This window comes from Kribbella swartbergensis, assembly GCF_054784135.1.
In genome coordinates, this window is the sequence record NZ_BAAGPM010000022.1 from 765,696 (window position 1) to 823,366 (window position 57,671).

The 57,671-nt window shown below is 68.7% G+C and carries 52 protein-coding genes and 2 tRNA genes (2 of these 54 cut by a window edge); 19 read left to right on the forward strand and 35 right to left on the reverse strand.

Annotated elements, in window-relative coordinates; genetic code table 11:
- From ACYVOK_RS22185 to ACYVOK_RS22200, 4 genes are all read right to left on the reverse strand, one after another.
- A protein-coding gene (locus ACYVOK_RS22185) for an Rne/Rng family ribonuclease (protein WP_460664402.1) crosses the window boundary here: on the reverse strand, positions 1–2,831 show its 5' portion. 484 nt of this gene lie to the left of the window's left edge; the window shows 2,831 of its 3,315 coding nt (coding positions 1–2,831); it begins with the start codon at positions 2,829–2,831; its stop codon lies off the left edge, out of view.
- 145 nt (positions 2,832–2,976) lie between these two features.
- Positions 2,977–3,804: a TIGR03936 family radical SAM-associated protein gene (locus ACYVOK_RS22190; protein WP_460664403.1), complete on the reverse strand. Its 828-nt coding sequence runs from the start codon at positions 3,802–3,804 to the stop codon at positions 2,977–2,979.
- A 47-nt stretch (positions 3,805–3,851) separates the two neighbouring features.
- Positions 3,852–4,352, reverse strand: coding sequence for an anthrone oxygenase family protein (locus ACYVOK_RS22195; protein ID WP_460664404.1), 501 nt, complete (start codon positions 4,350–4,352; stop codon positions 3,852–3,854).
- Positions 4,353–4,362: 10 nt separating this feature from the next.
- Entirely contained in the window at positions 4,363–6,624 is a 2,262-nt protein-coding gene (locus tag ACYVOK_RS22200; protein WP_460664405.1) for a M64 family metallopeptidase, read from the reverse strand.
- Between the two features lie 163 nt (positions 6,625–6,787).
- Here ACYVOK_RS22200 and ACYVOK_RS22205 point away from each other — a divergent pair, with 163 nt between their 5' ends.
- From ACYVOK_RS22205 to ACYVOK_RS22215, 3 genes are all read left to right on the forward strand, one after another.
- The gene (locus ACYVOK_RS22205) at positions 6,788–7,603 is read left to right on the forward strand and encodes a lysophospholipid acyltransferase family protein (protein WP_460664406.1); all 816 of its coding nucleotides are present in this window, start codon (positions 6,788–6,790) and stop codon (positions 7,601–7,603) included.
- Positions 7,604–7,642: 39 nt separating this feature from the next.
- The gene (locus ACYVOK_RS22210; RefSeq protein ID WP_460664407.1) at positions 7,643–8,521 is read left to right on the forward strand and encodes a prephenate dehydratase; all 879 of its coding nucleotides are present in this window, start codon (positions 7,643–7,645) and stop codon (positions 8,519–8,521) included.
- Positions 8,522–8,609: 88 nt separating this feature from the next.
- The gene (locus tag ACYVOK_RS22215) at positions 8,610–10,553 is read left to right on the forward strand and encodes a TIGR03960 family B12-binding radical SAM protein (RefSeq protein ID WP_460664408.1); all 1,944 of its coding nucleotides are present in this window, start codon (positions 8,610–8,612) and stop codon (positions 10,551–10,553) included.
- A gap of 17 nt (positions 10,554–10,570) precedes the next feature.
- Here the strand turns inward: ACYVOK_RS22215 and ACYVOK_RS22220 are convergent, their stop codons facing one another.
- From ACYVOK_RS22220 to ACYVOK_RS22245, 6 genes are all read right to left on the reverse strand, one after another.
- Entirely contained in the window at positions 10,571–10,948 is a 378-nt protein-coding gene (locus ACYVOK_RS22220) for a hypothetical protein (protein WP_460664409.1), read from the reverse strand.
- Between the two features lie 150 nt (positions 10,949–11,098).
- Complete coding sequence (locus ACYVOK_RS22225; RefSeq protein ID WP_460664410.1) at positions 11,099–12,421, reverse strand: M28 family metallopeptidase; 1,323 nt, start codon at positions 12,419–12,421, stop codon at positions 11,099–11,101.
- Positions 12,422–12,442: 21 nt separating this feature from the next.
- Positions 12,443–12,616, reverse strand: a complete 174-nt coding sequence (locus ACYVOK_RS22230; RefSeq protein ID WP_460664411.1) for a hypothetical protein — start codon at positions 12,614–12,616, stop codon at positions 12,443–12,445.
- Between the two features lie 110 nt (positions 12,617–12,726).
- Positions 12,727–15,141: a M43 family zinc metalloprotease gene (locus ACYVOK_RS22235; protein ID WP_460664412.1), complete on the reverse strand. Its 2,415-nt coding sequence runs from the start codon at positions 15,139–15,141 to the stop codon at positions 12,727–12,729.
- 269 nt (positions 15,142–15,410) lie between these two features.
- The gene (gene pcaD, locus ACYVOK_RS22240; RefSeq protein ID WP_460664413.1) at positions 15,411–16,154 is read right to left on the reverse strand and encodes a 3-oxoadipate enol-lactonase; all 744 of its coding nucleotides are present in this window, start codon (positions 16,152–16,154) and stop codon (positions 15,411–15,413) included.
- A gap of 41 nt (positions 16,155–16,195) precedes the next feature.
- On the reverse strand, positions 16,196–16,606 hold the full coding sequence (locus ACYVOK_RS22245; protein WP_460664414.1) for a DUF2000 domain-containing protein: 411 nt from the start codon (positions 16,604–16,606) through the stop codon (positions 16,196–16,198).
- Positions 16,607–16,684: 78 nt separating this feature from the next.
- Here ACYVOK_RS22245 and ACYVOK_RS22250 point away from each other — a divergent pair, with 78 nt between their 5' ends.
- On the forward strand, positions 16,685–17,140 hold the full coding sequence (locus ACYVOK_RS22250) for an Lrp/AsnC family transcriptional regulator (protein ID WP_460664415.1): 456 nt from the start codon (positions 16,685–16,687) through the stop codon (positions 17,138–17,140).
- Position 17,141: 1 nt separating this feature from the next.
- On the opposite strand, the gene ACYVOK_RS22255 is transcribed toward ACYVOK_RS22250, so the two are convergent.
- The 11 genes from ACYVOK_RS22255 to ACYVOK_RS22305 form a co-directional block, all read right to left on the reverse strand.
- A complete protein-coding gene (locus ACYVOK_RS22255) occupies positions 17,142–17,984 on the reverse strand; it encodes a sigma-70 family RNA polymerase sigma factor (RefSeq protein WP_460664416.1) in 843 nt (280 codons plus the stop codon).
- On the reverse strand, positions 17,981–18,424 hold the full coding sequence (locus tag ACYVOK_RS22260) for a carboxymuconolactone decarboxylase family protein (protein WP_460664417.1): 444 nt from the start codon (positions 18,422–18,424) through the stop codon (positions 17,981–17,983). Before ACYVOK_RS22260 ends, ACYVOK_RS22255 begins: the two co-directional genes overlap by 4 nt.
- A 94-nt stretch (positions 18,425–18,518) precedes the next feature.
- The gene (locus ACYVOK_RS22265) at positions 18,519–19,271 is read right to left on the reverse strand and encodes a hypothetical protein (RefSeq protein WP_460664418.1); all 753 of its coding nucleotides are present in this window, start codon (positions 19,269–19,271) and stop codon (positions 18,519–18,521) included.
- Positions 19,272–19,356: 85 nt separating this feature from the next.
- Positions 19,357–20,523: a rod shape-determining protein RodA gene (rodA, locus tag ACYVOK_RS22270; RefSeq protein WP_460664419.1), complete on the reverse strand. Its 1,167-nt coding sequence runs from the start codon at positions 20,521–20,523 to the stop codon at positions 19,357–19,359.
- A gap of 79 nt (positions 20,524–20,602) precedes the next feature.
- The gene (gene mrdA, locus ACYVOK_RS22275) at positions 20,603–22,660 is read right to left on the reverse strand and encodes a penicillin-binding protein 2 (RefSeq protein ID WP_460664420.1); all 2,058 of its coding nucleotides are present in this window, start codon (positions 22,658–22,660) and stop codon (positions 20,603–20,605) included.
- 61 nt (positions 22,661–22,721) lie between these two features.
- Positions 22,722–23,255, reverse strand: a complete 534-nt coding sequence (mreD, locus tag ACYVOK_RS22280; RefSeq protein ID WP_460664421.1) for a rod shape-determining protein MreD — start codon at positions 23,253–23,255, stop codon at positions 22,722–22,724.
- Between the two features lies 1 nt (position 23,256).
- Positions 23,257–24,195, reverse strand: a complete 939-nt coding sequence (mreC, locus tag ACYVOK_RS22285; protein WP_460664422.1) for a rod shape-determining protein MreC — start codon at positions 24,193–24,195, stop codon at positions 23,257–23,259.
- A gap of 2 nt (positions 24,196–24,197) precedes the next feature.
- On the reverse strand, positions 24,198–25,223 hold the full coding sequence (locus ACYVOK_RS22290; RefSeq protein ID WP_460664423.1) for a rod shape-determining protein: 1,026 nt from the start codon (positions 25,221–25,223) through the stop codon (positions 24,198–24,200).
- Positions 25,224–25,385: 162 nt separating this feature from the next.
- On the reverse strand, positions 25,386–25,796 hold the full coding sequence (ndk, locus tag ACYVOK_RS22295; RefSeq protein ID WP_460664424.1) for a nucleoside-diphosphate kinase: 411 nt from the start codon (positions 25,794–25,796) through the stop codon (positions 25,386–25,388).
- A 40-nt stretch (positions 25,797–25,836) separates the two neighbouring features.
- Positions 25,837–26,163 carry a DUF4233 domain-containing protein gene (locus ACYVOK_RS22300; RefSeq protein WP_460664425.1) on the reverse strand — a complete coding sequence of 109 codons (327 nt, stop codon included), beginning with the start codon at positions 26,161–26,163 and terminating at the stop codon, positions 25,837–25,839.
- Positions 26,160–27,521, reverse strand: coding sequence for a bifunctional folylpolyglutamate synthase/dihydrofolate synthase (locus tag ACYVOK_RS22305; RefSeq protein ID WP_460664426.1), 1,362 nt, complete (start codon positions 27,519–27,521; stop codon positions 26,160–26,162). The genes ACYVOK_RS22300 and ACYVOK_RS22305 overlap by 4 nt, the downstream gene beginning before the upstream one ends.
- Before the next feature lie 74 nt (positions 27,522–27,595).
- Between ACYVOK_RS22305 and valS the strand changes: the two genes are divergently transcribed.
- The gene (valS, locus tag ACYVOK_RS22310) at positions 27,596–30,136 is read left to right on the forward strand and encodes a valine--tRNA ligase (RefSeq protein WP_460664427.1); all 2,541 of its coding nucleotides are present in this window, start codon (positions 27,596–27,598) and stop codon (positions 30,134–30,136) included.
- A gap of 160 nt (positions 30,137–30,296) precedes the next feature.
- Positions 30,297–31,586, forward strand: a complete 1,290-nt coding sequence (locus ACYVOK_RS22315; RefSeq protein ID WP_460664428.1) for a hypothetical protein — start codon at positions 30,297–30,299, stop codon at positions 31,584–31,586.
- Between the two features lie 158 nt (positions 31,587–31,744).
- Here the strand turns inward: ACYVOK_RS22315 and ACYVOK_RS22320 are convergent, their stop codons facing one another.
- A complete protein-coding gene (locus ACYVOK_RS22320; protein WP_460664429.1) occupies positions 31,745–32,671 on the reverse strand; it encodes an AEC family transporter in 927 nt (308 codons plus the stop codon).
- Positions 32,672–32,866: 195 nt separating this feature from the next.
- On the opposite strand from ACYVOK_RS22320, the gene ACYVOK_RS22325 reads away from it, so the two are divergent.
- From ACYVOK_RS22325 to ACYVOK_RS22355, 7 genes are all read left to right on the forward strand, one after another.
- Entirely contained in the window at positions 32,867–34,171 is a 1,305-nt protein-coding gene (locus ACYVOK_RS22325; protein ID WP_460664430.1) for a phosphodiester glycosidase family protein, read from the forward strand.
- Positions 34,172–34,200: 29 nt separating this feature from the next.
- Positions 34,201–34,746, forward strand: coding sequence for a YbhB/YbcL family Raf kinase inhibitor-like protein (locus ACYVOK_RS22330; protein ID WP_460664431.1), 546 nt, complete (start codon positions 34,201–34,203; stop codon positions 34,744–34,746).
- 147 nt (positions 34,747–34,893) lie between these two features.
- The gene (locus ACYVOK_RS22335) at positions 34,894–35,958 is read left to right on the forward strand and encodes a LacI family DNA-binding transcriptional regulator (protein WP_460664432.1); all 1,065 of its coding nucleotides are present in this window, start codon (positions 34,894–34,896) and stop codon (positions 35,956–35,958) included.
- Positions 35,959–36,067: 109 nt separating this feature from the next.
- Positions 36,068–37,450 carry an extracellular solute-binding protein gene (locus ACYVOK_RS22340; RefSeq protein ID WP_460664433.1) on the forward strand — a complete coding sequence of 461 codons (1,383 nt, stop codon included), beginning with the start codon at positions 36,068–36,070 and terminating at the stop codon, positions 37,448–37,450.
- Positions 37,447–38,391, forward strand: coding sequence for a carbohydrate ABC transporter permease (locus ACYVOK_RS22345; protein WP_460664434.1), 945 nt, complete (start codon positions 37,447–37,449; stop codon positions 38,389–38,391). Before ACYVOK_RS22340 ends, ACYVOK_RS22345 begins: the two co-directional genes overlap by 4 nt.
- Entirely contained in the window at positions 38,388–39,239 is an 852-nt protein-coding gene (locus ACYVOK_RS22350) for a carbohydrate ABC transporter permease (protein WP_460664435.1), read from the forward strand. The genes ACYVOK_RS22345 and ACYVOK_RS22350 overlap by 4 nt, the downstream gene beginning before the upstream one ends.
- A gap of 42 nt (positions 39,240–39,281) precedes the next feature.
- Positions 39,282–41,339: a beta-galactosidase gene (locus ACYVOK_RS22355; RefSeq protein ID WP_460664436.1), complete on the forward strand. Its 2,058-nt coding sequence runs from the start codon at positions 39,282–39,284 to the stop codon at positions 41,337–41,339.
- A gap of 56 nt (positions 41,340–41,395) precedes the next feature.
- Here the strand turns inward: ACYVOK_RS22355 and ACYVOK_RS22360 are convergent, their stop codons facing one another.
- The 4 genes from ACYVOK_RS22360 to ACYVOK_RS22375 form a co-directional block, all read right to left on the reverse strand.
- On the reverse strand, positions 41,396–42,655 hold the full coding sequence (locus ACYVOK_RS22360) for a hypothetical protein (protein ID WP_460664437.1): 1,260 nt from the start codon (positions 42,653–42,655) through the stop codon (positions 41,396–41,398).
- Positions 42,656–42,662: 7 nt separating this feature from the next.
- Positions 42,663–44,204, reverse strand: a complete 1,542-nt coding sequence (locus ACYVOK_RS22365; protein ID WP_460664438.1) for an alkaline phosphatase D family protein — start codon at positions 44,202–44,204, stop codon at positions 42,663–42,665.
- A 143-nt stretch (positions 44,205–44,347) separates the two neighbouring features.
- Positions 44,348–44,722 carry a DUF1304 family protein gene (locus tag ACYVOK_RS22370; RefSeq protein ID WP_460664439.1) on the reverse strand — a complete coding sequence of 125 codons (375 nt, stop codon included), beginning with the start codon at positions 44,720–44,722 and terminating at the stop codon, positions 44,348–44,350.
- A complete protein-coding gene (locus tag ACYVOK_RS22375) occupies positions 44,719–45,159 on the reverse strand; it encodes a cupin domain-containing protein (RefSeq protein WP_460664440.1) in 441 nt (146 codons plus the stop codon). The genes ACYVOK_RS22370 and ACYVOK_RS22375 overlap by 4 nt, the downstream gene beginning before the upstream one ends.
- Positions 45,160–45,303: 144 nt before the next feature.
- Here ACYVOK_RS22375 and ACYVOK_RS22380 point away from each other — a divergent pair, with 144 nt between their 5' ends.
- Positions 45,304–46,353, forward strand: a complete 1,050-nt coding sequence (locus ACYVOK_RS22380) for a helix-turn-helix transcriptional regulator (RefSeq protein WP_460664441.1) — start codon at positions 45,304–45,306, stop codon at positions 46,351–46,353.
- Here the strand turns inward: ACYVOK_RS22380 and ACYVOK_RS22385 are convergent.
- Positions 46,340–47,251, reverse strand: a complete 912-nt coding sequence (locus ACYVOK_RS22385; protein WP_460664442.1) for an AraC family transcriptional regulator — start codon at positions 47,249–47,251, stop codon at positions 46,340–46,342. The two genes, ACYVOK_RS22380 and ACYVOK_RS22385, sit on opposite strands and share 14 nt — an antisense overlap.
- Before the next feature lie 125 nt (positions 47,252–47,376).
- Here ACYVOK_RS22385 and ACYVOK_RS22390 point away from each other — a divergent pair, with 125 nt between their 5' ends.
- Positions 47,377–48,228, forward strand: coding sequence for an SDR family oxidoreductase (locus ACYVOK_RS22390; RefSeq protein WP_460664443.1), 852 nt, complete (start codon positions 47,377–47,379; stop codon positions 48,226–48,228).
- A gap of 52 nt (positions 48,229–48,280) precedes the next feature.
- On the opposite strand, the gene ACYVOK_RS22395 is transcribed toward ACYVOK_RS22390, so the two are convergent.
- From ACYVOK_RS22395 to ACYVOK_RS22420, 6 genes are all read right to left on the reverse strand, one after another.
- Positions 48,281–49,882 carry an alpha/beta hydrolase gene (locus ACYVOK_RS22395; protein WP_460664444.1) on the reverse strand — a complete coding sequence of 534 codons (1,602 nt, stop codon included), beginning with the start codon at positions 49,880–49,882 and terminating at the stop codon, positions 48,281–48,283.
- A 100-nt stretch (positions 49,883–49,982) separates the two neighbouring features.
- Positions 49,983–51,278: an ATP-dependent Clp protease ATP-binding subunit ClpX gene (clpX, locus tag ACYVOK_RS22400; RefSeq protein WP_460664445.1), complete on the reverse strand. Its 1,296-nt coding sequence runs from the start codon at positions 51,276–51,278 to the stop codon at positions 49,983–49,985.
- Positions 51,279–51,554: 276 nt separating this feature from the next.
- Positions 51,555–52,166 (reverse strand): ATP-dependent Clp protease proteolytic subunit, encoded by a 612-nt coding sequence (locus ACYVOK_RS22405; RefSeq protein WP_460664446.1) that lies wholly within the window; start codon positions 52,164–52,166, stop codon positions 51,555–51,557.
- 30 nt (positions 52,167–52,196) lie between these two features.
- Positions 52,197–52,820, reverse strand: coding sequence for a ClpP family protease (locus ACYVOK_RS22410; RefSeq protein ID WP_460664447.1), 624 nt, complete (start codon positions 52,818–52,820; stop codon positions 52,197–52,199).
- A 463-nt stretch (positions 52,821–53,283) separates the two neighbouring features.
- The gene (tig, locus tag ACYVOK_RS22415; RefSeq protein ID WP_460664448.1) at positions 53,284–54,666 is read right to left on the reverse strand and encodes a trigger factor; all 1,383 of its coding nucleotides are present in this window, start codon (positions 54,664–54,666) and stop codon (positions 53,284–53,286) included.
- A gap of 75 nt (positions 54,667–54,741) precedes the next feature.
- Positions 54,742–54,814 (reverse strand) — tRNA-Pro (locus ACYVOK_RS22420).
- Positions 54,815–54,922: 108 nt separating this feature from the next.
- On the opposite strand from ACYVOK_RS22420, the gene ACYVOK_RS22425 reads away from it, so the two are divergent.
- The 4 genes from ACYVOK_RS22425 (at position 54,923) to ACYVOK_RS22440 (ending at position 56,044) form a co-directional block, all read left to right on the forward strand.
- Positions 54,923–54,993: transfer RNA gene (locus ACYVOK_RS22425), tRNA-Gly, on the forward strand.
- A gap of 392 nt (positions 54,994–55,385) precedes the next feature.
- The gene (locus ACYVOK_RS22430) at positions 55,386–55,589 is read left to right on the forward strand and encodes a hypothetical protein (RefSeq protein ID WP_460664449.1); all 204 of its coding nucleotides are present in this window, start codon (positions 55,386–55,388) and stop codon (positions 55,587–55,589) included.
- Between the two features lie 15 nt (positions 55,590–55,604).
- Complete coding sequence (locus tag ACYVOK_RS22435; protein ID WP_460664450.1) at positions 55,605–55,949, forward strand: hypothetical protein; 345 nt, start codon at positions 55,605–55,607, stop codon at positions 55,947–55,949.
- The gene (locus ACYVOK_RS22440; protein WP_460664526.1) at positions 55,862–56,044 is read left to right on the forward strand and encodes a hypothetical protein; all 183 of its coding nucleotides are present in this window, start codon (positions 55,862–55,864) and stop codon (positions 56,042–56,044) included. The genes ACYVOK_RS22435 and ACYVOK_RS22440 overlap by 88 nt, the downstream gene beginning before the upstream one ends.
- Positions 56,045–56,269: 225 nt before the next feature.
- Here the strand turns inward: ACYVOK_RS22440 and ACYVOK_RS22445 are convergent, their stop codons facing one another.
- Positions 56,270–56,827 carry a hypothetical protein gene (locus ACYVOK_RS22445; RefSeq protein ID WP_460664451.1) on the reverse strand — a complete coding sequence of 186 codons (558 nt, stop codon included), beginning with the start codon at positions 56,825–56,827 and terminating at the stop codon, positions 56,270–56,272.
- A gap of 538 nt (positions 56,828–57,365) precedes the next feature.
- Positions 57,366–57,671, reverse strand: the 3' portion of a protein-coding gene (locus ACYVOK_RS22450; protein WP_460664452.1) for a hypothetical protein. It continues 51 nt past the right edge of the window; 306 of the gene's 357 nt are visible here — the last part of the coding sequence; the start codon falls outside the window, past its right edge; it ends in the stop codon at positions 57,366–57,368.

Below are 57,671 nucleotides of genomic sequence, written 5' to 3' on the forward strand. Positions count from 1 at the left end.
CGGGAGCTCTTCTTGGGCCCTTCGTCGGCCGGTGCGGCCTGCTTGTGGTCGTGGCCGTTGCGGCTGTCGCGCCGGCGCGACTCCTTCGGCTCGTCGTGCAGGATCAGGCCGCGGCCGCCGCAGTGGTCGCAGTTCTCGCTGAACGCCTCGAGGAGGCCGGTGCCGATCCGCTTCCGGGTCATCTGGACCAGGCCGAGCGAGGTGACCTCGGCCACCTGGTGCTTGGTCCGGTCCCGGCCCAGGCACTCGACCAGGCGGCGCAGCACCAGGTCGCGGTTCGACTCCAGCACCATGTCGATGAAGTCGATCACGATGATGCCGCCGATGTCGCGGAGCCGCAGCTGCCGGACGATCTCCTCGGCCGCCTCCAGGTTGTTCTTGGTGACGGTCTCCTCGAGGTTGCCGCCGGAGCCGGTGAACTTGCCGGTGTTGACGTCGACGACCGTCATCGCCTCGGTCCGGTCGATGATCAGCGAACCGCCCGACGGCAGCCAGACCTTGCGGTCCAGCGCCTTCTTGATCTGCTCGTCGATCCGGTAGCTCGCGAAGACGTCGCCGTCACCCGTCCACTTCTCGACCCGGTCGGCAAGGTGCGGCGCGACGCCCGCGACGTAGTCGCGGACCTGGTCGTACGCCCGGTCGCCGGAGATGACCAGCTTGGCGAAGTCCTCGGTGAACAGGTCCCGGACGACCCGGATCAGCAGGTCCGGCTCGCCGTACAGCAGCTGCGGGGCCTGGCCGTTCTTCGACTTCTTCTCGATGTCGTCCCAGGCCGACTGCAGCCGGCTGACGTCGGCGGTCAGCTCCTCCTCCGAGGCGCCCTCGGCCGCGGTCCGGACGATCACGCCGGCCTCGTCGGGGACGATGTCCTTGAGGATCGTCTTCAGCCGGCTCCGCTCGGTGTCGGGCAGCTTGCGGCTGATGCCGCCGTTGCCGCCGCGCGGGACGTAGACGACGTACCGGCCGGGCAGGCTGATCTGGTTGGTCAGCCGGGCGCCCTTGTGGCCGATCGGGTCCTTGGTCACCTGGACCAGCACCGACTGGCCGGACTTCAGCACCGACTCGATCTTGCGCGGCCCGTTGGCCCCGCCCAGGGTGGCCCAGTCGACCTCACCGGCGTACAGGACGGCGTTGCGGCCCTTGCCGATGTCGATGAAGGCGGCCTCCATGCTGGGCAGCACGTTCTGCACCCGGCCGAGGTACACGTTGCCGATCAGCGAGGTCTGCTCCGCCTGGGCGACGTAGTGCTCGACCAGGACGTTGTCCTCGGACACCGCGATCTGGGTCAGGTCCTCGCGGGACCGGATCACCATGGTCCGCTCGACCGACTCGCGCCGGGCCAGGAACTCGGCCTCGGTGACGATCGGCGCCCGGCGGCGGCCGGCCGCCCGGCCCTCGCGGCGGCGCTGCTTCTTCGCCTCCAGCCGGGTCGAGCCCTCGACCGCGGTGATCTCGTTGGCGGTGTTCTTGCTGCGCGGTTCGCGGACGCGGACGACGGTCTCGTCCGGGTCGTCCGGCGACGCGACCGGCTCCTCGCCCTTGCGGCGGCGACGGCGACGGCGACGCCGGGTCGAACTGCCCGAGGTCTCCGACTCCTCGTCGGTGTCGGCGCCGTCCTGCTCGTCGTCGGAGCCGGACTCGCCGTCCTGGTCGTCGTTCTCGTCGTCGTCCTGCTCGTCGGCGGTGTCGTCGGCGCCGTCGGCGTCACCGGACTTGCGGCGGCGACGGCCACCGCGGCGACGGCGGCGACGGCGGCCGCCCTCCCCGCTGTCCTCGTCGTCCTCGGACTGGGCCGCCCCGGACTCCGAGGTGTCCTCGGTGGTCTCGGCGACGGCCTGAGCGGCCTCGAGCACCGGCTCGGCACGCTCGGCCGCGACCTCCTCGGCGTCCTTGGTCCGGCGGTTCCGCCGGCGGCGCGTCGTCGTGGGCTGCTCGTCGCCCGCCGGCTCGGCAGGCGTCTCGCCGGTCACCGGCGTCGCCTCGACCGGGCTTGTCGCCGCGGCCTGCGCGGGAGCCTGGGTCGGCACCTCGACCGGCGCCTGGAACAACACCGGGGCGGCGGCCGGGGCACGACGCCTGGTACGCCGCTGGGGCGTCACGTCGTCGGTCTGGACAGTCGCGTCGGTGGCCGGTGCGGCGCCGTCACCCGCCTGAATGACGCCGTCGGCACGGTCTGCCGACGCCGGTGAGTCACCGGTCGACGCCTCCGTGGCACGACCGCGGGAGCGGGTGCGCCGACTGCGGGAGCCGGTCTCAGCCTGCGCGGCGGACACCTCGTCAGTGGCCTCGGCGTCCGCGACCGGACCGTCGGTCACCGGCGACTCCTCGGTGAGCAGGTTCTCCTGCTGCCGGGCGGCCGCCTTCTTTGCGGTGCGCTTGCGGGTGGTCTTCTTCGCCGGCGCCGGGGCGCTCTCGACGACCGGGCCGGCGTCGGCGGTGGCCGTCTCCGCGGAGGTCCGCCGAGCGGTCTCCGCGGCGTCGGTCCCGTCCTCGGTGAGCTCCGGGAACGCGTCCTGCGCGTCGGTCTTCTTCGCGGCCCGCTTGGACGGGGTCTTCTTCGCCGCGGTCTTGGTCGCGGCGGCCTTCTTGGCCGTGGTCTTCTTGGCGGCAGCCTTCTTCGCGGCGGTCTTCTTCGCCGGGGCCGGGTCGGCGGACTCGCCGTCGGACTGGGTGGGGACCTCCTCGGCCACGGCGGCCTTCTTGGTCGTCCGCTTGCGCGCGGTGGTCGTCTTCTTGGCAGCGGCCTTCTTCGCGGTCTTGCGGGCGGTGGGCTGCTGCTGGGCGGTGTCAGCCGTTTCGGCTGCTTCGGTGGTCGGCTCGTTGTCGAGCATGCGGTGCGGTCTCCTCAAGCCCTCCGGCGCATCCTGCGACCCCTGTCACGGGTCCGGACGCAGCCACAAGGCGGTCACGGTTCGCCGTCCGGCGCAACGTTGGTGCCGGACCGGCGGAAGCCTGCTGGATCCGCTCCGCCCGTGCTCAGGGCCCGGAGGGAGCGGCGGCGTCGCCCTCCGCTGAATGCGTCTGGTGGTCGTCCGCCTGGCCGGTCGCGGTCGCCTGGGTGGCGTCGCGGTCACGAGCGAGCGGGTCGTCCACCGTGCCGGAGGCCGCGATGAGCGGGCCCTGGGCGAGCCTGGTCAGAAGAGCCGGGCCCGTCACCGGGAGCGTCGCTACGTCGAGCACGCCGGCGAGAACGTCGTCGGGTCTCACGGCCGGGGTTCCGTGCCGTAACACCACTTGCAGTATCGCACACGTCTCAACCGACGCCGGTTCACTCGCGACGGTGAGTCGGAGAACGGCGCCCCGGCAATCGAACGAGCGAAGGCCCCGTTTGGTCATGCGTTCGACCAGAATCTCGTCCCGGGCGAGGAAGGCCTCCACCGCCGCGGACGCGGCGGCGGCATCGACGCCTGGCAACGCGATCTGCCACTCGCTCGCCTCCAGCCGGTCGGCCAGCGCCCCGGGCCCGGCGACGACCACCTCGAGGACGTCCAGGCCCGGCGGGAGCGCCTCGTCCAGCGCGGCCCGGACCTCGCCGGGGTCCCGCTCCTGTGTGAGCGAAATCTCCAAGTACTCGGCTTCGGAGGCGGCCCCGGTCGGCGCGGCACCGGCGTACGAGATCTTCGGGTGCGGGCTGAAGCCGTGCGAGAACGCGACCGGCAGGCCGGCCCGGCGGACGGCGCGCTCGAACGCCCGCTGGAAGTCCCGGTGTGAGGTGAATCGCAGCCGCCCCCGCTTGGCGAACCGGACCCGCAGTTTCTGCACGGCGGGAAGTTGCTGCGACGGCGGAGCTTGAACAGGTGCCACAGCGGCATTGTGTCAGGCTCACCCGTGGCAAGCGGTTGCCGCACGGGCTACGGCTGGGCGACGGACTTGCCGGTGAGGTAGAGGGACCACGCCAGCAGGCCGAAGGCCGCCGTGTCGAGAACGACGCGGATCCCGTTGAAGGTCCGCCAGCGGGCCTCGTCGAAGGCGGCACGGGCCTGGGCGACGTCGATGGTGGCGGGGTCGCCGGCCGCCTTCAGCGCGTCGTTCAACGGGACGTTCACCGCGATCGTGATGACGACCGTCACCAGGTTGAGCAGGAACGCGGCGGTGATCCACGGGAGTGCGTCCTCCTGCAGACTGAGCAGCCCGGCGGCCAGCGTGAACACCAGCGAGCCGAGGAACCCGAGCCCGAGGAACAGCGGGTTGACGATGGCTCGGTCGACCGCCTGGAACGCTCCGACGAAGGTCCTGTCGTCGGCCTTCGCCAGCCCCGGCATGAACGCGTTCGCGTAGATCGCGTACACCCCGGCCATCATCCCGGTCGTCATCGTCGCCAGGATGAGGACCGCCACACGCAAACCGTCCATCTCACTCCGTTCAGAGGGCCGAGCACTGTCCGGACCGCGGTCCGGACACGTGGTTCGGTGCCTGGAGGTTCACCGGGGCCGGCGTGTTGCCTGAGCAACTCAGCGGACCGTCGACCGTGTTGCCGGCCAGTACGGCGGGTTCCGTCGTACGCGACCTTGTCACGGCCAGGGGGCCGTCGACCGAGGTCCCGACCACGACCACGCTCCGGGCCACCCCGTCCACGGTCACCGGGCCCTCGATCCGGCTCCGCAGCAGGTGGAGATCGGCCGCGCCGTCCGCGCGGACCGGACCGACGACCCGGCTGTCGGTGGCGACCACGGATGCGCCCGCGCCGATCAGCACCGGGCCCGAAACGGTGGCGCCGGCCAGGCAGGTGACCCCGGAGCGCACGTACAGCGGACCGTTCCGCACCCCGGTCACCGTCGTCGTACACGCCGGCGCGGGGCGCAACAGGGTGACCGCGAACCGGCCCGGGGTGCCGATGTTGCCGGAGGCATCGATGGCGCGGTACTCGACCAGGTGCCGCCCGTACCCGGACGGTACGTCGTCCCACGGCACCACCCGCGGCACGCCGAGCTTGCCGTAGACGAGCTGGTCGATCTCGGTCCCCTCGGCGGTGAACCGGAACGGCGCGGACGCGTCGGTCGGCCAGCCGTAGTAGTTGTACCAACCGTCCCCGTTGACCCTGAACTCCGGAACGACGTACCCGGCGCTGTCGTCGGTCGCCGTCAGGCCCATGGTGAACGCGTCGTTGTAGATGTACTCCGGGCCGGTCGGCTTGTTCACCGTCAGCAGCGGTTTCGACATCGTCAAGGTCACCACCGGCTCGACCCCGTCGACGGACCAGGTCAGCGTCTGGCCACCCATTGTGGCGGTCAGCGTGTGCCGCCCGGTCAGCTTCAACGGCTCGAGATCGAAGTCCCGGTCGTTGCCCGGGTTGGCGACCGGTTTCCCGTCGACTCGCCACTCGATCGGCGGCTGCGACACGTCGGACTGGGTCGTCTCGGCGTACACCACCTCGTCGGCGCTCACCGGGTGCTGGGTCGACGTGGAGGCGGTGAACCTCACCGGAGCACTCGACGGCTGGGCGGTGCGTGCGGTGTCGACGGTCCACGAGCGAGTAGCGGTCGGCCGTACGGCGGGATCGCGGATGAAAGGGGTCGGGTCGACGATCCTGGCGGTCAGGGTGTGGAGACCGGGCGCCAGGTCGAGGGTCGACAGGTCGACGGCACGGCTGTTGGCGGTCGACAGCGCCGTACCGTCCAACGTCCAGGTCACGTCGAGTTCGTGGCTGACCGGGTGCAGGGTCTGCAGCCAGACAACCTGGTCGGCCGCGACCTCGCCGACCGGAGTGCTGCCCTGGAACAGCGAAGCCCGGGACGAGATCCGCTGGGTCATCCGCTCCCGCGAGACCTGGTCGAAGTAGTAGCCGAGCGTCTTCATCATCGAGTGCCGACTCGGCCGCCAGACCCCGGAGCCGGCGTACATGCCGCCTTCGTAGCGCCCGATCGTGCCGCCGGACTCGGACGGCTCACCGAGCCAGCGGAACCACTTCTTCTGCTGGTCGCGCATCTGCTCCTCGGTCAGCAATGTGTGATGGATCGAGGAGGGTTCGGGTCCCTGGTACGGCGCTCCGCGGTCGCCGCGGGCGTAGTAGTCGTACTCGTCCTGCAGCCCGCCGAGTGAGTGGCCGAGCTCGTGCGGGGTGATCAGGGCGGACAACGCGTTGCCGCCGGAGGCCGTCGCGTAGGTTCCCCCTGCGCCGCCGTAGGTGTCACTGTTGCCGATGGCAAGGATCTGGCGGTTGGCCGACGTGGCGCCGGCGACCAGATCGGCGTACCGGGCGGCCGCGGTTGCGCTGACGGTGAGCAGGCGCTGAACACTGTTCGGGTTGCAGCCACCCCAGAACCCCATCTGCAGCGGGGTGTCGACCTTGGGCGAGGTGAGTCCGGGGTCGCAGTCGACGCCGCTGTCCGGGGACGGGATCTCGACCGCGTAGACGTTGAGGTAGTTCCGGTACGACTTGAACGGCTCGATGCTCCAGAGCACGTTCAGGTGCTTGTCGACCTGTTCGCGAAACTTGGGCAACTCGGCCTCGGTGTACCCGTCGCCCATCACCACCAGGTTGAACCGGGACTCCGCCGGCCCGGTGACCTGGAGCGGGACCACCTTCGCCGTGGCGTCCGTCGCACTGGCTCCGGCCGCGACCGGAAGGCCGGCGAACACCGTCGCCACCACCCCGAACACTGCCGTCAGTCGTCTGGTCCTCACAATGCCCTCCCCGGCCCCGGCAGCGTCGTGGGACGCCTGCGGTGAGCAGCTTACGAAGGTTCGCCGGGTCGTGTCAGGAGTTCCCGCGCGGCGACTTGTACGCCAAGCCGGGCCGTCGTGCGGCATCATGAGCATCCGGGGAAACAGTGAGGAAAGGACATCGATGACGCAACCGGCGCAGTCGCCACGGCCCGAGCCGGGCCAGGTCCCTCCGGTGGACAGCACGGTGGACGGGGCCGGTGACGGCGACGGCAAGGGCATCTACTGGCTGCTGAAGCACGTCCTGATCGGCCCGCCGGTCAAGCGCATCTTCCGGCCGAATGTGATCGGTGCCGAGAACGTCCCCGAGCACGGCCCGGCGATCATCGCCAGCAACCACCTGTCGTACGCCGACTGGATCTTCATGCCGCTGGTCCTGCGCCGCCGGGTGACCTTCGTGGCGAAGTCCGACTACTTCACCGGCGCCGGGATCAAGGGCCGGTTCCAGCGCGGCTTCTTCAAGGGCACCGGCCAGGTGCCGATCGACCGGTCCGGCGGCTCGGCGTCCGAGGGGGCGATGCGGGCCGGGATGAAGGTGCTGGAGCGCGGCGAACTGTTCGGCATCTACCCCGAGGGCACCCGGTCGCACGACGGCCGGCTGTACAAGGGCCGCACCGGCGTTGCCCGGCTCGCGCTGGAGGCCAAGGTCCCGGTCATCCCGTGCGGGGTGATCGGCACCGACAAGGTCGCACCGCCCGGCAAGGTCGTCGCCTCGTTCGCCTCCCCGACGGTCAAGTTCGGCGAGCCGCTGGACTTCTCCCGGTACGAGGGAATGGAGGGCGACCGGCTGATCCTGCGCGCCGTCACCGACGAGATCATGTACAAGATCATGGAGCTGTCCGGCCAGGAGTACATCGACATGTACGCCACCAAGGCCAAGCAGCTCGAGGGCCGCGCGGTCACCGGCGCGCCGAAGAAGGTCCGCAAGACGGACACCTGATCCGTTTGCCGAGACGGACGGGGTCTACGCTGGGAGACCGTGGACCGACCGATCGCTTACCAGGGTGAGCCAGGCGCCAACTCGGCGATGGCGTGCACCGACATGTACCCGGACCGCGAGCAGCTGCCCTGTACGACGTTCGAGGACGCCCTCGAGGCGGTGAACAGCGGCCGGGCCGGGCTGGCGATGATCCCGGTGGACAACTCGATCGCCGGCCGGGTGGCCGACATCCACCACCTGCTGCCGGAGTCCGGGCTGCACATCGTCGGCGAGTACTTCCTGCCGATCCACTTCCAGCTGCTGGCGATCCCCGGTACGTCGATCGACCGGATCCGGACCGTCCGCAGCCACGTGCACGCCCTCGGGCAGTGCCGCAAGATCATCCGCGAGCACGGCTGGTCGACCGTCGTGGCCGACGACACGGCCGGCTCCGCCCGCGAGGTGGCCGAACTGGGTGACCCGACCGTTGCGGCACTGTCGCCGCGCGCCGCCGCCGACCTCTACGGACTGCAGACGCTGGCCAATGACGTCGAGGACGAGCACCACAACACCACCCGGTTCCTGGTGCTGTCCCGCGAGCCGGACGTCCCGCCGGTCGGTTCCGGCCCGGTCATCACCAGCTTCGTGTACCGCGTCCGCAACGTGCCGGCCGCGCTGTACAAGGCGCTCGGCGGCTTCGCCACCAACGGCGTGAACATGACCAAGCTGGAGTCGTACCAGCTCGGCGGCATGTTCTTCGCCACCCAGTTCTACGCCGACATCGAGGGCCACCCGGACGAGCCGAACGTCGCGCTCGCCCTGGAGGAGCTCGCCTTCTTCTCGGTCGAGGTCCGCCTCCTCGGCGTCTACCCGGCCCACCCGTTCCGCGCCCAGATCGCCGAACCGGCCGCCAACCGCGCCCTGCGCCCGCACCACTGACCCGTTCAGCTGCCCCCGTCGATTCCGGTGTACGGCGTACGCGGCGTTAACCTGGTAGGCGCTCTGATCCGCTGACCGGAAGTTTGGGATGACTGTCGAATCGCTGTTCCCGCGCCTGGAGGCCGTGCTGCCGCAGGTGCAGAAGCCGATCCAGTACGTCGGTGGTGAGCTGAACTCGGTCAGCAAGGACTGGGACTCGGTGAGTGTCCGGTGGGCGCTCATGTACCCGGACGCGTACGAGGTCGGGCTGCCGAACCAGGGCGTCCAGATCCTCTACGAGGTGCTGAACGAGCGCGACCACATCCTGGCCGAGCGGACGTACTCCGTCTGGCCGGACATGGAAAAGGTCATGCGCGAAGGTGATGCGCTGGGACCCATCCCGCAGTTCACGCTGGACAGCCACCGGCCGGTGCGGGCGTTCGACGTGTTCGGGCTGTCGTTCTCCACCGAACTCGGCTACACCAACATGCTGACCGCGCTCGACCTGGCCGGCATCCCGCTGTACGCCGTCGACCGGACCGACGAGGACCCGATCGTGCTGGCCGGCGGGCACGCCGCGTTCAACCCGGAGCCGATCGCCGACTTCATCGACGCCGCCGTCCTCGGTGACGGCGAGGAGATCGTGCTGGCCATCTCGGACGTGATCCGGGAGTGGAAGGACGAGGGCCGCCCGGGCGGGCGCGACGAGGTGCTGATGCGGCTGGCCGCCTCCGGTGGGGTCTACATCCCGAAGTTCTACACCGTCGAGTACCTCCCGGACGGCCGGATCAAGCGGGTCGCCCCGAACCGTCCCGGCGTCCCGTGGCGGACCGCCAAGCACACGGTGATGGACCTCGACGCCTGGCCGTACCCGAAGAAGCCGCTGGTCCCGCTCGCCGAGACCGTGCACGAGCGGTACTCGGTGGAGATCTTCCGCGGCTGCACCCGCGGCTGCCGGTTCTGCCAGGCGGGCATGATCACCCGGCCGGTGCGCGAGCGCAGCATCACCACGATCGGCAACATGGTCGAGAACGGGCTGAAGCAGTCCGGGTTCGAGGAGGTCGGGCTGCTCAGCCTCTCCTCGGCCGACCACAGCGAGATCGCCGAGGTGGCCAAGGGCCTGGGCGACCGGTACGAGGGCAGCAACGTGTCGCTGTCCTTGCCGTCCACACGGGTCGACGCGTTCAACATCACGCTGGCCAACGAGTTCTCCCGCAACGGCCGGCGCAGCGGCCTGACCTTCGCTCCCGAGGGCGGGTCGGACCGGATGCGCAAGGTGATCAACAAGATGGTCACCGAGGAGGACCTGATCCGGACCGTCGCGGCGGCGTACAGCCACGGCTGGCGGCAGGTGAAGCTGTACTTCATGTGCGGTCTGCCGACCGAGACCGACGAGGACGTGCTGGCGATCGCGGACCTGGCGAAGAAGGTGATCGCGACCGGTCGCGAGGCGTCCGGCCGGCGGGACATCCGCTGCACGGTGTCGATCGGCGGGTTCGTGCCGAAGCCGCACACGCCGTTCCAGTGGGCCGCCCAGCTCGGCGCCGAGGAGACCGACGCCCGGCTGTCGAAACTGGCGGCCGCGATCCGGTCGGACAAGAACTACGCCAAGGCGATCGGCTTCCGGTACCACGACGGCAAGCCCGGCATCATCGAGGGCCTGCTGTCCCGCGGCGACCGCCGGGTCGGCCGGGTGATCGAGCAGGTGTGGCGCGACGGCGGCCGGTTCGACGGCTGGAGCGAGCACTTCTCCTACGACCGGTGGGTCGAGGCGACCGAGAAGGCGCTGGCCGACGAGCCGGTGGACCTGGCCTGGTACACCACCCGCGAGCGCGAGTACGCCGAAGTCCTGCCGTGGGACCACCTGGACTCCGGCCTGGACCGCGACTGGTTGTGGGAGGACTGGCAGGACGCCCTCGAGCCGGACGGCGCGATCGAGGTCGAGGACTGCCGCTGGACCCCGTGCTTCGACTGCGGCGTCTGCCCGCAGATGGGCACCGAGATCCAGATCGGCCCCACCGGGAAGAAACTCCTCCCGCTGTCCGTCGTCTGATCCAGGCCGGGAGCCGGTCAGTTGCAGTAGTACGCCGGGGTCGGAGTCGTCTCGGTCTGGTCCTGCCAGTGGGCCACGCCGATGTAGTAGCCGCAGCCGGTGCCCTCGTCGAACCAGGCGCCGCCTCCGGAGTACGCGTACGTCTCGGCGACCGTGGTGACCGGACCTGAGGCGCTCGGGCCCTTCTGAAGTTCGACCCGGACCTCGGTGACGCTGTTCGAGCAGCCTTCCAGGCCGACGGCGACGTACAGCATCAGCGCGCTGTAGCCGACGCTCTTCGCCGTCACGAGGTCACAGGCCTGGGCGCCGGTCGTCGAGGCCTGAGCCGGTGTTCCCACAGCCAGGCCGGCGGCGATGGCAGCGGTGGTCAGTGCGGTGCCGACAAGTTTCTTCATGTGGTTCCTCTCTGGGGCGGTGAGAAACTTACAGAGAGCAACCAGGATAGGTCAGTCAGTTACGTCCGTCGATGCCGAACGAGGCAGCTCGTTGAGCAAGAGCTGGTCAGCATTGCCCAGAACCAGGTCGGCCGCGGCGCTCCCACGCGGTCAGCTGAGAACAACGCCTCCGAGTGACTCGAAGTCCTTCCAGGTCCCGTCGTACGCCTTGTGGTGCAGGGCGGAATCCGTCCCGACCGCGAACACGTCGAGCCGGCCAGGACCCCAGGCCACCACCGACCCGGCCGGTCTGGGCCGGGTGACCGATGTGGCCGGCTCGAGCCAGCCGGCCAGCGCCGCCACGTTCATCCGCAGGATCTCGGCGGCCAGTCCCCAGTCCAGGAAGTTCAGCGTGTCGGTCGCGGTGTGGATGTGCCCGTTCGCGCTGTCCGCGCCCTCGATCGTCAGGATGGCCGGGATTGCGGCGTTGATGAACGGCACGTGGTCACTCGCGAACGGGTTCAGCGAGGTCTCCACCTTCAGCCCGGTGTACGTCGCGGCCGCCGTCGCCAGATCGGCCAGTTGCCCCGACGACACCTGTGCACCCTCCAGCAGGACGGTCGGTACGGCGGTGTTCCGGCCGGCGACCATGTCCATGTTGAGCACGGCGCGAATTCGGGCCCGCTCGGCCGGCGGCAGCGAGGCGACGTACTGCTTGCTGCCGAACAATCCCTGCTCCTCGCCACCGAACAGGATCAGCCGTACGTCGTGCCGCCACGACCGGGCCGCCAACAGCCGTCCGAGTTCGAGCACGCCGGCCGCGCCACTCCCGTTGTCGTCAGCCCCGGGAGCGTTCGCCGCGGGTCCACCGGCGTGGTTGACCGAGTCCAGGTGCGCGGTGATCAGCACGACTCCGCCGCCACCGGTGCCCGGCCGGTCGCCGATCAGGTTCTCCGACGTCCCGCTGCCGACCGCGACCGTCGTCCGCGTGACTCCGTAGCCGAGGGCAACCATCCGGGCGGCGGCGAAGTCCGTCGCGGTGGTGAACGACGGACTGAGCGAGTGCCGCGTCGGCAGACTCGCGAACCAGGTCACGTCGTCCTGGTACGACGACGGCGACAACGCGCCGACCAGATCCGCGACGGCCGGATCCACCCTCGCCGGTGATGGTGACGGTACGTCGACGACCGTCGTGCCGGAGCGCAGCGGCTCGACTCGCCAGCTGTGGCTGGATCGCCTGCGGGGTTTGTCGGCGGACGAGATCACGAGGTGGCGGCCGCGGTCGAGCAGCGGCGTGACGTCGGGAAAGTCGTCCTGGAAACTCCGGCCGACCTGCGTGACGAGCAGCAGGCCGGGTGCGGTCCGGGAGGCCCGGCCGAGGCGCTGATCAGCCGGCACCCAGAGAAGTGTCCTGTCACCGAACCGCGCCGACCGCGCCCCACCGCCCGCCTCGGCAGTCGGTACGACGAGGTAGCGCACAGGTGTCGTGGTCATGTCAGTCCAGGTGGTTTCGAGTTAGGTCCAAAGGATTTCGAGGCGGTCGGGCTCGGCCGTGACGATGCGGCCGGCGACGCCGGCGTCCCCGGTGAGCCGGCCGGCGGGGTCCCACCGGCCGGCCGGGCGGGCCTCGGGCGCGTCACTGCGGCCGATCGCCCAGTCCACCCAGGTGCCGTCCGGGCGGAACTCCACCCCCCGCCGGCCCCGGGCCGGCGGGAAGGCGAAGTCGTCCCGGCGGTAGACGCTGATGCCGTCGTGGTCCTCCTCGAAGGAATGCGTCCACCGGCCCGGCGTGGGCGGAGTCAGCTCAGCACCACCTGTTCCATCGTTGCCCCTGGCACCGTCTCGGGCAGCTTCTCCGGGATGGTCACCTTGAAGTCGCTGACGATGCCGCCGAGCGGTTCGTACCCGGTGACCGACGGTCCCCAGGCCGCCCCGTCCCACCACTTGTGGTAGAGCTGCTTGTCGGTGCCGGTGACGAACACGTCGAGGCGGTTCGGGCCCCACGAGACGACCCGCGGCTCGTCGGTGCAGATCCCGCCCAGGTACTCCCAGCCGGTGACCGACGGTCCCCAGGCGGACCCGTCCCACCACTTGTGGTAGAGCGCGGAATCCGTGCCGAGGACGAACACGTCCAGCCGGTCGGCGTCCCACGAGACGACCGTCGGCGCCGTCGTACAGATTCCGCCCATGTACTCCCAGCCCGACCAGGTCGAGCCGTCCCACCACTTGTGGTAGAGCGCCGAGTCGGTGCCGATGACGAACAGGTCCAGCCGGTTCTCACCCCAGGCCACGACTCGCGGCGGAGAGGCGCAGACCCCGCCGAGGTACTCGTACCCGTCGGCCGACGGTCCCCAGGCCTGGCCGTCCCACCACTTGTGGTAGACCGCGTTGTCGGTGCCGAGCACGAACACGTCCAGCCGATCGCTGCCCCAGGCAACGACTTCCGGCGGGCTCATGCAGATACCGCCGAGATATTCGTAGCCGTCGACCGATGGTCCCCAGGCGGAGCCGTCCCACCACTTGTGGTACAGCGCGCGGTCGGTGCCGAGGACGAACGCGTCCAGCCGGTTCGGTCCCCAACTGGCCAGCCGCGGCGGGCTCATGCAGACGCCGCCCAGGTACTCGTACCCGGCGACCGACGGTCCCCAGGCCGAGCCGTCCCACCACTTGTGGTACAGCGCGCGGTCGGTGCCGAGGACGAACGCGTCCAGCCGGTCCGGTCCCCAGGACGCGACTTCAGGAGCACTCATGCAGATACCACCCATGTATTCGTAACCGCCGACGGACGGTCCCCAGGACGCCCCGTCCCACCACTTGTGATACATCGCCAGATCGGTGCCGAGGACGAACGCGTCCAGCCGGTTCGTACCCCACGCCACCACCGAGCCGGCTGGTTCCGGCGCACCTGCCGAGGGTCCGGTGGTGATCAGGCCGGACCGGACGGTGTCCAGGCAGGCTTCCATCCGGGCGACCTGGTCGTCGGTGAACATCACCATGCCGCGGTCGTCGGTGTAGTCCATGTAGTCGTAGAACAGGTCGCCGTTCGGGCCGTTGTTGCAGGTCACGTGCGGGAACGTCGGCACGCCGAAGTTCGGGCCGGCCTGGTTCGGGGTGTCGCCCACCTCGTCGCTGCCGCTGCAGCCGGTGCCGTCGTCACCCCAGATGTGGTACAGGTTCAGGTAGTGGCCGATCTCGTGGGTCGTGGTCCGGCCCAGGTCGAACGGCGCCGCCGCCGTACCGGTGGTGCCGAATCCGGTGTGCAGGATGACCACGCCGTCGGTCTCGGCCGGGCCGCCCGGGAACTGCGCGTACCCGAGCAGGCCGCCGCTGAGCTGGCAGACCCACATGTTCAGGTACCTGTCGGTCGGCCACGGGTCGTGACCGCCGGTCGCCGACGACTTCACCTTGTCGTCGGAGCCGAACCCGTCGACGGTCGTCTGGGTCCGGGTGACGCCGGTGGTCGGATTGCCGTCCGGGTCCTCGGCGGCCAGGTAGAACTCGATCCGCGCGTCCGCGATCAGGTCGGTGAACGCCGCGGGCACGATCCCGAGGTCGGCGTTGGTCGCCCGGAAGTCGTGGTTCAGTACGTCGATCTGGCTGTCGATCTGGGCCTGCGAGATGTTCTGTGCCGGGGTCTTCCAGACCACGTGTACGACACAGGGGATGCGCGCGATCCCGGCAAAACGTTGCTGGCGGGCCACGTACTCCGTCGTCGCGTTCTCCAGTGCCGACCGTGCGGCGGCGTACTCGGGTGAGCTGGACAGCAGCCTGCGGTGCACGTCCATCACGCCGCACTGCCGCCTGCTCGGGGTCTCGTTCCGCCCGTCCGTGCCCGGACCGCTCATCCCGGCACCACCCGGCTGACCACCACCGCTCATCCCGGCACCACCCGGCCGACCACCGCCGGTCATCCCAGCACCACCGGCTCCGGTCCCACCGCTCATGCCCGCACCGCCGGCGCCGGCCCCACCGCTCATCCCGGCACCACCGGCTCCGCCACTCATCCCGGCACCGCCGGCCCCGCTACCCATGCCCGCACCGCCGGCTCCACCGCTCATGCCTGCGCCGGCCGAACCGCCTGGCGACATGCGGTCGCCGGCGCCTGGCATCCCGTTCGCCGCCGGCTTGCCGTTCGCGGTCGCCTTCTCGCCCGGCATCCGGTGGTCGTCGTCGTCGCGGTGCTTGTCCGCTCGCCCGTTGGCCTTCCTCGGCATCTCTCCCCCTTCCAGCGGAGGCGCACGAGCAGGTCGGGATCACCCGGGATCCCGGACCGAAAAGGTCTCCCCCAGCCCCACCCTTCGATCGAAGACGGTCCTGGCCCGCCTTCCCCCACCGAACAGCCTGCCCCCAAGTCGCTGCTCTGCGTTCACCTTCCTCCCATCACCGCACGCGCACAAGCCTTCGCACCCGGGCAGTGAACTTTCCTCCGAAGCCCTGCCCCCGTTGAAGAATTGCTTGAAGAATCAAGGGAGGCGCGACGGTGTCAGCTGAGGTGGGCGAGGATGAGCGGGTTGACGAGCTCGGGGTGGGAGTAGCTGACGAGATGGGCAGCGTTCTCGATGATCTCGAGGTGGGCGCCGGGGATCTCGGAGGCGAGCGGGATGACGGTCTCGGGTGGGACCGAGGTGTCCTGTTCGGTGGTGACGAGCAGGACCGGGGCCGTGATGTCGCCGAGTTTGCCGCGCAGGTCCGTCGTGGCGAGCGCCTCGCAGCAGGCGGCGTACCCCTCGTCCGGAGCGTCCAGCAGCTGCTGACGGACCGCGTCGACATCGGTGAACTCCGGCAGGAACCAGCGGCTCAGAGTGATGTCGGTGATCGCCTGGGTTCCTTCGCCGCGGACCGTTGCCGCGCGTTCGGTCCACATCTGGGCGTTGTCGGCCGGGCTGCACGGCGGGCAGATCAGCACGAACCGGTGGAAGCGGTCGGGCGCGTTCTCCGCCAGCCACAGACCGACCAAGCCGCCGAGGGAGATCCCGACGTACGACGCCTGGTCGACGCCGAGCGTGTCGAGCAGTTCGAGCACGTCACCGCCGAGGTCGTCGATCGTGTACGGGCCGGGCGGCACCTCGGACTCCCCATGCCCACGGTGATCGAACGCGATCACGCGGAACCGCTCCGCCAGTACGGCGACCTGCGGCGCCCACATCGCATGCGTCGTCCCGAGCGAGGACCCGAGCAGCACAACAGGCGCCTCGGCGGGACCGGTCTCCTCGTAATTGAGTCGCATAAGACCACATTACGGACGCTTCTCGTCTCCTGGCCGCAGATCTAGCGGTAGAGCGCCAACGCGCCGGTGAGGGAGTCGATGGTCGGGCGGGGGCCGTACAGGCCGAGACCCAGGTACTCGACGTCTTCGGCCTTGGTGCCGCTCAAGGTCGCGGACATCTGGTCATAGGTGCGAGCGCGCTGGGCGACCTGGTGCATGTCGTGCACGGTGACGCCGTCTCGGGCGGCCGCCTGGGCGCGGAGGTCGTGCAGTTGTTCGGCCGATGCCCGCAGTACCGGAATCGGATGCGCGCACATCCCGGTGTGCGGGTTGCCAGAGGCGTCCTCGGTGTCCGGGCCGACCACGTCCTCGTGGTGGTGGCCGAGAGCGACGCCGAGCAGGGCGGCAGTGTTGAGGGCGACGCCGACCGGCGACTCGGCGGCGATCACCACAACCATCTTGTTCGTCAGCACGAGTGGAATGTAGTCAACCGCCCGGCGGATCGAGCGGCCTGCCGAACATGATTCGGCGGATCTGCCAAACTTCCTGGCATGGACGAACTTGATACGGCGCTGTTGCGGATGCTGCAGAACGACGCGCGCCGGACCAACCGGGACATGGCCGCCGAGCTCGGCATCGCGCCGTCCACCTGCCTGGAGCGGATCCGCGGGTTGCGCGACCGCGGGGTGATCAGCGGGTACCACGCCGAGGTCGACCTGAAGGCGATCGACCGGTCCACCCAGGCGATCATCTCGATCAAGCTCCGCCCCCAGGCGATGGCGGTCGCGACCGCGTTCCAGGACTACGTCGTCCGACTGCCCGAGACGCTGGCGATGTTCATGGTGTCGGGCGCGTCCGACTTACTCGCCCACGTCGCGGTCAAGGACACCCAGGCCCTCCGCGACCTGGTGCTCTCCCTCGCCAAACGCCAGGAGATCGCCGACATCCGCAGTTCGGTGGTCTTCGAGCACCACCGCCGTACGACGATCATGCCCCTGGACCGATGAATCACAGGCCGAGCGCTGACAGCTTGGCCGGGTTCGCCTGGATCCGGACGGCGGCGATCCGGTCGCCGTCGAACTCCAGGTGCAGTACGTGCCGCAACCCGGGCACCCGTACCTCCAGCGCCGGTCCGGTCACCAGGTCGAGCGGTACGACACTGACCTCCTTGCGGCCGTAGATCCGGCTGAAGAACTTGGCCACCTGCTCGCGCCCGATCACCGGTCTGCGGGCGATCCGCCGCTTGCCGCCGCCATCACTCCACTCGACCACCGACTCCTTGAGCATCGACTCCAGCCGGGCGAGGTCGCCGTCCCGGGCGGCCGCGACGAAGTCCAGCAACAACCGCTGCTGCTCCTCCGGCGTGGGTTCGAACCGCGGCCGCTCGCGCTCCAGGGCCTTGATCGCCCGATTGTTCAGCTGCCGGCAATCCTCCGGAGAGCGCTCGAGGATTTCCGCGATCTCGTCGTACGGGAGGACGAACGCCGTCCGCAGGACGTACACCGCACGTTGCGGCGGAGTGAGCCGCTCCATCAGATGTAGTACGGCGAGCGACAGGTCCGAGGTGTCGACCGCGGCGAACGGGTCCGACGGCACCGGCTCGGGCAGCCACTCGCCGACGTAGCTCTCCCGCCTGGCCTGACGGGTTCGCAGTACGTCGATGCCGAGCCGCGTCACCACCCTGGTCAGGTAGCGACGCGGCTCGAGCACCTGTGACCGGTCGACGCCGGACCACCGCACGTACGCCTCCTGCAGCACGTCCTCGGCGTCCTGCCAGCTCCCGAGCAGCCGGTAGGCGAGGCCGGCGAGCATGCCGCGCGCCGACTGGAACTCGGCCAGAGTGCTGGTCAAGCCGCGAGCACCGGCTGCTTCCGGCTGGTGATGGTCAGACGGTTCCACAGGTTGATCGTGCCAATCGCGAGGAGCACGTTCGCAGCCCCCTCCTCGCCGAAGTGCTCGACGACCGGATCCCAGACCTCGTCGGGTACGCCGTCCTCGCCGATCGCGGTGACCGCGTCGGTCAGAGCGAGCGCGGCCCGCTCGCGCTCGTCGTAGAACGGCGACTCACGCCAGGCCGACAGCCCGAACAGGCGCTGCGCACTCTCGCCCTCCTTCATCGCGTCCGTGGTGTGCATGTCGAGGCAGAACGCGCACCCGTTGACCATCGAGGCGCGCACTTTGATCAGGTGCAGGACCGTGTGATCCAGAGCGCCCTGCACGTACTTCTCCAAGCCGAACACGGCCCGAAAGCCGGCCGGCACCACCTTGCTGAGATCGAATCGCTGTTCCATACCCCCACGACGGGAGCCGGCCGCGCTGACGTGACAATCCCTTATGTGACGCCGATCACGCCCACATCCTCAGGCCCCGGCCGGGACCTCGGTTTCACGCGCCCTTCTCGAGGACCTGTTGGGCTTTGGCGACGGCGGCTTCGGTGGCGCCTTCCAGTTCACCCTCCTGGCCGGCGAGCAGGGTGACGGAGACGACGACGTCCTCGACGCCCGCGGTGGCGGCGGTGAACTCGAGGCCGCGGCGCGAACCCGACGTGACGGTCAGCCGGAACGCGAACGGGTCGGTGCCGAACTGCGGCGCGGCGATCTCCTCGACCTTCATCGAGTAACGACCCTCGCCGATCTTCATCGTCACCTTCGAGCAGGCGTTGACCGCCTTCCGGTACGCGTGCTGCAGATAGGCCACCTCGTCCTTGTTGCCCATCGCATCGATACCGAACTCGATGAACGTGCCCTCCTGCCCGGCGGAGAACGACCGGTGCGTGGTCGCTTTCGCACCGGGCGCCTCGTTCGCGTTCAGGAAGCGGACCAGCGTCTTGCAACTGCTGCTCGCCGACGAGAACGGCTTCTCCGCGTCGCCGGCCGGGTCGTCCTTCTCCACCTCGTAGCCGTCGGGCAGATCCGCCTGCTCGAGCAACGCCCTGGCGAGCTCGGCCGAGGTCCTCTTGATCGTGGGTGCCGGGGCGTCGGTTACATCGGGTGTCTCGACGGTGACGGTCGGTGCCGGCGTCTTCGCGGCGGCGGTCGACTGAGCCGCTGCTTCGTCCTTGCCGCCGCCACCGCAGCCGGTGAGAGACAAGCTGACGGCGGTGACCAACGCGAGCGGGAACGACACAAACCTGGTCATGGAACCTTCCAGAACCTTCGAGGGCAGAGGCCCACCGGTCGCCGAGCAGCCAGCAGCGTACCTGACTGGTCAGCCCAAAAGAGCTTCAGAAGCGGTGGGAGCGAAGGTGAATGTTCTGGAGAAGGCCGACGGCCAGGAGACAGGCGAACATCGACGAGCCGCCGTACGAGACGAACGGCAGCGGAAGACCGGTCACCGGCATGATGCCCAACGTCATACCGATGTTCTCGAAGGCCTGGAACGCGAACCAGCAGACGATGCCGGTGGCGACCAGGCGGCCGAAGGCGTCGCGGGCGTTCACCGCGATCCGCAGGCCGCGGATCAGCACCACCGCGAACAGCACGATGATCGCGCCGGCCCCGATCAGGCCGAGCTCCTCCCCCGCCACGGTGAAGACGAAGTCGGTGTGCTGCTCGGGAACGAACGCATTCTGCGTCTGACCGCCGTGGAACAAGCCCTGCCCGAAGACCCCGCCGTTGCCGATCGCGATCCGCGCCTGGTTCACGTTGTAGCCGATGCCCTGCGGGTCCTGGGACGGATCCGCGAACGCGACGAACCGGGCCAGCTGGTACTCCTTCAGCACCTGCAACTTGATCGCCAGCGCGGCCACCACCACGCCGGCGGTGACGAGCCCGAGCATCCAGCGCTTCGGTACGCCGGACACCGCGATGATCCCGAACGCGATCGAGCCGAGCACCATCACCGTGCCCAGGTCGGGCTGCAGCATCACCAGGACCACCGGTACGGCGGCGACCGCGATGGCCTGCGCGACGTCGACGGTCCGGGCCGTCTCGCGGTGATCGGTCTCACCCTTCTCCGCGATCAGCAGCGCCATCCCGACGATCACTGCCAGCTTCGCGAACTCACTGGGCTGGATGGACAGCCACGGCAGCTGGATCCACGACCGCGAACCGTTGATCACGGCACCGACTCCGGGCACCAGGACCAGGATCAGCCCGACGATCGAGGCGGCGTACAGCACCGGCGCGAGGATGCGGACCCGGCGGTGATCGGTGACGGCGGCACCGATCGCGAGCACCGAGCCGATGGCGAAGTTGAGCGCGTGCCGGACCAGGTACGCGTACTCGTTGCCGTCGGTCAGCGAGGTCCGGCCGTGGGTCGCGGACCAGATCAGCATCGCGCCGATCGTGGACAGTGCCAGTACGCCGAGGACGAGGACCCAGTCGACGTGCCACACGGTCGACCGCCGGTCCATCCGCGGCCGGGTCGGGATCGGGGTCAGAAACGCCATCACCGCGACCTCGACACGGGACCGTCCGAGGCCGTCATGGCCGTCATGGCCGTCATGGCCGTCCTGGCCGTCCTGGCCGTCACGGCCTCGGCTGCTTCTGTTGCTGGGCAGGTGGCGCCGGCTTGATGTTGTACAGCGTCTCGTAGATCTTCCGGACCGCCTCACCACCGGCGCCCGAGCCCGTACCGGCCTGGCTGATCATCATCACCACGGCATAGCGGTCGGTGTACGACGCCATCCACGAGGTGGTCTGCTTGCCGTAGACCTCCGCCGTACCGGTCTTGGCCCGGACCTGCACCTGGTCGACCGGGAACCCGTTGAACTTCCAGGCCGCCGTACCGGTCTTCACCGTCTCCATCAGCGCCCGGTCGATGTAGCGCAGGTTCGACGACGACACCGGCAGTTCGCCCCTCGGCTTCGGCTTGATCTCGTGCGGCTTGCCGTTCGGACCGATCCAGGACTGGACGACGCGCGGCTCGTACAGGGTGCCGCCGTTGGACAGCGCCGAGTAGACCGTCGCCAGTTGCAACGGGGTGACAGTGGTGTCGCCCTGGCCGATGGCGAAGTTCACCGCGTCACCGGCGCGGTACCGGTACCCATCGGCGCAGAACTCGCGGGAGAACTGCTTCAGGAACGCCGACGTCCCGGCCGGCGGGTTGGCCGCGATCTTGCAGTAGTAGTCCTTCTGGGAGTCGTAGTACTCCTTCTTCCACTTGCGATCCGCGATCCGGCCGCCGACCTCGCCGGGCAGGTCGACCCCGGTCGGCTTGCCGAGGCCGAACTTCTGCGCCATCTCCACCAGCGGGTCGCGCGTGTTCACGTCGCTGGAGTTGCCGCCCTCCTTCAGCCAGAGCGCGTACGCGATCCGGTAGAAGAACGTGTCGCACGACAGCGACAGCGCCTGGTCGAAACCGATCATCCCGTACGACGCGGACTCGTAGTTCTTGAACCGGCGATTCCCGACCTCGAAGTACGACGAGCAGTCCAGCCGGGTCTTGGTGCTGTAGCCGGCCGCCATCGCGGCCGCGGTGGTGATCGGCTTGAACGTCGACCCCGGGGCCAGCTGTCCTTGCAGAGCACGCGAAACCAGCGGCGTACCCGACTTCGAGGAGTACAGCGCGTCCAGCTCGCGCTGGGTGATGCCGCCGACCCAGACGCCGGGGTCGTACGTCGGATAGCTGGCCATCGCGACGATCCGGCCGGTCTTGGTGTCCATCACCACGGCCGCACCCGAGTCCGCGACGTACTTGCGCTTGGTGATCTTGTCGTACTGCTTCCGCGCGGTCAGGATCGCGTTGCGCAGCTGCGCCTCGACCGCGGCCTGGATCCGCGCGTCGATCGTGGTCACCAGGGTCGCTCCGGGCGCCGGCGCCGTCTGCTTCTCGACGCCGGTGGTGTACCCGACGGCGTCGACGATCACGTCCTTGACGCCCGGCGCGCCACGCAGGAGCTTGTCGTAGGTTCGCTCGACACCGGCCCGGCCGACCAGGTCGGAACGGTGCGGGACCGAGTCCCCGCCGGCTTTCTCGATGTCGTCCAGTTCCTCGGTCGTGATCGGTGACAGGTACCCGAGGATGTGGGCGGCGTTCACCTTGAACGGCGCCGGGTACGCGCGCAGCGTCTGGGACTCGGCGGCCACACCCGGGAAGTCCTCCCGGCGTTCCATCACCTCGATCGCGACCTGCGCGCTGACGTCCTTCGCCACCGGGATCGGCTGGTACGGCGTACCGTTCCAGCACGCCGGGGGTTTCGATGCGCCCGGCTCGCCGCACAGCATGGTCCGCGCCTTGAGGTCCTTCGGCTTCTGGCCGAGCACCTTCGCGAGCCGCGCGATCACCACGTTCTGCTGGTTTTCCGGCAGCTTCGCCATCACCGACCGGTCGACGGTGATGACCAGCGCGACCCGGTTCCCGACCAGGGTGCGGCCCTTCGCGTCGACGATCGTGCCGCGGGGCGCCGGCACCAGCACCTGACGCGTGTGCTGCTGCGTCGCGGCCTGGGTGTAGTCCTCGTTGGACATCACCTGCATGTACCAGAGCCGCGCGAACAACGTACAGAACAACGAGACGACCAGCACCCCGATCACGAACAACCGCAGCCGGGCCTTGAGAGGCGCTTCAAATCCGTCGAAGCTCACACTTCACCCCCGCTCGACTCAGGGGTGAAGCAAAAGACGATGGGGGTCGTGAGGTGGAGACTCATGGCAGCACCCGGCGGCGTTCGCGAGCCGCGACGAGGCGGCTCATGATCCACATGACCAGCGGAATCACCACGATCGCGCCGACCACGTCGTACCCGGCGGCGATGCCGAGCCGGACGCCGAACTCACCCCAGTCGACCGACGGGTCGTGCAACAGCGACCCGGTAGCGCAGTAGATGAACAGCGACAGGCTCGCCCCGAGGACGACGGTCGCGGCGACGATCAACGGCCCGACCGGACCGGCCGATGTCTCACGGCGGATCAGTCCGGCGACGTACCCGGCGAGGGCAAGCGCGAGCGCCCACCGCCCAGCCGTGTGATCGGCCGGCGGTACGACGTCCAGCAGCAGACCGCCGACAAAGCCGGTGATCGCACCCCACTCCGGCCCACGCGACAACGCCAGCGCGATGACCACGATCAGCACCAGGTCGCAGGTGACCCCGGCAACCGCGACGTTCGACAGCACGGACGTCTGCACAGTGACAGCCACCATCAGGAAGAGGGCAGCCAACCCGATACGCAAAGCGATCACATCAGTTTCCCTTCCCTCCTGTGACAGACGGCTGTGGCTTCAGTTGAGTGCGCGGACCTCGGACCGGCGGACCGGTCACCACGCCCACGGTGTCGATCCGGGTCGGATCGACGTACGGCTCCACGGTCGCCGTGGACCCGAGAGCTCCCTCGTTCGGCGTCACCGAGGTGACCACACCGATCGGCACGCCCGGCACGTACGGCGCGTTGCCCCGCGAGCCCCAGGTGACGATCCGGTCCCCGACCTTCGGCCTGGCCTTCAGGTCGACCAGTTTGTAGTCGAGCGTGCCGCCCGCCTCCCCTCGCCCGGACACGAAGCCGAGCGCCATCGAGGAGTTCAGCCGGCCGCCGACCGTCGAGTTGCGGTCGCCTATCAGCAGCACGGTCGCGGTCGCCTGGGTCGTCCGGACCACCCGGCCGACCAGGCCGCTCCCGTTCAGCACGGTCATGTCAACCTGTACGCCGTCCGCCGTACCGGCGTCGATCGTGACCGTGTGGTTGAAGCTCTGCGCGCTGCCGATCCCGATCACCCGGGCAGGGGTCATCGTGTACGCCGGCGCGAGTTTGAGCAGCCGATCAAGCTCGGCAGCCCGGTTGCGGGCGTAGTCGGTGGTGTTCAGTTCCTGCTGGAGCTTCTCGTTCTCACTCTTCAGTTTTTCGTTCTCGGCCTTCAACCTATCCATTTCCGCGAACCGGTCGCGGAGGTTGTCCACAGGCTGCCGGGCCGAGCTCGCGGTCGACTCCAGCGGACCGAACACAGTCGCGGCGGCGTGCCGCAGCGGGTCCACCGGCGACCCGGCCGAGCGGCGGGCGTCGAGGACCATCAACGTGAAGCAGGCCAGCACGATCAGCACCAGCAAGGTCCGGCGGCGCCGGATCTCACGCGGCATCCCGGCCGAACGGACCAGGCCTCGCGCCGGGGTGCCGAGGTCTTTGAGCATGGTCAGCGCCGGTCGGTGACGAGAATGCGGTTCAAGGTCTCGATGTTGTCCACACACTTGCCGGCGCCGAGGACGACGGCGTCCAGCGGGTTGTCCGCGACGTGGATCGGGATGCCGGTCTCGTGCCGCAGTCGCTCGTCCATCCCCTTCAGCAGCGCACCGCCGCCGGTCAGCACGATGCCGCGGTCGACGATGTCGCCGGCCAGTTCCGGAGGGGTCTTGTCCAGGGTCGCCTTGACCGCGTCGACGATCGCGGTGATCGGCTCCTCGATCGCCTGCCGGATGTTCGCCGAGGACACCTTCACGGTGCGCGGCAGCCCGGAGATCATGTCCCGGCCGCGGATCTCGCTGTCCGGCCCGTCGGTGGTCGGGAACGCCGACCCGATGGTCATCTTGATCTGCTCGGAGGTGGCCTCGCCGAGCAGCAGCGAGAACTCCTTCTTGCAGTAGTTCACCACCGCCTTGTCGATGGCGTCGCCGGCCACCCGGATCGACTGGCTGGTGACGATGCCGCCGAACGAGATGACCGCGACCTCCGTCGTACCGCCGCCGATGTCGACGACCATGTTGCCGGTGGCGTCGCGGACCTCGAGGTCGGAGCCGAGGGCGGCGGCCATCGGCTCCTCGATGATGTAGACCTTGCGGGCGCCCGCCATGTACCCGGCGTCGCGGACCGCGCGCTGCTCGACCGCGGTGATCCCGGACGGGACGCAGACCACGATCCGCGGCTTGGCGAAGTACCGGCGCCGGTGCACACGCTGGATGAAGTAGCGCAGCATCTGCTCGGCGGCGTCGAAGTCGGCGATCACGCCGTCCTTGAGCGGCCGGATCGCGGTGATGTTGCCCGGCGTCCGGCCGATCATCTTCTTCGCCTCGTGCCCGAACGCGACCGCCTCCCGCGGCTCGTCGGTCCGGGTCGCCACCACCGACGGCTCGTTCAGGACCACGCCACGGCCACGCACGTAGACGAGAGTGTTCGCCGTGCCGAGGTCGACCGCCATGTCGCGGCCGAGCATGCTGTTCGCCATCGAGGCGCCTCCCGCTCGATCCGGTTTTCAGGCTAAGCGCGCGACCACCGTCGCCGACGCATCGACACGGACCGGGTCCGGATCACCAGGCCGACCGCACACGCATCGTATCCGACCGGTGACACAAACCGCCTCACCGGGTGATCGGGCCGGAGCGCGGAATCAGGGCAGGTCGGGGAACCAGATCTTGATTTCGCGGTCGGCGGATTCCGGGGAGTCGGAGCCGTGGACGAGGTTTTCGCGGTTGGAGAGGGAGAGGTCGCCGCGGATGGTGCCGGGGGCGGCCTTGCGGCCGTCGGTGGCGCCGTTCAGGGCGCGGACGACCTCGACCGCCTCGTCACCCTCGAGCACCATCGCGACCAGCGGGCCGCTGGTGACGAAATCGCGCAGCGGCGGGTAGAACGCCTTCTCGACGTGCTCGGCGTAGTGCTGGTCGGCCAGGTCGCCGTCGATCGTGCGCAGGTCCATCGCCACGATCCGGAGCCCCTTCGCCTCGAAGCGGCGGAGCACCTCCCCCACCAGGCCACGGCGTACCGTGTCGGGCTTGAGCAGGACCAGGGTGCGCTGCGACATCTGTCAAACTCTCTCTCGAAGTAGATCGGGCGCGCCGAGCCTAACCGGTGTGCGCCCGCTTCGCTTCCTCGATGCGGCGGCCGAGCACGATCGCCGCCACCCAGCAGCCCGCGAACGCCAGGCCGAGCACGAACATCACCGGTACGACGAAACCGAGGCCGACCGCACCGACCTGGACCACCCAACCCAGGGCGTACCCCACCTGGTTGCGCAGCAGCCCGGTGGCGAGCAGCGCCAGGACCGCGAGCCCGAGGCAGACCGGCAGCGCGACCGCGGGCCGGACCCCGGCGATGGAGATCATCACCGGTGTCACCAGAGCGAGCACCAGGGCCTCGAACCCGAGCACGATCGACGCCAGCGACCTCATTGCCCGTCCTTCTTCGGCTTGCGGACCAGCAGCGACCGGGCCTCGCCGGCAGTGACGACGGAACCGGTGATCAGTACGCCGCCGGTACCGAGGGCGACCGCGTTCTCCTCGGCCAGCCGGATCGCGTCGTCGATGGCGTCGATCAGGTGCGGCCGGACCAGCACCCGGTCCTCGCCGAACACCTCGGCCGCGAGTTCACCGAGTTCCTCGGCCGGCATCGAGCGCTCGACGAAACTGTTCCGGGTGCAGACGACCGTCTCCATGATCGGTTCGTACGCCTCCAGGACGCCGTACACGTCCTTGTCCTTCATACATCCCAGGACGCCGATCAGCGGCTGGAACGTGAACGCCTCGGACACCGTGGCCGCGGTCGCCTCGGCGCCGTGCGGGTTGTGCGCGGCGTCGACGATGATCGTCGGGCTGGTCCGGACCACCTCCATCCGGCCCGGGCTGGTCACCTCGGCGAACGCGGCCTGCAGGAGTTCGGTGGTGACCCGGCCCTCGGTCTGCGGGCTGGCGCCGAAGAGCGCTTCCACGGCCGCGACCGCGGTGGCCGCGTTGTGCGCCTGGTACTCACCGTGGAGCGGAAGGAAGATGTCCTCGTACTCGCCGCCCAGTCCCTTGATCGAGATCAGCTGGCCGCCGACGGCGAGCGAGCGGCTGACGACTCCGAACTCGATCCCCTCGCGGGCGACCTGGGAGCCGGTCTCGGCGGCCTTGCGGAGCAGCACCTCGAAGACGTCCAGGCTCTGCTGCGCCATCACCGTCGTACCGCCGGCCTTGATGATGCCGGACTTGTCCTTGGCGATGGTGACCGGATCGGAGCCGAGGATGTGCGCGTGGTCGACCGCGACCGGGGTGATCACCGACACGGTCCCGTCGGCGACGTTGGTGGAGTCCCAGGTGCCGCCCAGGCCGACCTCGACGATCGCCACGTCGACCGGTGCGTCCGCGAAGACGGCGAAGGCCATCGCGGTCATCACCTCGAAGAACGACAGCGGGTGCTCCTGCTCGGCGTCGACCACGTCCAGGTACGGCGCGATCTCGTCGTACGCCTCGACGAAACGCTGTTCGGTGATCGGCTCACCGTCCAGCGTGATCCGCTCCCGGACCGACTCCAGGTGCGGACTGGTGAACCGGCCGGTCCGCAGCCCGGCCTCGCGGACCAGGGCGTCGACCATCCGCGCGGTCGAGGTCTTGCCGTTGGTCCCGGTCAGGTGCACCACCGGGTACGCCTTCTGCGGGTCGCCGAGCAGCTCCACGAGCCGCCGGACCCGGTCCAGCGTGGGTTCGATCTTGTGCTCCGGCCAGCGCTGCTGGAGCCGTGCCGATACCTCGGCGTAGGAGAGGTCGCTCATCAGGAAACTCAGTCTAGGCGGGGGTGTGGATAACCGGTCGGAAGCACCCCTTGACAACCACTACGATTGTGCGCATGAGCCAGACGCCCCGTGTTCCCGACAAGCCCACCCTCGACGGTCTCGAGGAGAAGTGGGCTGCGGTATGGAGGGAGCAGCAGACCTACGCCTTCGATCGGACGGCCGAGCGCGCCGAGGTGTACTCCATCGACACGCCGCCGCCGACCGTCTCCGGGTCGCTGCACGTCGGGCACATCTTCAGCTACACCCACACCGACCTGGTCGCCCGCTACCAGCGGATGCGCGGGAAGAAGGTCTTCTACCCGATCGGCTGGGACGACAACGGCCTGCCCACCGAGCGCCGGGTGCAGAACTACTACGGCGTCCGGTGCGACCCGTCGCTGCCGTACGACCCGGACTTCACCCCGCCCGCCAAGCCGGACCCGAAGAGGCAGATCCCGATCAGCCGGCAGAACTTCGTCGAGCTGTGCGGTGAGCTGACCCATGTCGACGAGCAGGCGTTCGAGGCGATGTGGCGCCGGGTCGGCCTGAGCGTCGACTGGTCGTACCTCTACACCACGATCTCCGAGGACTCCCGGCGTACGTCGCAGCGGGCCTTCCTGCGCAATTTCGCCCGCGGCGAGGCGTACCTGGCCGAGGCGCCGACGATGTGGGACGTCACGTTCCAGACCGCGGTCGCCCAAGCCGAGCTCGAGGCCCGGGAGTACGCCGGCGCCTACCACCGGATCGCGTTCCACGGCGCCGACGGCCCGATCCACATCGAGACCACGCGCCCGGAGCTGATCCCCGCCTGTGTCGCGCTGATCGCCCACCCGTCCGACGAGCGCTACAAGCACCTGTTCGGGTCGACGGTCCGGACGCCGCTGTTCGGCGTCGAGGTCCCGGTCCTGGCGCACGAGGCGGCCGAGATGGACAAGGGCGCCGGTATCGCGATGTGCTGCACGTTCGGTGACCTGACCGACGTCCAGTGGTGGCGTGAGCTGCAGCTGCCGGTCCGCACAGTCATCGGCCGCGACGGCCGGCTGCTGCGCGAGACGCCGGAGTGGCTTTCGGGATCGGAGCTGTACGGCGAGCTGGCCGGCAAGACCGTGTTCAGTGCCCGGGAGCTGATCGTCGCGAAGCTGCGCGAGAGCGGCGACCTGGACGGCGAGCCGAAGTCGACGACCCGGATGGCGAACTTCTACGAGAACGGCGACAAGCCGCTCGAGATCGTCTCGACCCGGCAGTGGTACATCCGCAACGGCGGCCGGGACGCCGACCTCAAGCAGGAGTTCGTTGACCGCGGCAACGAGCTGGGCTGGGTCCCGGAGCACATGCGGCACCGGTACATGAACTGGGTCGAGGGGCTGAACGGTGACTGGTTGATCTCCCGCCAGCGCTACTTCGGCGTCCCGTTCCCGGTCTGGTATCCGCTGGACGACAACGGCGAGCCGGACTACGACCACCCGCTGCTGCCGAGCGAGGCGGAGCTGCCGATCGACCCGACGTCTCAGGCGCCGCGTGGGTACGACGAGTCCCAGCGCGGCAAGCCGGGTGGCTTCGAGGCCGACCCCGACGTGATGGACACCTGGGCGACGTCCTCGCTCACCCCGCACATCGTCTGCGGGTGGGAGCGGGACGACGACCTGTTCCGGCGTACCTTCCCGATGGACCTGAACACGCACGCGCACGAGATCATCCGGACCTGGCTGTTCTCCCGCGTCGTCCGGGCCCACTTCGAGAACGGCACGCTGCCGTGGGCGCGGTCGATGATCTCCGGGTTCGTCGTCGACCCGGACCGCAAGAAGATGTCCAAGTCCAAGGGCAACGCGATCGTCCCGTCGGAGATCCTGGACAAGTTCGGTTCCGACGCGGTCCGCTGGCGCGCGGCGATGGCCCGGCCGGGCCTGGACTCGCCGTTCGACGAGTCGCAGATGAAGGTCGGCCGACGGCTGGCGATCAAGGTCCTGAACGCGTCGAAGTTCGTCCTCGGGTTCGGGGCGTCGACGGTCGACCCCTCGGCGGTCACCGAGCCGGTCGACCTGGCGATGCTGCAGCGGCTGCGGTCCGTCGTCGCGGACGCCACGGCGGCCTTCGACCGGTACGACTACACCGGTGCGCTCGAGGTCAGCGAGCGGTTCTTCTGGACCTTCTGCGACGACTACGTCGAGCTGGTCAAGGAGCGCGCGTACGGCGGTCAGAGTGAGGCGGCCGCGGCGTCGGCCAAGGCCGCGCTGGCTGTCGCGCTGTCGGTCCAGTTGCGGCTGCTGGCGCCGTACCTGCCGTTCGCGACCGAAGAGGTCTGGTCGTGGTGGCAGGAGGGTTCGATCCACCTGAGCCGCTGGCCGGAGCCGGATGTCGACCTCGCGGTCGCGGCGCAGGAGCCGGAGGTTCTGGACGCGGTCTCCGAGGTGCTCGCGGGGATCCGCGGCGCGAAGTCAGAGGCGCAGGTCTCGATGAAGACCGACGTCAGCAAGGTCGAGGTCAGCGGCCCCGCCGCCCGCCTCGCCCTGGCCGAACGCGCCGAGCCCGACCTCCGCGCCGCCGGCCGAATCACCGGCGAAATCCTCTGGAGCCCCGACAACACCGACACCGTCAAGGTCATCGCAACCCTCTGAGAGTCAGCGGTCGGCTGTTCTGCCTGGTGCCCGTCTCCTTCCGGGGAGGCGGGCGCTACCGTTTCAGCTTGAAGCACTACGCTGCGGAACCGGTTTTGCCCGGGTGTGGAACCATCGGGTCGAACCGCGCGACCGCACCGTCCCGAGGAGCCCCGCACCCATGAGCGACCCCACCACCCCGGACCGCCCGACCCCCGAGGCTCCCACCACCCCTACCCCCGCCAACACCCCCACCCCGGACCCCGCAACGGCGCCGCCCGCCGACGCGAAGTCTCGCGCCGCCGCGCCCGACACCAAGGAGACGGCAGACGCGCAGAAGACGGGCGCGGGGCAGACGGGCGCGGAGAAGGTGGACACGGGGGTGGCGAGCACGGAGAAGGCGAGCGCGCAGGCAACGGGCACGGAGAAGGCGGGCACGGAGAAGGTCAGCGCGGAGGCGGGAGTTGCGGAGAAGTCGGCGGCAAGTGCTGTCGAGGCTGAGCCGGGGAGCACGGGTGCGGTTGCGGGTGGCGCCGCCGAGGCGGCCAGCTCAGGCGGTGCGGTCGGCGGGACGACCGCCACGGCTGCCAACTCCGCCGGCAAGCCGACCGAAGGTGCCAAGGCTGGGGATGAGGCGAAGGCTGCGGGGATGGCGACGGACGACACCGTTGAAATCGGAGCGGTAGGCGAGGACGGGAAACCGGTAGCCGAGGCTCAGCCTGCCGCGGAAAAGGCTGCCGACGAAGAAACCACCGGCCACATGGCCGCCGGGGACAAGGCCGACGAGAAGCCCGATGGCGGCAAGGCAGCTGGGGACACAGCTGCTGGGGACAAGGCAGCCGGCGAGGAGCCCGATGCGGGCAGGGCTGCTGGGGAGAAGGCTGCTGGGGAGAAGGCTGCTGGGGAGAAGGTTGGTGGGGGCGCGGGTGGTGGGGGGAAGACGTGGTGGGGGCGGGTTCGGCGGGGGCCTTGGGTGACTGTGGCTGGGGTGGTTGTTGTCCTCGGGGTGTTGGCGGTGTTGGGGTATGTGTGGGGGCTGGGGCCGTTGAATCGGTTGAATGCGGAGCGGGGGATCACGCCGCCGGCGAAGCTGGCCGGGTTGGACCGGATCACCGATCAGCAGATCCGCGACCAGCTCCAGCTCGAGCAGACCCGCGACAGGCTGAGCCGGATCAACGACGGCAAAGAGGTCACCGTCGAGGCGTACGGGAGCCTCACCGGCGACCGGCTGTACATGCTGATCGCGCTGCGCGGGAAGGTCGACATCGACAAGACCGTCGCGGATTCCGGCGCCACGCCCGAGCAGATCAAGAAGGTCGGCCAGTCCACCTGCGTCGAGACCGACGGCCTGCCGACCCAGTGTTACCGCGGTTCCAACACGCTGACGGTGATCGCGCAGTCCGCCAACGAGAACGTGACCGTCGACGCGGTGGCGCCGGTAACCGAGGAAGCCTTCAACGCGATGAAGTGACCTTCGACGCGAGGAAGTAACCCTCGACGCGAGGAAGCGACGCTCGACGCGAGGCAGCGACCCTCAACGCGATGAAGTCACCCTCGACGCGACGAAGGGACCCTCGACGCGAGGAAGCGACCTTCGACGCCAGGCAATGACGTTCAGGATGAAGTGACTCAGCCCAAAATTCCGACGATGGCGGTCATCAGCGGGATGGAGAGCAGTGTGCTGAGGAGGACAGCGCTGCGCGCCAGCGTGCGGCCGGCGCGGTAGTGGACCGCGTAGACGTAGACGTTCTGGGCTGTCGGAAGCGCCGCCAGCAAGGTGGGCGCGATGAGAGCGGCGCCGTGGAGGCCGAGGAGCCAGCGGGCGACGGCATACGCCGCAATCGGTTGCACGACGGACTTGAGCACGACGGCCAGTACGACGTCCCGCCGCAAGGTGATCGAGTCGCGCGTACCGCCACTCAGGCTGAGCCCGTACGCGACCAGCCCCACCGGCACCGCAGCCGCCGCCACCAGGTCGATCGGCCGCATCAGCAAGGTCGGCAACGGCACATCGAGTGACGCCACCAGCAGACCGAGGAGCGACGCCACAGTCAGCGGGTTCCGCAACGGCCGCGTCAGCACGGTCCGCAGCGCCACTCGACGCCCGGTCCCTTGTCGGTCTCCGTCGAGTACGGCGAACGCGATCGGCGCCATCACCAGCAACTGGAACAAGATGATCGGCGCGACCAACGCACCGTCCCCGAGCACGTAGGCGGCGACCGGAACCCCGAGGTTGCCGGCGTTCACGTACGACGACGCCAGTACGCCGATCGTCGCCTGGGACCGGGTACGACGCCAGACCAGCGCGGCCACCACGAGAAAGATCACCTGGACGACGAACAGGCCGGCGATGTTGGTGACGAGCACCGCCGAGAAGATCGAGTGCAGGTCCGCCCGGGCGACCGTCGTGAACAGCAACGCCGGCGTCGCGACGAAGAACGCCAGCCGGGACAGCACCAGTTCGTCCTGCGCCCGCAGTACGCCGAGCAGCCCGACGACATAGCCGAGGACGGCGACCGCGACGAGCGCGACGAAGGCACCGACGACGGCGGACACAGGCGGTCAGCCACTCAGCGACGTCGACACGGCCGCGATCGTATACGAAATGCCCGTCGGCCACGGTCGGCGACTCAACCGGTGGACACTCCGCGACACCTCCCGGGCCGCGGCACGAAACCGTAACCTGTCAGATGCTGACGAGTCAGCGGCTGGATCGGAAAGATTCCACCATCGACGAACAGGATGGCCGGCATGACTACTTCCGCGCGACTCCCCCGCGCCGCGATGATCGCAGCCTCCGTGCTCGCGACCGTGGCCACGCTGAGCGTCGTACCCACGGCGTACGCCGAGAGCACCGCAACCGACGAGACGGCCGCGACCGGTCAAGGGCTTCCGCTCGGCGACCAGGATCTGGCCGAGACCCGGACCAGCCGGACTCTGGCCGACGGCGTGACGCTGACGACGATCGTGCGCGGGACCGAACCGGCACCTCCCGACCAGATCAACACGACGACGCGCGGCCCGTGGGTCGTCAACGTTCTGACCATCGACCCGGCAAAGTCGAAGGGCCGGCTGAAGGCGACGTACGGCCCCGACCTGGCGAGGGTGGAGAAGACCTCGGACCTGGTCCGTTCCTCCGGTGCGCTGGCCGGCGTGAACGCGTCGTTCTTCACCTTCACCGCCAGTCGGCTGTACCCCGGCGACCCGGTCGGCCTGGGCATCTTCGACGGCAAACTGCTCAGCGAGCCGCTGACCGACCCGGCCGAGGCCAACCTGGTGATCGATGCCAACAGCAACAAAGTCATCACCGGTCACCTGCGATGGTCGGGCGACGTCCGCAACCGTACGACCGGTGCGGAACTGCCGCTGGAGTTCGTGAACCACCCACCGGTGGTCCCGGCCGCCTGCGCAACCTTGCCCGACCAGACCACCTGCACCTCGCCGGGTGACGTCGTACTGTTCACCCCCGAGTTCGCCGCTGCCACGCCGGCCGGCCACGGCATCGAGGTCGTCCTGGACCGGCACGGCTGCGTCGTCCGGACGTCGACGACCCGGGGCACGAGTCTCGCCGCCGACCAGACGTCGCTGCAGGCCACCGGCAAGGACACGGTCGCGCTGCTCGCCGCGGTCGCGAACGGCTGCCTCGCCGAGGAGATCAAGGTGTCGGACCAGCACGGCGAGACGGTTCCGCTGCGCAACAACCTGTACGGCGTGACCGGCCGCTACCAGCTCACGTCGGGCGGCGAGATCGTCGTACCGGACGGCACCGGCAGCTTCTTCGACCGCAACCCGCGGACGATCGCCGGTACGACGGCCGACGGCAAGATCGTGCTGGCGACGATCGACGGGCGGCAGACCACGAGTGTCGGGACCACGATGGACGAGACGGCCGCGGTCGCGGACGCGCTGGGGATGCATGACGCGATCAACCTCGACGGCGGCGGGTCGACCGCGATGGCGCTGGGCGACGGGACGCTGGTGAACCGCCCGAGCGGCGCCGGCGGAGCCGAGCGAGCGGTCGGCGACGCGATCGTTTTCGTTCCCGGCGCTCGGTAACGGCGCCACGGTCGTGCGACGCTGAAGGAGTGCGACTGCGGTTGCTGTCACTGTCGACGATCAGCCTGATGCTGACCGGATGTGGCGGCGCCCAGTCGCAGTCCGGGAAGGAGCCGGCCGTGACAGCACCCAGCAGCATCACCGTGACCAGCAAAGCGTTCCAAGACGGCGGGAAGATCCCCACGAAGTACACCTGCGACGGGGACGACGTATCTCCACCACTGGCCTGGGAGGGCATGCCAGAGCAGGTCGGAGCGATCGCAGTGGTCGTGGACGACCCCGACGCCCCACGGGGGACCTTCACCCATTGGGTAGTGCTCGATCTTGATGCATCGACCACGGAGTTGACCGAAGGGCGGGTCCCGCCCGGCGCCACCCAGGCCCGCAACTCGGCGGGCACGGCCTCCTACTTCGGACCGTGCCCGCCGCGGGGCACCCACCACTACCGCTTCACCGTCTATGCGCTCTCGCACGGAACCGGCCTCCTCGACGGCGCCGAACTCGAGCACGCGCTCGACGCGATCGATTCCCGAGCCGTCGCCCGCGGCCGCCTCACCGCCCTCTACTCCCGCTGAATCTCTCGTTCAGCCAGAGACTCCGCCGACCAAGGAAGACCGCATGGTTCAGGTCACAGTCCAGTAACTGGGGATTGACCTCCCTGACTACGTAGACACATTCTGACTACGCAGTCAGAACGGCTGCCAGGAATACTGTGAGGGCCCATGACCGAGGCGAAACCGGCACCCGACGGCGGACGTACCCGCCGGCCGGGCAGCACGGACGTCGCCAGGCTCGCGGGTGTCTCACAGAAGACCGTCTCGCGGGTCCTGAACGGTGAGCCGTACGTGAAGGAGGAGGTCCGCCTCCGCGTCCAGGCCGCCATGCGTGAACTCGGCTACCGCCGCAACAACGCCGCCCGGGCACTCAACTCGGGCCGGACCCGGCGGATCGGAGTGGTCTGCCTCGGTACGGCGCTCTTCGGGCCGTCGACCCAACTGGTCGCGATCGAGCGGACTCTCCGCAGTACCGGCTACTCGCTGAGCATCGTGAACACCCTCGAAGGTGACACCGGCGGCGTCGCGGGTGCCGTCGACCATCTGCTCGAGCAGGGTGTGGACGGCATCATCTTGTCCGAGCCGATCGACGAAGGTGACGACCAGCCGATCGACCTCGACATCCCGGTGCTGAGTTTCGGGCGCTTCCCCGGACTCAGCGCTCCGTCCGTCCTGTACACCGGCGGCGACAACACCGGTGCCGGGTGCCTCGCGACCGAGCATCTGCTCGGCCTCGGGCACCGGACCGTCTGGCACGTCGCCGGACCGCAACGCTGGTGGGCCGCGCGGGAGCGGCTCGACGGCTGGCGGAAGGCGCTGGCCGCCGCGGGTGCTCCGGAACCACCAGTGCTGGAAGGCGACTGGCTGCCGGCTTCGGGCTACCAGGCCGGCCGTCAACTGGCCGCGAACGACGAGGTCACCGCGATCTTCGTCGCCAACGACGACATGGCCATCGGCGTGCTGCGCGCGCTCGCCGAGGCCGGTCGGTCCGTGCCCGGCGACGTCAGCGTCGTCGGCTTCGACGACATACCGACCGCGGCGTACCTGACGCCGCCGCTCACCACCATCCCGCAGGACTTCGACGAGCACGTCGCCCGCGGGATCGCGAATCTGGTCACGGAGATCGAGTCGCCCACCGGCGACCGCTCCCCCGCGCCGGAGTCACCGCCGCTCCGGCTGGTCATCCGTCACTCGACCGCCGCTCCGCGCCGGCGGAGCCGCGACCACGGCTGAAACGCCGCACCGCACGCCACGTCCGCCCCGGTCCGTCCGGGCGGTCCCTCACCTGCCGGCCGACGCCGCGACCCGGGCGATGCCTGCCCACTCCAAGGAGTTGTTTCACGTGTTCCGTTTCCAACGCACACCCTTGCGCCGGCGGGCAGCGCTCGCCACCGCGCTCGTCCTCTCCGGCAGTCTCGCGCTGGCCGCCTGCGGCGGAGGCGACGACGCCGGCGGTGAGGCCACGCCGGCCCAGACCGTCAGCCAGGCCGACATCGACAAGGCCATGTCCACACCCACCGAACTGACGTTCTGGACCTGGGTTCCGAACATCCAGAAGGAAGTCGCCCTGTTCCAGAAGAAGTACCCGGCCATCAAGGTGAAGGTGGTCAACGCCGGTCAGGGCGAGCCGCAGTACACCAAGCTGCGCACGGCCCTGAAGGCCGGGACCGGATTCCCGGACGCCGTCCAGATCGAGTTCCAGTACATCCCCACCTTCTCGATCACCAAGAGCCTGATGGACCTGCGCCCGTACGGCGCCGAGGCGCTCAAGGACCAGTTCGTCCCGTGGACCTGGCAGCAGGTGGTCGGCTCCGGTGGCGAGGTCTGGGCTGTCCCGCAGGACAGCGGGCCGATGGGCATGCTGTACCGGAAGGACATCTTCGACAAGCACGGCATCGCCGTACCGAAGACCTGGGACGAGTTCGCCGCGGCGGCCCGCAAGCTGCACGCCGCCGACCCGAACGTCTATCTCACCAACCTCGCTCCCAACCAGGCCGGCGTGTGGTTCGGTCTGCTCTGGCAGGCCGGCGTCAAGCCGTTCGAGAACCCCAGCCAGGACTCCGTCAAGATCAACCTCGCCGACGACGGGTCGAAGAAGCTCGCCGATTACTGGAACGGTCTCATCAAGGAAGGTGCGGTCAGCACCGACCCGGACTTCACCGACGCGTGGTACCAGGCGCTGAACCGCGGGAAGTACGCCACCTGGCTGACCGCCGCCTGGGGCCCGGTCTTCCTGGAGAGCAGCGCGAAGGCCACGAGCGGCAAGTGGCGTGCGGCACCGCTTCCGCAGTGGGACGCGAACAAGCAGGTCTCCGGCAACTGGGGTGGCTCGACCACGGCCGTCGTACAGGGCACGAAGAACCCGATCGCCGCGGCGAAGCTCGCGGAGTTCATCAACACCGATCCCGAGTCGACCAAGATGTTCGCGACCGAGCAGTTCCTGTTCCCGGTCAAGAAGGATCTCCTGGCGGATCCCTCCTTCACCCAGCTGAAGCCCGCGTTCTACGGCGGGCAGACCGTCAACCAGCAGTTCGCGGAGATCAGCAACACGGTGGACACCGAGTTCGAGTGGCCGCCGTTCCTGGACCAGGCCGTCAATGACTGGGACGAGACCGTCGGCAAGTCGTTCGCGGACAAGAGCGACACCAAGGCTGCCCTCGACCAGTGGCAGCAGCGGATGACGTCGTACGCGCAGAACCAGGGATTCAAGATCGAGGGGCAATGACCACCAACACGACTCTGCGGCGCGCCGAGCGCCGGACGGTGAGTCGCCGGGAGGCGGTGCGGAGGCGGCGTGGTGTGAGCCACGCCGCCGCCGGCTACCTGTTCGTCACGCCGTTCATGGTGGTGTTCCTGGCCATGTTGGTGTTGCCGCTGGCCTATGCGGCGTACCTCAGCCTGTTCCAGGAACGCCTCATCGGGGGCACCGTGTTCGCCGGGATCGACAACTACACCCGGGCCCTGACGGATCCACGGTTGCTGGAAGGCATCGGACGGGTCGCACTGTTCTTCCTGGTCCAGGTGCCGATCATGCTCGTGCTCGCCCTGCTGGCGGCGCTGGCGATCGACAGTGGGCTGCTCCGGCTGGCGAAGGTCTTTCGGCTCGCCATCTTCCTGCCGTACGCCGTCCCGAGCGTGGTCGCCGCGCTGATGTGGGGCTACCTGTACGGCCCGGACTTCGGTCCGTTCGCCCAGCTGGCCGACCGCCTGAACGTGGCGAGACCGGACTTCCTCAGCAGCGACTGGATGCTGGGGTCGCTGGCGAACATCGTCACGTGGGAGTTCACCGGCTACAACATGATCATCCTGTACGCCGCCCTGCGCGCCGTACCGCATGATCTCTACGAGGCGGCGGCCGTGGACGGTGCCGGCGCGATCCGCACGGCGTGGAGCATCAAGATCCCCGCGCTCCGGCCGGCCCTGCTGGTCTGCGTCATCTTCTCGGTCATCGGCAGCTTCCAGTTGTTCGTCGAGCCGCAGTTGATGCAGCGGCTCGCGCCGAGCGTCATCGACAGCGGCTACACGCCGAACCTCTACGGCTACACGCTCGCCTTCACCGGCCAAGAGGTGAACTACGCCGCGGCGGTCTCGTTCCTCCTCGGCGCCGTCATCGTCGTCGCGTCGTACGCCGTCCTGCTCGTCACGACCCGGAGGAGCCGGTCATGAGAGAACGACGCAGCAACGTCCTCACCCTCGGCATGCTGGCGCTGCTGATCTACTTCCTGCTGCCGCTGTTCTGGCTGGTCGTGGCGTCGACGAAGACGGTCGGTGACCTGTTCTCGAGCTTCGGGCTGTGGTTCGCCGACGATTTCTCCCTGCTGGGCAACATCCGTGAGACCGTCACGTACAACGACTGGGTGTTCGCCCGGTGGATGGGCAACACGGTGTTCTACGCGGTCGTCAGCGCCGGCGGCGCGGCGTTCCTCTGCGCGCTCGGCGGATACGGCTTCGCGAAGTACCGGTTCCGCGGCAACGGGCCGATGTTCGGGCTGGTTCTCGGCGCCATCATGGTGCCCACGACGGCACTGGCGATCCCGACGTACCTGCTGTTCAGCCGGGCCGGGTTCGTCAACACGCCGTGGGCGATCATCCTGCCCTCGCTGGTCAGCCCGTTCGGCCTGTACCTGATGCGCATCTACGCCCAGGACGCCGTACCGGACGGGATCATCGAGGCCGCCCGCATCGACGGCGCGGGCGAGTTCCGGATCTTCTTCCAGGTCGCGCTGCGGATGCTTGCCCCGGGCATCGTCACCGTGCTGCTGTTCACGCTGGTCGCGACCTGGAACAACTACTTCCTTCCGCTGATCATGCTGAACAACCCGGATCTGTACCCGATCACGGTCGGCCTCGCCGCCTGGTCGTCACAAGCCACCGGTGGTGGCGGGGCGACCGGGGCGCTGCTGTCGTCGGTCGTCACCGGTTCCCTCCTCTCGATCATCCCGTTGATCGCCGCGTTCCTGCTGCTGCAGCGGTACTGGCAGTCCGGCTTGTCCACCGGCAGCGTCAAGGGCTGACAGTGCTTGATCGATTTGGCCTTCTACCATTGGAGAAACGCTGTGCAGCAACGTGTGCTCTTCGGAGCTGCGTACTACCACGAGTACCAGCCGCACGACCGGCTCGAACAGGATCTCGACCTGATGGCCGCGGCACGGTTCTCGGTCATCCGGGTCGGCGAATCGGTCTGGTCGACCTGGGAACCCGAGAACGGGCGCTTCGACCTGGACTGGTTGCAGCCGGTGCTCGACGGCGCGCACGCCCGTGGCATCGCCGTCCTGCTCGGCACCCCGACGTACGCCGTACCGCCGTGGCTGGCGCGGCTCTACCCGGAGATCGCCGGTGAGCGGAAGACGGGTCAGCGGATCCCCTGGGGTGCCCGGCAGGAGGTGGACTTCACCCACCCCGGGTTCCGGTTCCACGCCGAGCGGGTGATCCGCAAGATCGTCGGCCGGTACGCCGATCATCCGGCCGTGATCGGCTTCCAGGTCGACAACGAGCCGGGGAACGAACTCCTCCACAACCACGGGGTTTTCCAGCGGTTCGTGGACAGCTTGCGGAAGACGTACGGCGACGTGCAGACACTCAACGACGAGTGGGGACTCGTCTACTGGTCACACCGGTTGTCGGACTGGGCCGACCTGTGGACACCCGACGGCAACGTCCAGCCGCAGTACGACGTGGCGTGGCGGCAGTTCCAGGCAGACCAGACCACCGAGTTCATCGGCTGGCAGGCGGACATCGTGCGCGAGTACGCCCGCCCGGACCAGTTCGTCACCACGTGCATCTCCTACGAGCGTCCTGCCATGGCAGACGACGACCTGGTACGCCGCCTCGACGTCACCGCAGGCAATCCGTACTACGCGATGCAGGACGGACTGCTGCACCCACAGACGAGTCCGGTACGGCAGAACTGGACTACCAACGGCACCTGGGCGCTCTACCTCAGCGCGGACCGGATGTACTCGTCACAGCAACGGCCGTTCCTCGTGACGGAGACGAATGCCCAGTCGATCGGTTACCCGTGGGACAACCGGCCCGCGTACGACGGCCAATGGCGGCAGGCAGCGTGGGCACTGGTCGCGCGTGGGGCCAAGATGGTCGAGTACTGGCACTGGCACACGTTGCACTTCGGTGCAGAGACCTACTGGGGTGGCGTGCTCCCCCACAGCGGCAAGCCGGGCCGGACCTACAGGGAGATCGCTCAACTCGGCGCCGAGTTCGAAACAGCCGGGGCTCTTGTCAGTGAGCTCACGCCCGACCACGACGTGACGATGCTGTACTCGCTGCCGAGCAAGTGGCTGATGCAGAAGTACCCGCCACTGTCACACGACGACGGCAGCCCGGACGACCGGTCGTACCATGGTCTCTTCGATCCCTTCTATCGTGGGGCCTTCGACGCCGGTCTACAGGTACGCATCCTGCACACAAGTCAGTTCACCGTTGACGTCGAGGAGCACCCGGTACTCGTAGTACCGGGGTTGTACCTGGCAGACGACGCCTTGCTGGAGCAACTGGCGGCGTACGCCGCGGCAGGTGGACACCTGGTCGTCGGACCTCGGACCGGGTACGCAGACCTCGAGGCACGCGCCCGCACTGCCACGATGCCGGCTGGTCTCGCAGCGGCGGCTGGTGTCGCGTACGACGAGTACAGCAACCTCACCGGCGAACTGCCGGTTCGTGCGGCCGCCGAGTCGCCGCTCGTCCTCGGTGACGATGCAGCGGGCACCCGGTGGGCGGACGGCCTGCAGGTAGGCGGTGCCCAGGTGCTCGCGGGGTATGAGCATCCACACTTCGGGCGATGGCCGGCGATCACCACGCGGGAACATGGTGACGGCCGGATCACCTATGTGGGGACGGTTCCCAACGCTCCGCTCGCGGCCGCATTGTTCCGGTGGATCGCGCCGTCGACGTGGGCCGATCTACCGGCGAGTGTCACGGTCACCTCCGCGACGGCCGCTGACGGGCGGCGGCTGCGGTTCGTTCACAACTGGTCGTGGGACAGCGTGAGTATCGACCTTCCGGCTGCGGTCCACGACGTACTTGCGGACACATCGGTGACCGACAAGCTCGACCTCGGACCGTGGGACGTGCGGGTCCTGGTCGAGCCGACCCAGTAGCCGTCGTCACCGGGGACCACCGTGCTCAGCACGGTGGTCCCCGGTGACGCGATCACTCACCAGCTGTTGTTGGAGAAGTCCTGGCCCAGGTAGACCTGGTCGTAGGTGTTGCCGTCGTTGTCGTCGGTGTAAGCAACGGCGACTTGGGCGTAGGGCGACACAGCAACAGTCATCTGCTCCTGGCGACCGGCGGGGACGGAGTTGAGTTGCTGGGCCGACAGGCGACCCGCGTCCGTGCCGTCGGTGCCGAAGCCGCGCACCCACACATCGAGGTCGGTGGCTGGGTTGGCGACCGTCCAGCCGACGACGGTCTGGGACTGGTCGTCGATGCCGATCGACGGGGTCTTGGCGCCCGCCGCGACCTCGACGTCGGCGAATCGCGCGGCGCCCGTCGAGGTGAACGTCCGCGTCCACGAGCCCGCCGTACCGGTGTGATCGGACTCCCACGCGACCGCGAAGTCACCGTTGAAGTTCGCCGCCACCGACGGACGCGTCTGTTGCCCGCCGCCATTGGAATTCGCCGCGCGGCGGGACAGTGTGGCCGCGCCGTTGGTCCGGCCCAGGCGGATCAGGCCGATGTTGTAATACGCGTTGGCATCTCCATCCTCGTCCCAGACCACGAGCGCGTCACCAGACGCGGAGACGGCGACATCCGGATTGTGGTGCTCGCCCGTCGTCTGCGATGCGGTGACCTCCCACGCGCGGGTAGTCGGCCCGGTGAATCCAGCCGCCTTGATCATCGGCTGCGTCCCGGTCTGGATGTCCTCCCAGACCACGGTGAAGGCGACTGCGCCACCGGCCGGAGCACCATCAGGGTCGACGGCGACGCGCGGGTTGATCTGCTGACCTGTCGAGCTGCTGTTCGCGTTACCCGAAGCGGTGACGGTCCCAGCGGTGTTCACCACGCGATAGGGGATGTTGTAGTAGCCGTTGCCGTCCGGGTCGTCCTGCCACACCACGACGGCGTTGCCCTTGTCGTCGAGCCCGACGTCCGGGCGCAGGTGTCGCCAGGTGGTCACACCGCTGCTGCCCCCGGCGGACAGTTTCACCTCGTAGAGCGCCGTACCGTTGCGGAACGTCCGCAGGTAGATGTCGCTGTGCACGTTGTCCGTCGCGTTGTCGGTGTCGCGGTCGTCCTCCCACACCACGGCGACGTACCCGTTGCGGTTGGTCGCGATCGCCGGGTTGTCCTGGTCCCCCGTCGACACGCTGTTGGCGGTGGACCAGGTCGGGGTCGCGATGTGGGCCTGTGCGGTGGGAGCGGTGAGTACAGCGGATGACGCCACCAGCGTGGTGATGGCCAGTGTCTTCTTCATGTCTGCCTCACACTGCCTGCAGGCCGGGCCGGCCCTCTTGGATCACGAACGACTTCACCGTCGACGCCGCGGCACCGTGTTCCGACACCCTCGAGACGGCACGGAAGTCGGCACGCAGCTGGGTCGGGCTGATCGTCGTACGGACGTAACCGCGCCGATTGTTGTAGAACCTCAGCCACGGGTTCGTGTCGAGATTCGGGATCGTCGTCGAGCCGTCGCCGTCGCCGCCGGAGGTGGCCGAGCTGGTGACGAGCTCACTGCCGATGGTGGCCGAGTTCGCGTTGGCGTAGTCGGCCTTCAGGTCGCTCGCCCAGGCCCGGTGCACGTCACCGGTCAGTACGACGGGATTGCGGGTGCCGCGAGCAACCCAGCCCTGCTGGATCCGGGCCCGGGAGGCGCGGTAGCCGTCCCACGAGTCCATGCTCGACGCACCGGCCGTATCGAAGCGGCGGGCGAAGAACACCTGCTGGCCAAGGATGTCCCAGGTGCCGTAGTGCTGGGCCAGTCCGTCGAGCAGCCAGGTCTCCTGCGTGTTGCCCGGGAGGCTGCGCGACGCGAGATCCGCGTCCGAGCAGACCTTCCAGCCATCTCCACACGCCTGGTCATGGCGGTACTGCCGGGTGTCGAGCATGTGGAAGGTGGCGAGGTTTCCCCACCGCACCCGGCGGTAGAGCGGAATGCTGTTGCCACTGTTCGCCTGCGCGGGCCGCAGCGGCATGTTCTCGTAGTAGGCCTGGTAGGCCGCGGTCCGCCGAGCCGTCCACTGCGCGCTGGTCAGAGTCGGCGTACTGTCCGCGCGCACCATGTTGGCGTAGTTGTTCTCCACCTCGTGGTCATCCGGTACGACGAGCCACGGTGCGGCCGCGTGGGCGGCCTGGAGATCCGGGTCGGACTTGTACTGCGCGTACCGGCGGCGGTAGTCCGCGAGCGTGACGATCTCCGTGCTGCCCGCGTGGCTCCGGGTCCGGCCGGCCACCGCGCCGTACTCGTAGATGTAGTCACCGAGGAACAGGATCAGGCCCGGGTTCTCCTCGGCCATCCGGCGGTAGACGGTGTAGTAACCCTCCTCGTAGTGCGCGCACGAGGTGAAGGCCATCACCAGGTCACGCCCGTTGGTCCCGACGGCAGGCGCCGTACGTGTCCTGCCGACCGGTGACAGGTGACCCTGCGCGCGGAAGCGGTAGAAGTAGTCGGAGTCGGGATTGAGGCCACCGGCAACGACGTGGACGGAGTGGGCGCTCGCGTACCGGGCGGTGACCGAGCCGGACGCGACCAAGGTGCTGAAGGTGTCGGTGGTCGACACCTGCCAGTCGACGGTCACGTCGGCGTTCGCCATCCCGCCCTGACCGTCGGCGTTGAGCGGGGACGGCGCCAGTCGGGTCCACAGCACGACGCTGTTGGCATCCGGTTCACCGGACCCTACTCCCAACTGGAACGGGTACGGGACGGCGGCGGTGGCTGCGACGACGGCCGAGCGGACCGGGACGGCGCTTGCTCCAGCGGCGGCAAGCCCGCCGAAGACAAGGGTTCTGCGACTGATTGGGCTCATGGGCCTCACCTTCACTACTACTCAGGGCGGGGGCTCCCCGGACGGGTGAAGCTTCCGGAGCCATCCGGGGAACCTTGAGAGTGCTTGGTGCTTGATGCCCATGATGAGACAAGTTGCGTAACTTTCCTACCGTTCGGAGCTGCCTAGTTGAGGGCAAGAGCGAGCAGGATCGCGGCAGGAACCCCTTCGAGGATGGAGTTGAACCACAGCTTCGGCTGGGACACGACCAGCACGACGGCCATGAACGTGTGCTGCGCAGCGGTGAAGATCACCAGCGCCTCGCCCTGCGGCACGTGACCGTTCTGCACGAGGACGACGCCCGCCACCAGAGCGGCCGCGGTCGTCAGGTTGTACCAGCCCATGTTGACCGTCCACATCCGCACCGCGTCGAAGTCCCCGGGCTTGGTCAGGAACATCGGGTACAGCCGCGGGTGGCGGTACAGGAACGACTCCATCACGAACACCACGGCGAGCATGACGGCGATCGCGATCGCGAGGACCTGCGCCGCCGTACTCATGACGCCACCCCCGCGAGCGTGACACCGTGCCGGTTCGAGATCTCCCCGAGCGCGGCGAAGTCGGCCGGGTCGGCGGTCGCCAGGTCGGCGAAGAACTCGCCCATCTTCCCGGTCTGGCTGACGGCCAGGAACTTCGCCGTCGGCGTCAGTACCGAGAAGGTGTTGACCGTGCCCGCCGGGATGCTGATCGACGCGCCGGGACCGAGGTCGTAGCCTTGGTCGCCGGCCTGGACAAGGATCCTCCCCTGCAGGACGTAGAACGCCTTGCTCCAGCTCTCGCTGTGCGGCGGCGAGGCCGGTCCGCGAGCCGCGTCGATCTCGAAGATCTCGTACTGCGCGCCGGTGTGCTCACCGCCGACCTTGACCGTGACGGTCGCGTCCGGAGCGACGTACTCCGCGCCCGTTCCGGCCGTGCTCAGGTGCACCGATTCAGTCATCACGACCTCCCCTTGTGAGTTGTGGTCCTGACCGTAGAAACCGGCCGGCCAGGCATCCATCCCGGCCGATGGGGCTCCTCGTCGGCCGCGAATCCCCACATTTCGGGGATAGGCGGGCGGTTGCCGGCGGCGCATACTGAGCGCATGTGGGAGGGCCGGGCGCGGACTGCGCGGCGGGACATCGCGGCACTGGCGACGTCTGGACTGGGCGTCGCGGAACTGCACGCGGCCGCGATCGAGGTGATCGAGCAGGTCGTCGACTGCGACGTCACCTGCTGGGCGGCGATCGATCCCGGGACGCTGGTGATCAGTTCGATGACCAGCGGCCGCGCGCGGATTCCACCGGAGTACGAGCCCCGGCTGGCCGAGACGGAGTACGCCGCGGACAACCCGAACTCGTTCGCCGAACTGGCCAAGCGCCCTTACCCGGTGGCCCGGCTGTCGGACCTGCCGTACCGCGAGGTCGTGCGGCATCGACGACTCAACGAGGTCTGGCGGCCGCTCGGGATGGAGCACGAACTGCGCGCCGCCTTCACGGTCGACGGTGACTGCTGGGGTGCGGCCGGATTCGTCCGGGGCGGGACCGAGTTCACCGAGCGCGAGGTCGAGTTCCTCGGGTCGGTGGCGCCGGCGATCGGCGCGGCGACGCGAGTGGCGGTGCGTACCGATGCCCACGGGTATCGAGGAGGGGTCGGACCGTCGATCGTGGTGACCGGGCCCGGCGGTGAGCCGCGCGCGGTCACCGCCGCCGCCCGGAGCTGGCAGGACGCGCTGAACGAGATCGCGCCCGGGCGGTTCAACACCTTGCTGCGCGCGGTGGTGACGGGGACCAGGGCTGCCGCGACGGGGACGTTCCAGGCCCGGGTGCAGACCGCCACCGGCGGCTGGGTGGTCATGCAGGGCAGCCGGCTGCTCAGCGACGACGATCAGTCAGAGGTCGTGGTGACGATCGAGCCGGCGTCCGGCAGTCATCTCGTCGGCATGCTGCTGGCGGCGTACGGTCTGACCACCCGAGAGCGGGAGATCTGCCTCGAGGTGATCGCCGGCCGGAGCACCTCGGACATCGCCGACCGGTTGTCGATCTCGCCGCACACCGTCCAGGACCACCTCAAGGCGGCGTTCGCCAAGGTCGGCGTCCGCAGCCGGGGCGAACTGGTGGCGACACTGCGCCCGGACGACCTCACGTACCACTGACCGCCAACTGCTTGCGGTAGGCACCGGGCGCGATCCCGAAGTCGCGCTTGAACGCCTTGGCGAACGCGAACTCCGAGGTGTACCCGATCTCCTTGGCCACCGTGGCCAGCGGACGATCGTGATCACGGAGCAGCCGCGCGGCCGTCGTCATCCGCCAACGGGACAGGTACGTCAGCGGCGGTTCGCCGACGGCTTCGGTGAAGCGACGGGCGAACGCGGCGCGGGACAGACCGACATTCGCGGCCAGCTCCGCCACTGTCCACGCGGCGCCGGGCCGACTGTGAATCAGTTCCAGTGACTGCGCGACCGCGGCATCGGTGAGCGTCCGGGACCAGCCGTTCTCGGTCGGGCAGCCGCTCTGGTCCTCCAGCCACGCCCGCAGGATCAGGACCAGCAAGGCGTCGACCAGCGCCGGTACGACGGCCGCCGAACCCGGCCGGTTCGCGTCGAGTTCCTCGCCGAGGATGCCGATCGCGGTGTGCAGGGTGCGATGCCGGCCGGGGGCGGCCGGCACGTGGACGACATCGGGCAGCCTGCTCATCATCGGATGCGGCCGCTCCCGATCGAGCCGGTAGGTGCCGCACAGCAGCAACGACCGCGCACCCGTACCGTGCAGGGGCTCCTCCACCGATGGATCGAAGTCCACCAGCGGCGAGTCCGGATGGTCCGCCAGCGAATGCTCGAGACCGCGCGGCAGCAGCACCGCGTCACCCGGCCCTATCGCGATCGGCGCCTCGCCGCCCGGCTGCAGTAGCCAGGAACTCCCTTGCAGCACGAGATGGAACGTCGCCCCGGCAGCCTGGTTGAATCGCAGTCCCCACGGCGCGCGCACGTCGGTCCGCCCGGAGGTTGCCGGCCCGGTCCGCATCGCGGCGACGACATCGGCGAGAACATCCATGTCAGGCATGATACGCCACGCCACCAAGACGATCAGACATAAACCAGTGCTCGACGGACATAGAACCGCTCTCTGGACATGCCTAGGCTCGGGTAGTACAAGCCTCAATTACCAGGGAGCCCTCCATGAGCATCGTCGTCACCGCCGCCACTGGCCACCTCGGCCGTCTCGTCATCGACGAGCTGCTGCAGCGGGTGCCCGCGGACCAGGTGGTCGCTGTCGCCCGGAACGCCGAGAAGGCTGCCGATCTCGCGGCGCGCGGCGTCGAGGTCCGGGCCGCCGACTACAACGACCCCGCGGCGATCGCCCAGGCCGTCAATGCCGGCGACAAGCTCCTGTTGATCTCGGGCACCGAGCCCAACCGGCTGGCTCAGCACCAGGCCGTGATCGACGCCGCCGACGAGGCAGGCGTCGCCCTCCTCGCCTACACCAGCGTGCTCGGCGGACCAGAGGCCGACTTCGACCTGGCCGCCGACCACATCGCCACCGAGCAGGCGATCCTCGACTCCGGACTGACCTACACCTTCCTGCGCAACGGCTGGTACAACGAGAACTACACCGACCAGCTCCCCGTGCAGCTCGAGCACGGCGTCGTCGGTAGCGCCGGTGACGGCCGGATCGGGTCGGCCGCTCGTCGCGACTACGCTGCCGCGGCGGCCGTCGTACTGACCGGTGAGGGTCACGAGAAGAAGGCGTACGAGCTGAACGGCGACACCTCGTGGACGCTCACCGAGTACGCCGCCGAGGTGTCCAGGCAGTCCGGGAAGGATGTTGCCTACACCAACGTGTCCGCCGAGGAGCACGTCGGCGTCCTCGTCGGTGCCGGCTTCCCCGAGCCGGTGGCCCGGGTCTTCGCCGGCGTGGACAACGCGATCGAGCGCGGCCTGCTGGCCGGCCGCGGCAGCGACCTCACCCGCCTGATCGGCCGCCCGACCACGCCGATCACCGACTCCATCACCGCCGCCCTGCAGAAGTAGCACCCGGTGCGACGGACGGGCGCCTGCACCGTCCGTCGCACCAGGATGACCCTTAAATTCCAGGGCCCTGGAACAGCTTCGCCTTCGTCGGCGCCGGGTCGAACGGCTGACGGTCCTGCGCGCAAATCGAGCCGTCGGCCGGTGCCTTCAGGGTGGTGAGGTAGGTGGTGATCAGGTTGTCCGCGCAGGTGCTCTTACCGAGCACGGTGTGGCCGTAGCCCTCGACCGTGAGCAGGTGCGCGTTGCGGTACAGGTCGGCGTACGGGCGGGTGGCCTGGTACGGCGTCGCCGGGTCGTAGCGAGTACCGATCACCATGACCGGGGTCTTGGTGGTGAGTTTCCACGGACCGAGGAAGGCGTCGTGGTCGCGGACGCCCATGAACTCGCAGGGCTGCCCCAGCCACAGCCGCATCCGGCCGAAGTGCGGCGCTCGCTTGTCCGCGGCGTCGGCGTACTGCGGGTAGGCGAACGGCCGGCCCGACTGACGTGCCTCGACGCAGGGCTGCAACGCCGTACCGACCGACGCGTACTCCTCCTGGCGCCGGTTCCACTCGACCAGGAGCTCGGGCGCACGCGCGGCGGACTTCGCCCGGGTGTTCCCCGAAGCGGTCGCGAGCTCGGCGAGTGACTCCGCGAGCGCCGGCCAGCCTGCCGGGTCGTACATCGAGAAGAAGCTCACCTGGACGGCCACCTGGTACGTCACCGTGATCGTCGAACCGTCCGGCAGCGTGAGTACGACGGGCTGCTTCTTCAACCGTTCGAAGGTGCTCTCGGCAACGGTCTTTGGGTCGCCCAGCTTGGCCAGCGCGCAGTCGCTCGGCCCGGCCTTCTCACACTCGGAGAGGAACTGCGCGAACGTCTCCGCGGCGCCCTCACCCTGCCGGAGCCGATCACCGATCGGCCGGCGGTCCCCGTCCGAACCTGAGTACCACTCCGGGCTGAGCGTCCCGTCGAGCACGAAGGCACGGATCCTGTTCGGGAACAGCCGTGCGTACGTCGCGCCGAGATAGGTGCCGTAGGAGTACCCGACGTAGCTCAGCTTGTCGTCGCCGACTGCCTGCCGGAGCAGGTCCATGTCCCGGGCGACGTTCGCGGTCGAGTAGTGCGCCAGCCGGTCCGGCGAGATCGTCCGGCAACTGATCGCCAGCTTCAGGCTCAGCTTCGTGTACTCGCGCTCCTCCTCGGCGGTCAGCGGGTACGCCGGCTGTCCGGCGAACGCGGCCGCTTCCTCGGCGGCCGTCGGGAAGCAGGTCACCGGGTCGGACCTGCCGACGCCGCGCGGGTCGAACCCGAGGATGTCGAACCGCGCCCGCACCTCGGGCTGGTACGCGGTCAGCCCGGACTGCTGCACGAAGTCCACACCTGACCCGCCGGGACCGCCGGGGTTGGTGAACAGGGTGCCGATCCGGCGGGCCGGGTCGGTCGCCGGCAACCGGGTCAGCGCGATCGTAGTGGTCGGGCCGTGCGGCCGGTCGTAGTCCGTCGGCACCTCGACTGTCGCGCACTGGAACGCCGGCAGCTCGGTACCACAGCTCCCCCAGACGATCCGGGGTACGACGCTCTTCGGGGCGGCGACTGCGGTGGTGGTCGGTGCGATCAGCGCCAGGGCGGCGACGGCGACGGGCAGTCTTCGAAGGAATCTTGTCGGCTTCACGGCACCGACGGTAGGCGGCCGCCGACTCAGGCCGCGTCCACCAACAGAAGGAGGCCGGGACTCCGCCGTACAGCGGACCCGGCCTCTCCCGTGGAAAAACTCAGGCGGTCTTCTCGCGCCGCTCGCGCTTGCGCTCGATCTGGTCGCGCGGGATCAGCGTGGGGTTCACGTTCTCCAGCACCACCTCGCCGGTGACGACGACCTTCGCGACGTCCTCGCGGCTCGGCACCTCGTACATCACGTTGAGGAGAACCTCTTCCATGATCGCCCGCAGACCGCGGGCACCGGTGCCGCGCAGCAGCGCCTGGTCGGCGATCGCCTCGACCGCGTCGTCGCTGAACTCCAGCTCGACGTTGTCGATCTCGAAGAGCCGCCGGTACTGCTTGACCAGCGCGTTCTTCGGCTCGGACAGGATCTTGATCAGCGCGTCGCGGTCCAGCGGGGACACCGTGGTGATCACCGGGAGCCGGCCGATGAACTCGGGGATCAGGCCGAACTTGAGCAGGTCCTCCGGCATCACGTCGGCGTACCCGCCGAGCTCCTTCGGCTTCTCCGGCTCGCGCACGGCGTTGAAACCGAGCGTCTTCTTCCCGACCCGCTGCTCGACCATGTGATCCAGGCCGGCGAACGCGCCGCCGACGATGAACAGCACGTTCGTGGTGTCGATCTGGATGAACTCCTGGTGCGGGTGCTTGCGTCCACCCTGCGGCGGCACCGAGGCCGTCGTACCCTCCAGGATCTTCAGCAGTGCCTGCTGCACACCCTCGCCGGAGACGTCCCGGGTGATCGACGGGTTCTCGCTCTTGCGGGCGATCTTGTCGACCTCGTCGATGTAGATGATCCCGGTCTCGGCCTTCTTGACGTCGTAGTCGGCCGCCTGGATCAGCTTCAGCAGGATGTTCTCGACGTCCTCACCGACGTACCCGGCCTCGGTCAGCGCCGTCGCGTCCGCGATCGCGAACGGGACGTTCAGCATCCGGGCCAGCGTCTGGGCGAGGTAGGTCTTGCCGCAGCCGGTCGGGCCGATCAGGAGGATGTTCGACTTGGCCAGCTCGACGGCCTCGTCCTTCGCGTGCCGGCCGGCAGTCGAGCCGCCCTGGCCGTCGCGGACCCGCTTGTAGTGGTTGTACACCGCCACCGCGAGCGCCTTCTTGGCCACGTCCTGTCCGACGACGTAGGCGTTGAGGAAGTCGTAGATCTCCCGCGGCTTGGGGAGTTCGGTGAGGCCGACCTCGGAGCCCTCGTTCAGCTCCTCCTCGATGATCTCGTTGCAGAGATCGATGCATTCGTCGCAGATGTAGACGCCGGGACCGGCGATGAGCTTCTTGACCTGCTTCTGGCTCTTACCGCAGAACGAGCATTTCAGCAGGTCGCCGCCGTCACCTATGCGTGCCACCGGGACAGATCCCTTCTCTGTGCAGTCGAACCGTGGGCCAAGGGGGCGTAGGCCGCTCGGACCGGGTGCCGTACGGCGATCCCGGGTCCGATTCGACGGTACCGCGCCTGAGGCCGAAACGCCGCGCCCGCCGCCGCGTTGTGACTACGCCGGTGGCGAACGCGCTGCGCTCTTGACAGCGCCATGTCAGCACCGTCGGCGTGGATCGGACATGATGAGCGCTTTGTCCGCGCTCCCGGCCGCGGCATACGGCGGCCGGGACGCACGGATCGAGGCTCAGACGCCGGCCGGGACCGGGGTCTTGAGGGTCTGCAGGACGTCGTCGATCAGCCCGTACTCGATCGCCTGCTGAGCGGTGAGGAACTTGTCCCGCTCGATGTCGCGCGAGACCTCCTCGATCGACTTGCCGCTGGCGTCGGAGATCATCTTCTCCAGCAGCGCGCGCAGCCGCAGGATCTCGTTCGCCTGGATCTCGATGTCGCTGGACTGGCCGTAGGTGCCCTCGGTGGCCGGCTGGTGGATGATGATCCGGCTGTTCGGCAGCGCCAGCCGCTTACCCGGCGTACCGGCGGCGAGCAGCACCGCGGCGGCCGAGGCGGCCTGGCCCAGGCAGACCGTCTGCACGTCCGGCTTGATGTAGCGGACGGTGTCGTAGATCGCGGTCAGCGCCGTGAACGAGCCGCCCGGGGAGTTGATGTAGATGCTGATGTCGCGGTCGGAGTCCATCGACTGCAGGCACAGCAGCTGCGCCATCACCGCGTTCGCGATCTCGTCGGTGATCGGCGTACCGAGGAAGATGATCCGGTCCTCGAACAGCTTCGTGTAGGGGTCGATCCGGCGCATGCCGTACGACGTGCGCTCCTCCCACTGCGGGATGAAGTAGTTCATTGATGGTCCTTTGGCTGACGGAGTGGGAGATCAGGAGTTCGGGCTGCCGGAGCTGAGCTGGGCGGCGCTCGCGACCACGTGGTCGATGAAGCCGTACTCCAGGGCCTGCTCGGCGGTGAACCAGCGGTCGCGGTCGGCGTCGTTCTCGACCTGCTCGAGCGGCTGGCCGGTGTGCTCGGAGATCAGCCGGAACAGCTGCGCCTTGATGTGCAGCGACTGCTCGGCCTGGATCTTGATGTCGGACGCCGTACCGCCCATACCGCCGGAGGGCTGGTGCATCATGATCCGGGCGTGCGGCAGCGCGAACCGCTTGTTCTTCGCGCCGGCGCAGAGCAGGAACTGGCCCATCGAGGCGGCCAGGCCCATCCCGACGGTGGCGACGTCGTTGGAGATGTACTGCATGGTGTCGTAGATCGCCATGCCCGCGTCCACCGAACCGCCCGGTGAGTTGATGTACAGCCAGATGTCCTTGTTGGGGTCCTCGGCGTTGAGGAGCAGCATCTGCGCGCAGATCGCGTTCGAGTTCTCGTCCCGAACCTCGGACCCCAGGAAGATGATCCGGTTCTGCAGCAGGCGCTGGTAGATGTGGTCGTCGAGTCCGCCGGATCCGTTGCCGCCCGCGGCGGTGGGGCTGGCTGCAAATGTCTCGTTCACGAAGCCGACATTACTGGGCGGCGGCGACAGACCTAAGGCTGGGCTGGGGGTGTTCGCTCACGGCGCACCGTGTCTGCCCTGAGCAGAGGAACGGCCGGGTCACCAGCCACAGAGCGCGACTGCGGCGAAGGCGTGAGCCTCGTCGTCCCGGCCGGCAACGGGCCCTCGCTCGCGCACACCGCCGGCTCTGTCCCCGGGTGCACGACCCGCCGACCGATCGGTTGCGGGTACGTCGCGACGATCCAGGTCGCATCGTGAAGGAGCCGGCTCGGGCTGCCGTCCTGGACAGGCCACCGCGTTGGCAGCGACCGGCAGTCTCAGTCTCATCAGGCGTTCCCCCCGGTGCGGTGTGACGTGCGCCGGTAACGCTAGGGGACGCCGCTTTCAGATCGCTTTCAGCAGCCCGGCACACAGCGACGGCCCGGATCCGCTGTGGATCCGGGCCGTCGCTTCGTACCTGTGATCAGGCCTTCGCCGGCTCCTCGGCCGGGGCCTCGGCGGCCTCGGCCTCCGGGTCGGTGTACGTGCCGTCCGGCTGCAGGGTCTTCAGCTCGACCACGTTGCCGGAGGCGTCGGTGACCTTCGCGTTCTCGACCAGGTGCGCCAGCGCCTTGCCGCGGACGACCTCGGAGACCAGGCTCGGCACCAGGTTGTGCTCGACCGCGTGCTGGGCGAACTGGTCCGGGCTGACACCGGAACGCTGCGCGTGCCGGACGATGTGCTCGGTCAGCTCCTGGTCGTTGACGCTCAGTTCCTGCTGCTCGGCGACCAGGTCCAGCACGAACTGCGCCTTGATCGCGTCCTCGGAGCGCTTCTTCAGGTCCTCGTCGAACTCATCCTGGGTCTGCTCCTCGCCCTCCAGGAACTGCTCGAAGGTCATCCCGGAGTACCCGAGCTGCTGCTCCAGGTTCTCCTTCCGGGCGGCCAGCTCGTCGGTCAGCAGCCCCTCCGGCACCGGCACGTCGACCAGGGTCAGGATCTTCTCGAGTACGGCGTCGCGCGCCTCGCCGGCCTGCTCCAGCCGCTTGCCGCGCTCCAGCCGGGAGCGGATGTCGGCCTTCAGCTCCTCGGCGGTGTCGAACTCCGACGCGGTCTGAGCGAACTCGTCGTCGAACTCCGGCAGCTCCTGCTCCTTGACCGCGGTCACGGTCACCTGGACGTCGACGTCCTCGCCCTTCAGCGAGCCACCGACCAGCTGGGTGACGAAGGTCTTGCTCTCACCGGCGTTCAGGCCGACGACGGCCTCGTCCAGGCCGTCCAGCAGCTGGCCGCTGCCGACCTGGTACGACAGGCCGGTGGCCTGCGCCTCCTCGACCTTCTCGCCGTCCTTGCTGGCGGACAGGTCGATGGTGATGAAGTCCTTGTCCTGGACCGGCCGCCCGACCGGGTTCAGCGAGCCGAACCGCTGCCGCAGCGCGTCGATCTGCTCGTTCACCTCGTCGTCGGTGACGGAGATGTCCGCGACCTCGGCCTCCAGGCCCTCCAGGTCCGGCAGGGTGATCTCCGGGCGCACCTCGACCTCGGCGGAGAACTGCAGGCTCTCCTTGTCGTTGAACTCGGTCACGTCGACCTCGGGCCGGCCGATCGCCTTGACCTTGTTGTCCTGCACCGCCTGCGAGTACAGCTTCGGCAACGCGTCGTTGATCGCCTCTTCGAGCACCGGCCCGCGACCGACCCGCTGGTCGATCACCTGCGGCGGCACCTTGCCCTTGCGGAAGCCGGGCACGGTGATCTGCTTCGCGATGCTCTGGTACGCCGCGTCGAGGCTCGGCTTGAGCTCCTCGAACGGCACCTCGACGATGAGCCGGACCTTGGTCGGGCTCACGGACTCGACGGTGCTCTTCACGGTGGCGGTTCTCCTTGGTCGATGACTTCACAGCACGGGGACAGCCCGCGCTGCAGGGGTGCTGCAGGGGGTTTGTCGGGGCGACAGGACTCGAACCTGCGGTCTCCTGCTCCCAAAGCAGGCGCGCTAGCCACTACGCTACGCCCCGCAGTGACCGCACGAGTCTAGTCGAACCGACCCAGTGCACGCGAAACCACCCCGGCCCGGATACCGTTTTGAGTCCACCCCAGGAAATGTGGAATCATGTCCGAACACCGCGGGTGTAGCTCAATGGTAGAGCCCCAGTCTTCCAAACTGGCTACGCGAGTTCGATTCTCGTCACCCGCTCGGACAGCGAAAGGCCCCCAGCCACAGGGAAACTGAGGCTGGGGGCCTTCGTCATGCTCAGGCCGGATTCGGGCGGCGTGCCCTCCACGTGCCCTAAGTGGACCGGCACCAGGGCCCGAGCGACCCCGTCCTCGTCGTCCGGCGTGCCCCCATCCCCGGACTTCGTTTCCCGTTCAACAAGCTCGGTTCAGCCGAGCGGCGATCTCGCCGCTCCCGCTCATCGGTGTTGCGCTGGTCGATCAGCGCTGCCCGCATCGACCCGTGATCATTCGGTGCATCAGCTCCTTGGCAGACGCGTCACTCTCGAGGCCAGGTGATTACCTCGTGTGACCTAGGTCATAGAAGTGGACTTCAGATCCCGCCAAGCCTCGAAGCCCGATCGGACAACTGACGTGACCTCTGCGCCCGACTGGACCCACAAGCACGCCGACGAACTCGTCGACCACTGGTGGTGGCGACCCGGCTGGAAGCTCGGCACCAGGTTCTACGCCTGGCACATCAACACCTTCGAAGACGCGGCCCCGCTCCACCGGCTCGCCGCGCTCTACCAAGCCGAACTCTCGACCGTGTCCGGCCTGGACATGATCCCGCAGTAGTGGCTGCACCTGACCATGCAAGGCGTCGGGTTCGTCGATGACGTGTCCCCGGACCAGATCGACGCACTCCTGGCCGCTGCACGCGCCCGGCTCGGCGAGCTGGAGCCGCTGAAGGTGCGGTTCCCCAACCCGGTCATCCGGCCCGAAGCGATCGCACTTCCACCCGATCCGGTCGAGCCGGTCCAGGAGATTCGGCACACCGTACGGGCCGCAATCGCCGAGGTGTTCGGCCGGACGCCGTACCGGACAGCGCCGACGGCTATCAACCACACATCAGCCTTGCCTACGTCAACACCCCTCAGCCCGCCGCGACCACGCTCGAAGCGATCAACCGCGTCACCACCGAGCCGGCCGACCTGACCATCAACGCCGTGTCCCTCATCGAGATACACCGCGACAACCGCATGTACGAGTGGCAGACGATCGAGGCTGTCCCCCTCGGTCACACCGCCTAACCGTTCGTGTCCCCCGACAACAGACCCGCGACACATTTCCGTCAGATCCGCAGACGACCCCGCAGGCCGCGCGGGAGCGCTGCTGTCCCTGACACAGCCGGGCAGCTCGGCCGGCCTCGAGGAGCCGTCGCCCAGAACGTACGGATCTGCCGCAATCCCGCGCTGTCGCAGATCCTCGCGTCGCGCCGAGGACTGCGGGGATAGACGCTTGGACTCAGCGTTGCATCACCGAGGTGTGAGCCTGACGCCTGTGGCTGCGCTGATGACCGCCCGGTCTCCGAGCGGCGCGGCCAGGGTGACTACTGCGGGTGTCGAATACGCAACGAGCGCAGCACAGGCGGCGCTGGACCGAAGCGGACCGTGGCTCCCTCCGATGACGACCTGGTCGTCGAATTCGAGGACGTGAGCTCGAAGGTCGGACTCACAGCCTCCGTGGCTGAGCGTGAAGATGAGCGTGTTGCCGTCGATCCGGGTGAGCCGCTCGGCCCCGAGTAGGCCAGGTTCCAGCTTGGCGAGCCCGGGCGGTGGCACGGGCTGAACAACAGGCTTGAGCACGTCCTCAGAGATTGCGAGGACGACCATCGGTCTCGATTTGCCCTTCGCGGTGAAGGACCACGCGGGCACAGTCGCGGGTCCGTTGCTCGTGTCCACGTCGGCGGTTGTCAAGGATGCGCCGGTGATCGTGAGTCTGCACTTCGATGCCGGTATTTGTACGTTTCCGCAGTTGTCGTACGGGGTTCCGATTGCTTGTGTCAGTGCGGTCCGGGGATCGAGGACGCGCACCGACAGACTCGAGCCGTCGCCGAAATCGATGCGGGTGGTGCCACCTGATCCGCGTTGTACGCCCGGCGCGATGGTGACGTGCCCTGCCCCCAGGCAACCTTCTGCTCGATCGTCTCGAAGCCCAGGTCCGGAGTCCGCGACGAGTACAGGAAGATCCCCTCGGGAGGCTTCGGGATTCCCGCAGCTCGGACGGCTTGCGCCACGTCGCGTGCCCGGGCGAGAAACACCGGAGGCGCAGCAGCTGACGGCAGCGTCGGCACCGCATCGCGGGGCGTTGTCGGCCCCCCGATGGGCGTTGCAATAGTTGTCGCTCCAGAGGTTGGCGCTGCCTCGGTCCCGCACGCCGATAGGGCAAAACCGATCAGAACGACGGCAGGACCCAAGTGCGCACGACACCTCGCACCGCGCCTGACGAACCTCATGCTTGGTGAGACGCGCCAGGTTTGGCGAATCGTTGCATTGGCCGTCATATCCGAGTATCTGCTCGCCTCCGGCGAGTCGACAAGGCACGCGCTCGACTAGAAAGCTCAGCGCGGCGTCAGCCGGACCAGCGCCACTCGTCGAGGCTCCGCAGGGAGGCCGGTAGCACGGTGGCGAGCAGGCCACCGAAGGCGACGGTCCCCTCGTGGGACGCATAGGCGATCCAGCCGAGGCTGTCGTCGCTCCACACCCCCTCAGCGCCGTTGTACGTGGGCGCGAACAACTCGACATCGAGCAGGTACTCGGTCCCGTACTCGCGCAGTTCGGCCACCCGCAACCCGCCGAGGTCCTGTAGCGCCGCGCGAACTGCGGCAGCGCCGTCCTGGTCCCACATCGACGCCTCCTTCAGGACCAACACGTCCTG

Bases quoted from the DNA above. Each gene is read 5' to 3' on its own strand.
- ACYVOK_RS22195 (WP_460664404.1), bottom strand. From the start codon at position 4,352: ATGGACGGTTTGCGTGTGGCGGTCCTCATCCTGGCGACGATGACGACC.
- ACYVOK_RS22205 (WP_460664406.1), top strand. From the start codon at position 6,788: ATGACGCAACCGGCGCAGTCGCCACGGCCCGAGCCGGGCCAGGTCCCT.
- ACYVOK_RS22215 (WP_460664408.1), top strand. From the start codon at position 8,610: ATGACTGTCGAATCGCTGTTCCCGCGCCTGGAGGCCGTGCTGCCGCAG.
- ACYVOK_RS22220 (WP_460664409.1), bottom strand. From the start codon at position 10,948: ATGAAGAAACTTGTCGGCACCGCACTGACCACCGCTGCCATCGCCGCC.
- ACYVOK_RS22225 (WP_460664410.1), bottom strand. From the start codon at position 12,421: ATGACCACGACACCTGTGCGCTACCTCGTCGTACCGACTGCCGAGGCG.
- ACYVOK_RS22235 (WP_460664412.1), bottom strand. From the start codon at position 15,141: ATGCCGAGGAAGGCCAACGGGCGAGCGGACAAGCACCGCGACGACGAC.
- pcaD (WP_460664413.1), bottom strand. From the start codon at position 16,154: ATGCGACTCAATTACGAGGAGACCGGTCCCGCCGAGGCGCCTGTTGTG.
- ACYVOK_RS22250 (WP_460664415.1), top strand. From the start codon at position 16,685: ATGGACGAACTTGATACGGCGCTGTTGCGGATGCTGCAGAACGACGCG.
- ACYVOK_RS22260 (WP_460664417.1), bottom strand. From the start codon at position 18,424: ATGGAACAGCGATTCGATCTCAGCAAGGTGGTGCCGGCCGGCTTTCGG.
- ACYVOK_RS22265 (WP_460664418.1), bottom strand. From the start codon at position 19,271: ATGACCAGGTTTGTGTCGTTCCCGCTCGCGTTGGTCACCGCCGTCAGC.
- rodA (WP_460664419.1), bottom strand. From the start codon at position 20,523: ATGGCGTTTCTGACCCCGATCCCGACCCGGCCGCGGATGGACCGGCGG.
- mreC (WP_460664422.1), bottom strand. From the start codon at position 24,195: ATGCTCAAAGACCTCGGCACCCCGGCGCGAGGCCTGGTCCGTTCGGCC.
- ACYVOK_RS22290 (WP_460664423.1), bottom strand. From the start codon at position 25,223: ATGGCGAACAGCATGCTCGGCCGCGACATGGCGGTCGACCTCGGCACG.
- ndk (WP_460664424.1), bottom strand. From the start codon at position 25,796: ATGTCGCAGCGCACCCTGGTCCTGCTCAAGCCCGACACGGTACGCCGT.
- ACYVOK_RS22300 (WP_460664425.1), bottom strand. From the start codon at position 26,163: ATGAGGTCGCTGGCGTCGATCGTGCTCGGGTTCGAGGCCCTGGTGCTC.
- ACYVOK_RS22305 (WP_460664426.1), bottom strand. From the start codon at position 27,521: ATGAGCGACCTCTCCTACGCCGAGGTATCGGCACGGCTCCAGCAGCGC.
- valS (WP_460664427.1), top strand. From the start codon at position 27,596: ATGAGCCAGACGCCCCGTGTTCCCGACAAGCCCACCCTCGACGGTCTC.
- ACYVOK_RS22315 (WP_460664428.1), top strand. From the start codon at position 30,297: ATGAGCGACCCCACCACCCCGGACCGCCCGACCCCCGAGGCTCCCACC.
- ACYVOK_RS22325 (WP_460664430.1), top strand. From the start codon at position 32,867: ATGACTACTTCCGCGCGACTCCCCCGCGCCGCGATGATCGCAGCCTCC.
- ACYVOK_RS22335 (WP_460664432.1), top strand. From the start codon at position 34,894: ATGACCGAGGCGAAACCGGCACCCGACGGCGGACGTACCCGCCGGCCG.
- ACYVOK_RS22345 (WP_460664434.1), top strand. From the start codon at position 37,447: ATGACCACCAACACGACTCTGCGGCGCGCCGAGCGCCGGACGGTGAGT.
- ACYVOK_RS22350 (WP_460664435.1), top strand. From the start codon at position 38,388: ATGAGAGAACGACGCAGCAACGTCCTCACCCTCGGCATGCTGGCGCTG.
- ACYVOK_RS22360 (WP_460664437.1), bottom strand. From the start codon at position 42,655: ATGAAGAAGACACTGGCCATCACCACGCTGGTGGCGTCATCCGCTGTA.
- ACYVOK_RS22365 (WP_460664438.1), bottom strand. From the start codon at position 44,204: ATGAGCCCAATCAGTCGCAGAACCCTTGTCTTCGGCGGGCTTGCCGCC.
- ACYVOK_RS22370 (WP_460664439.1), bottom strand. From the start codon at position 44,722: ATGAGTACGGCGGCGCAGGTCCTCGCGATCGCGATCGCCGTCATGCTC.
- ACYVOK_RS22375 (WP_460664440.1), bottom strand. From the start codon at position 45,159: ATGACTGAATCGGTGCACCTGAGCACGGCCGGAACGGGCGCGGAGTAC.
- ACYVOK_RS22380 (WP_460664441.1), top strand. From the start codon at position 45,304: ATGTGGGAGGGCCGGGCGCGGACTGCGCGGCGGGACATCGCGGCACTG.
- ACYVOK_RS22385 (WP_460664442.1), bottom strand. From the start codon at position 47,251: ATGGATGTTCTCGCCGATGTCGTCGCCGCGATGCGGACCGGGCCGGCA.
- ACYVOK_RS22390 (WP_460664443.1), top strand. From the start codon at position 47,377: ATGAGCATCGTCGTCACCGCCGCCACTGGCCACCTCGGCCGTCTCGTC.
- ACYVOK_RS22405 (WP_460664446.1), bottom strand. From the start codon at position 52,166: ATGAACTACTTCATCCCGCAGTGGGAGGAGCGCACGTCGTACGGCATG.
- ACYVOK_RS22435 (WP_460664450.1), top strand. From the start codon at position 55,605: ATGCAAGGCGTCGGGTTCGTCGATGACGTGTCCCCGGACCAGATCGAC.